40 protein-coding genes, 1 tRNA gene and 1 pseudogene (1 of these 42 cut by a window edge) are annotated in these 40,990 nt (G+C 70.5%); 12 read left to right on the top strand and 30 right to left on the bottom strand.

All coding sequences use genetic code 11. The features are described 5' to 3' along the window. Positions 1-278: 278 nt before the first annotated feature. The 4 genes from fbaA to JFN87_RS00720 form a co-directional block, all read right to left on the bottom strand. Complete coding sequence (gene fbaA / locus JFN87_RS00735; RefSeq protein ID WP_209337799.1) at positions 279-1,310, bottom strand: class II fructose-bisphosphate aldolase; 1,032 nt, start codon at positions 1,308-1,310, stop codon at positions 279-281. An 84-nt stretch (positions 1,311-1,394) separates the two neighbouring features. Next, the gene (pyrE, locus tag JFN87_RS00730) at positions 1,395-1,943 is read right to left on the bottom strand and encodes an orotate phosphoribosyltransferase (protein WP_209337798.1); all 549 of its coding nucleotides are present in this window, start codon (positions 1,941-1,943) and stop codon (positions 1,395-1,397) included. A gap of 10 nt (positions 1,944-1,953) precedes the next feature. Then, positions 1,954-2,736: an aldose epimerase family protein gene (locus JFN87_RS00725; protein ID WP_307865240.1), complete on the bottom strand. Its 783-nt coding sequence runs from the start codon at positions 2,734-2,736 to the stop codon at positions 1,954-1,956. 88 nt (positions 2,737-2,824) lie between these two features. Continuing rightward, positions 2,825-3,298, bottom strand: coding sequence for a MarR family winged helix-turn-helix transcriptional regulator (locus tag JFN87_RS00720; protein ID WP_209337797.1), 474 nt, complete (start codon positions 3,296-3,298; stop codon positions 2,825-2,827). A 47-nt stretch (positions 3,299-3,345) separates the two neighbouring features. Between JFN87_RS00720 and JFN87_RS00715 the strand changes: the two genes are divergently transcribed. After that, on the top strand, positions 3,346-4,344 hold the full coding sequence (locus JFN87_RS00715; protein ID WP_209337796.1) for an alpha/beta hydrolase: 999 nt from the start codon (positions 3,346-3,348) through the stop codon (positions 4,342-4,344). 18 nt (positions 4,345-4,362) lie between these two features. On the opposite strand, the gene JFN87_RS00710 is transcribed toward JFN87_RS00715, so the two are convergent. From JFN87_RS00710 to clpB, 9 genes and pseudogenes are all read right to left on the bottom strand, one after another. After that, positions 4,363-5,283 carry an SRPBCC family protein gene (locus tag JFN87_RS00710; RefSeq protein ID WP_209337795.1) on the bottom strand — a complete coding sequence of 307 codons (921 nt, stop codon included), beginning with the start codon at positions 5,281-5,283 and terminating at the stop codon, positions 4,363-4,365. 199 nt (positions 5,284-5,482) lie between these two features. After that, positions 5,483-7,135, bottom strand: coding sequence for a polyamine aminopropyltransferase (locus JFN87_RS00705; protein ID WP_209337794.1), 1,653 nt, complete (start codon positions 7,133-7,135; stop codon positions 5,483-5,485). 80 nt (positions 7,136-7,215) lie between these two features. After that, positions 7,216-7,734 carry a DUF2617 family protein gene (locus JFN87_RS00700; RefSeq protein WP_209337793.1) on the bottom strand — a complete coding sequence of 173 codons (519 nt, stop codon included), beginning with the start codon at positions 7,732-7,734 and terminating at the stop codon, positions 7,216-7,218. A 333-nt stretch (positions 7,735-8,067) separates the two neighbouring features. Further along, complete coding sequence (locus JFN87_RS00695; RefSeq protein ID WP_209337792.1) at positions 8,068-9,291, bottom strand: pyridoxal phosphate-dependent aminotransferase; 1,224 nt, start codon at positions 9,289-9,291, stop codon at positions 8,068-8,070. Further along, entirely contained in the window at positions 9,248-10,564 is a 1,317-nt protein-coding gene (locus JFN87_RS00690; RefSeq protein ID WP_209337791.1) for a restriction endonuclease subunit S domain-containing protein, read from the bottom strand. Before JFN87_RS00690 ends, JFN87_RS00695 begins: the two co-directional genes overlap by 44 nt. Then, the gene (locus tag JFN87_RS00685; RefSeq protein WP_245178535.1) at positions 10,564-12,060 is read right to left on the bottom strand and encodes an N-6 DNA methylase; all 1,497 of its coding nucleotides are present in this window, start codon (positions 12,058-12,060) and stop codon (positions 10,564-10,566) included. Before JFN87_RS00685 ends, JFN87_RS00690 begins: the two co-directional genes overlap by 1 nt. A 5-nt stretch (positions 12,061-12,065) precedes the next feature. Further along, complete coding sequence (locus JFN87_RS00680; protein WP_209337790.1) at positions 12,066-12,257, bottom strand: hypothetical protein; 192 nt, start codon at positions 12,255-12,257, stop codon at positions 12,066-12,068. A 1,271-nt stretch (positions 12,258-13,528) separates the two neighbouring features. Then, on the bottom strand, positions 13,529-14,062 hold the full coding sequence (locus JFN87_RS00675; RefSeq protein ID WP_030898743.1) for a YbjN domain-containing protein: 534 nt from the start codon (positions 14,060-14,062) through the stop codon (positions 13,529-13,531). Positions 14,063-14,395: 333 nt separating this feature from the next. Continuing rightward, positions 14,396-16,990, bottom strand: a pseudogene (gene clpB / locus JFN87_RS00670) (ATP-dependent chaperone ClpB); the annotation flags it as partial. 118 nt (positions 16,991-17,108) lie between these two features. Between clpB and JFN87_RS00665 the strand changes: the two are divergent. After that, positions 17,109-17,516 carry a pyridoxamine 5'-phosphate oxidase family protein gene (locus tag JFN87_RS00665; protein ID WP_209337788.1) on the top strand — a complete coding sequence of 136 codons (408 nt, stop codon included), beginning with the start codon at positions 17,109-17,111 and terminating at the stop codon, positions 17,514-17,516. Between the two features lie 153 nt (positions 17,517-17,669). Here the strand turns inward: JFN87_RS00665 and JFN87_RS33365 are convergent, their stop codons facing one another. Together JFN87_RS33365 and JFN87_RS33360 are read right to left on the bottom strand one after the other, a co-directional pair. After that, entirely contained in the window at positions 17,670-17,990 is a 321-nt protein-coding gene (locus tag JFN87_RS33365; RefSeq protein WP_245178513.1) for a Rieske (2Fe-2S) protein, read from the bottom strand. Next, the gene (locus JFN87_RS33360; RefSeq protein WP_245178512.1) at positions 17,987-18,490 is read right to left on the bottom strand and encodes a hypothetical protein; all 504 of its coding nucleotides are present in this window, start codon (positions 18,488-18,490) and stop codon (positions 17,987-17,989) included. The genes JFN87_RS33365 and JFN87_RS33360 overlap by 4 nt, the downstream gene beginning before the upstream one ends. 111 nt (positions 18,491-18,601) lie before the next feature. On the opposite strand from JFN87_RS33360, the gene JFN87_RS00655 reads away from it, so the two are divergent. Both JFN87_RS00655 and JFN87_RS00650 read left to right on the top strand, forming a co-directional pair. Next, positions 18,602-19,585 (top strand): helix-turn-helix domain-containing protein, encoded by a 984-nt coding sequence (locus JFN87_RS00655; protein ID WP_209337786.1) that lies wholly within the window; start codon positions 18,602-18,604, stop codon positions 19,583-19,585. 130 nt (positions 19,586-19,715) lie between these two features. After that, positions 19,716-20,687, top strand: a complete 972-nt coding sequence (locus tag JFN87_RS00650; protein WP_209337785.1) for a helix-turn-helix transcriptional regulator — start codon at positions 19,716-19,718, stop codon at positions 20,685-20,687. Between the two features lie 84 nt (positions 20,688-20,771). On the opposite strand, the gene JFN87_RS00645 is transcribed toward JFN87_RS00650, so the two are convergent. Genes JFN87_RS00645 through dnaK form a run of 4 tightly spaced genes read right to left on the bottom strand, consistent with a single transcriptional unit; the run spans position 20,772 to position 25,043 of the window. Then, on the bottom strand, positions 20,772-21,248 hold the full coding sequence (locus JFN87_RS00645) for a heat shock protein transcriptional repressor HspR (protein ID WP_245178511.1): 477 nt from the start codon (positions 21,246-21,248) through the stop codon (positions 20,772-20,774). Positions 21,249-21,252: 4 nt separating this feature from the next. Further along, on the bottom strand, positions 21,253-22,443 hold the full coding sequence (gene dnaJ, locus JFN87_RS00640) for a molecular chaperone DnaJ (protein WP_209337784.1): 1,191 nt from the start codon (positions 22,441-22,443) through the stop codon (positions 21,253-21,255). Positions 22,444-22,479: 36 nt separating this feature from the next. Continuing rightward, positions 22,480-23,175, bottom strand: coding sequence for a nucleotide exchange factor GrpE (gene grpE, locus JFN87_RS00635; RefSeq protein ID WP_209337783.1), 696 nt, complete (start codon positions 23,173-23,175; stop codon positions 22,480-22,482). Further along, the gene (dnaK, locus tag JFN87_RS00630; RefSeq protein WP_209337782.1) at positions 23,172-25,043 is read right to left on the bottom strand and encodes a molecular chaperone DnaK; all 1,872 of its coding nucleotides are present in this window, start codon (positions 25,041-25,043) and stop codon (positions 23,172-23,174) included. Before dnaK ends, grpE begins: the two co-directional genes overlap by 4 nt. Before the next feature lie 268 nt (positions 25,044-25,311). On the opposite strand from dnaK, the gene JFN87_RS34225 reads away from it, so the two are divergent. Together JFN87_RS34225 and JFN87_RS00620 are read left to right on the top strand one after the other, a co-directional pair. Beyond that, the gene (locus JFN87_RS34225) at positions 25,312-26,367 is read left to right on the top strand and encodes a sugar transferase (RefSeq protein ID WP_307865238.1); all 1,056 of its coding nucleotides are present in this window, start codon (positions 25,312-25,314) and stop codon (positions 26,365-26,367) included. Between the two features lie 101 nt (positions 26,368-26,468). Then, complete coding sequence (locus JFN87_RS00620) at positions 26,469-28,781, top strand: (Fe-S)-binding protein (protein WP_209337812.1); 2,313 nt, start codon at positions 26,469-26,471, stop codon at positions 28,779-28,781. Positions 28,782-28,903: 122 nt separating this feature from the next. On the opposite strand, the gene JFN87_RS00615 is transcribed toward JFN87_RS00620, so the two are convergent. Then, on the bottom strand, positions 28,904-29,500 hold the full coding sequence (locus JFN87_RS00615) for an RICIN domain-containing protein (protein WP_209337781.1): 597 nt from the start codon (positions 29,498-29,500) through the stop codon (positions 28,904-28,906). 170 nt (positions 29,501-29,670) lie between these two features. Here JFN87_RS00615 and JFN87_RS00610 point away from each other — a divergent pair, with 170 nt between their 5' ends. The 3 genes from JFN87_RS00610 to JFN87_RS00600 all read left to right on the top strand — a co-directional run bounded on the left by JFN87_RS00610 (position 29,671) and on the right by JFN87_RS00600 (position 32,865). Next, on the top strand, positions 29,671-30,255 hold the full coding sequence (locus JFN87_RS00610; RefSeq protein WP_209337780.1) for an IS607 family transposase: 585 nt from the start codon (positions 29,671-29,673) through the stop codon (positions 30,253-30,255). Continuing rightward, entirely contained in the window at positions 30,252-31,700 is a 1,449-nt protein-coding gene (gene tnpB / locus JFN87_RS00605; RefSeq protein WP_209337779.1) for an IS607 family element RNA-guided endonuclease TnpB, read from the top strand. The genes JFN87_RS00610 and tnpB overlap by 4 nt, the downstream gene beginning before the upstream one ends. 145 nt (positions 31,701-31,845) lie before the next feature. Then, entirely contained in the window at positions 31,846-32,865 is a 1,020-nt protein-coding gene (locus JFN87_RS00600) for a Yip1 family protein (RefSeq protein WP_209337778.1), read from the top strand. Between the two features lie 49 nt (positions 32,866-32,914). Here JFN87_RS00600 and JFN87_RS00595 read toward each other — a convergent pair whose 3' ends face one another. From JFN87_RS00595 to JFN87_RS33355, 3 genes are all read right to left on the bottom strand, one after another. Further along, positions 32,915-33,412, bottom strand: coding sequence for a phosphoribosyltransferase (locus tag JFN87_RS00595; RefSeq protein WP_209337777.1), 498 nt, complete (start codon positions 33,410-33,412; stop codon positions 32,915-32,917). Positions 33,413-33,429: 17 nt separating this feature from the next. Beyond that, positions 33,430-34,005, bottom strand: a complete 576-nt coding sequence (gene dcd / locus JFN87_RS00590; protein WP_209337776.1) for a dCTP deaminase — start codon at positions 34,003-34,005, stop codon at positions 33,430-33,432. Positions 34,006-34,085: 80 nt separating this feature from the next. Next, positions 34,086-34,268, bottom strand: coding sequence for a hypothetical protein (locus JFN87_RS33355; RefSeq protein ID WP_245178508.1), 183 nt, complete (start codon positions 34,266-34,268; stop codon positions 34,086-34,088). 264 nt (positions 34,269-34,532) lie between these two features. Between JFN87_RS33355 and JFN87_RS00585 the strand changes: the two genes are divergently transcribed. Further along, positions 34,533-34,606: transfer RNA gene (locus JFN87_RS00585), tRNA-Gly, on the top strand. Positions 34,607-34,657: 51 nt separating this feature from the next. Here the strand turns inward: JFN87_RS00585 and JFN87_RS00580 are convergent. The 7 genes from JFN87_RS00580 to JFN87_RS00550 all read right to left on the bottom strand — a co-directional run bounded on the left by JFN87_RS00580 (position 34,658) and on the right by JFN87_RS00550 (position 39,737). After that, complete coding sequence (locus JFN87_RS00580; protein WP_209337775.1) at positions 34,658-35,827, bottom strand: tyrosine-type recombinase/integrase; 1,170 nt, start codon at positions 35,825-35,827, stop codon at positions 34,658-34,660. Beyond that, the gene (locus tag JFN87_RS00575) at positions 35,827-36,039 is read right to left on the bottom strand and encodes an excisionase family DNA-binding protein (protein ID WP_209337774.1); all 213 of its coding nucleotides are present in this window, start codon (positions 36,037-36,039) and stop codon (positions 35,827-35,829) included. The genes JFN87_RS00580 and JFN87_RS00575 overlap by 1 nt, the downstream gene beginning before the upstream one ends. Next, positions 36,036-37,394: a replication initiator gene (locus JFN87_RS00570; RefSeq protein ID WP_209337773.1), complete on the bottom strand. Its 1,359-nt coding sequence runs from the start codon at positions 37,392-37,394 to the stop codon at positions 36,036-36,038. Before JFN87_RS00570 ends, JFN87_RS00575 begins: the two co-directional genes overlap by 4 nt. Further along, a complete protein-coding gene (locus JFN87_RS00565) occupies positions 37,391-37,636 on the bottom strand; it encodes a hypothetical protein (RefSeq protein ID WP_209337772.1) in 246 nt (81 codons plus the stop codon). The genes JFN87_RS00570 and JFN87_RS00565 overlap by 4 nt, the downstream gene beginning before the upstream one ends. Before the next feature lie 140 nt (positions 37,637-37,776). After that, positions 37,777-37,971, bottom strand: a complete 195-nt coding sequence (locus tag JFN87_RS00560) for a hypothetical protein (protein ID WP_209337771.1) — start codon at positions 37,969-37,971, stop codon at positions 37,777-37,779. A gap of 12 nt (positions 37,972-37,983) precedes the next feature. Beyond that, on the bottom strand, positions 37,984-39,381 hold the full coding sequence (locus tag JFN87_RS00555) for an FtsK/SpoIIIE domain-containing protein (RefSeq protein WP_307865237.1): 1,398 nt from the start codon (positions 39,379-39,381) through the stop codon (positions 37,984-37,986). Next, a complete protein-coding gene (locus tag JFN87_RS00550) occupies positions 39,378-39,737 on the bottom strand; it encodes an SCO3933 family regulatory protein (RefSeq protein ID WP_209337769.1) in 360 nt (119 codons plus the stop codon). The genes JFN87_RS00555 and JFN87_RS00550 overlap by 4 nt, the downstream gene beginning before the upstream one ends. Positions 39,738-39,931: 194 nt before the next feature. Between JFN87_RS00550 and JFN87_RS00545 the strand changes: the two genes are divergently transcribed. Both JFN87_RS00545 and JFN87_RS00540 read left to right on the top strand, forming a co-directional pair. Continuing rightward, a complete protein-coding gene (locus tag JFN87_RS00545; RefSeq protein WP_209337768.1) occupies positions 39,932-40,672 on the top strand; it encodes a GntR family transcriptional regulator in 741 nt (246 codons plus the stop codon). A gap of 293 nt (positions 40,673-40,965) precedes the next feature. After that, positions 40,966-40,990, top strand: the beginning of a protein-coding gene (locus JFN87_RS00540; RefSeq protein WP_245178531.1) for a DUF4145 domain-containing protein. Its footprint extends 545 nt past the window's final position; the window shows 25 of its 570 coding nt (coding positions 1-25); the start codon lies at positions 40,966-40,968; its stop codon lies beyond the right edge, outside the window.

Here is a 40,990-nt window from a genome sequence, read left to right as displayed (position 1 = left end):
GCCGCGCCCGGCCGCCGGGCGTTCGCGGCGGCCACACATGGGGGACGTGGGGGACGACCCGTGCTCGTCGGTTCTCGCCCGGGGCACCGCCGCAGCACCGTCGCCTGCGGGCCGCGGCAGGGCCCGCCGCCGGCGGCTTCAACCGCGCGGCACAGTCCCGCCGGGCCTCGGCGCTCGGCCGCTCATGGCGGCACGCGGCGAGGGCCCGCCCCCAACGCGGGGGCGGGCCCTCGGCGCTGCGCCGGCAGATCCGGCGGGCGCTCGCCCGAGCGTGCCCGTTACTTCATGCGCGTACCAGCCGAGCGCAGCGACTCGCACGCCTTCGTCACGCGCGCCGCCATGCCCGCCTCGGCGGACTTGCCCCACGTGCGCGGGTCGTAGGTGCTCTTCGAGCCGACCTCGCCGTCGACCTTCAGCACACCGTCGTAGTTCTTCAGCATGTGGTCCGCGACGGGCCGGGTGAACGCGTACTGCGTGTCCGTGTCGAGGTTCATCTTCACGACGCCGTTCTCCAGCGCGGTGGTGATCTCCTCGTCGGACGAGCCGGAGCCGCCGTGGAAGACGAAGTCGAACGGCTTGCTGCCCGCGGCCAGCCCGCGCTCGGCGGCGACGCCGTCCTGCAGCTCCTTGAGCAGCTCGGGGCGGAGCACCACGTTGCCCGGCTTGTAGACGCCGTGGACGTTGCCGAACGAAGCGGCCAGCAGGTAGCGGCCCTTGTCGCCGAGGCCGAGCGCCTGGGCGGTGCGCAGCGCGTCGTCGACCGTCGTGTACAGCTTGTCGTTGATCTCGTGGCTGACGCCGTCCTCCTCGCCGCCGGTCGGGGTGATCTCGACCTCAAGGATGATCTTGGCGGCGGCGGCCTTCGCGAGGAGCTCCTCGCCGATGGAGAGGTTGTCCGCGAGGGTCTCGGCCGAGCCGTCCCACATGTGCGACTGGAACAGCGGGTTGCGGCCCGCCTTGACGCGCTCGGCGGAGATGTCGAGCAGCGGGCGCACATAGCCGTCGAGCTTGCCCTTCGGGCAGTGGTCGGTGTGCAGCGCGACCGTGATGCCGTACTTCTCCGCGACGACGTGGGCGAACTCGGCGAGGGCGACGGCGCCCGTGACCATGTCCTTGCTGTACTGGCCGCCGAGGAACTCCGCGCCACCCGTGGACATCTGGATGATGCCGTCGCTCTCCGCCTCCGCGAAACCACGGAGGGCGGCGTGCAGGGTCTGGGACGACGTCACATTGATGGCGGGATAGGCGAACTTGCCTGCCTTCGCCCGGTCGAGCATCTCGTTGTAGATCTCCGGGGTTGCGATGGGCATGGTGCCGCTCCTATGTGATGTTTGGGTGGAGGTGCTTGTCCCTGACCTGGGGGCGACGTCATCGTCACCCGTATCTTTACAGACTCACGCGAGACCGAGTTCGGCGGCGGTGTACGCGGCCGTGTAGGGCAGCCCCGCCTCGGCGACGGCGGACGCGGCGCCCCGGTCGACGATCACGGCGACGCCGACGACCTCGCCGCCGGCCTCCCGGACGGCCTGCACGGCGGTGAGCGGCGAACCGCCGGTGGTGGAGGTGTCCTCCACGACGAGGCAGCGCCTCCCCTTCACGTCGGTCCCCTCGATCCGCCGCTTCATGCCGTGCTGCTTCTGCTCCTTGCGCACGACGTAGGCGTCGAGGCGCCGCCCGCGGGCGGCGGAGGCGTGCAGCATCGACGTGGCGACGGGGTCGGCGCCCAGGGTGAGGCCGCCGACGCAGTCGTAGTCGAGGCCCGCGGTGGCGTCGAGCATCACCTGGCCGACGAGGGGGGCGGCGTGCCCGTCGAGGGTGACGCGGCGCATGTCGATGTACCAGTCGGCCTCGATGCCGGAGGAGAGCGTCACCCTGCCGTGCACCACGGCGAGATCCTTGATCGACTGGAGGAGCTCGCCCTTGGCGTCGTTCGTAGCGGTCATGCCCCCGAGCTTAGAGGCGCTGCCAGGACCAGGTCGCGGCGAGTTCCAGGGGCTGGATCCTGGTCACGAGCTCGGGCTCGATGTTGAGCCCGTTGGGTGGGCCCGACTGCGCCTCGACGCAGACGGCCTCGGGCTGCTCGTCGTAGACGACGACCCAGCGGGCGGGGCTGGTGACGGTCAGCGCGAGCTGCCCGGGCCAGGTCAGGGTGGCGTCGACGCCGTCGGGCATGCCGAAGCAGTCGTCCCACGGGCCGGGGAGCGGGTCGATGCGGCGGCCGGTCGGCAGGTGGTCGTCGCCGCGCTCCAGCTGGAACTCGGGCGCGAACGCGAGGCTCGCGTCCTCGCCGCCGAGGTTCCTGCGGAACCACGGGTGCCAGCCGACCTGCGCGGGGAACGAGTCGGAGGCGGTCTCCACGCCGAGCGTGAGCTCCAGGGAGTCCGCCGTCAGCCGGAACGTCTGGGTGACGAGCCCGGCGTACGGCCACGGGTCGCCCAGCTCGTACGTCAGCGTCGCGGACGCCTCGTCGGAGTGCCGCACCCGCCAGGCGGTGTCGCGGCCGGTGCCGTGGATCGCGTGGGGCGGCGAGTTCAGCGGCATCTGGTGCTGGGTCTCCCCGTTCCTGAACCGCCCGAGCGCGATGCGCCCGCAGAAGGGGACCATCGGGAAGCACCCGTAGCGCGGCCCCTGCCGCAGCAACTCGGTCCCGCCGATGAGGAGACTGCTGACACGGGCGCCGTTGCCGGGGTCGACGGTCAGGGAGACGTCGCCGGCGGAAAGTTTCAGATCGCTCACGCGAGCAGCGTAGTTCCCACGGCGAACACCGGGTGCGGCACCGGCCCCGCCCAGACACGCCTTCCCTGACGGGGCGGCGCGCGGCGCGTCAGCCCGTCGGCGTGCCGGCCCCGTCGCGTTCCAGCGTGGCGCGCAGCGCCGCGACGGCCGCGACCGCGGCCGTCAGCGACGCGCCGTCCAGCGCGCCCGAGGTCAGCTCGGCCAGCCCGTCCCTGACGGTTCGCTCCGCCGCGTCGGCGAGCCTCGCGCCCTCCGCGGTCAGGGACAGCAGCGAGGACCGGCGGTCCGCGGGGTTCGGCTGCCGGACCGCCAGCCCGCGCTGCTCCAGCCGGTCGACGCTCTTGCTCGTCGCCCCGACGCCGATGGCGAACTCGGCGGCGAGGTCCGCCACCCGGGCGCCGGGGTGGTCGCGCAGATGGCGCAGGGCCTCGTACTGCGAGGTGACGATCCCGTGCCGCTCGCGCAGACGGTCGTTCAAGGCGTTGTACAGGCGCGTCTCGCAGCGGACCAGGTCCGCGAAGAAGCCCGGCAGATCCTCGGCGCGCGGCGATGTATATTCCACGGCATATAGTGTAGCGGAAGCTACTTGCCAGGAGTCAGGAGCCGCCCATGAGCGAGGAACAGCGCGCCAGGATCGACGCGATGATGCGGCAGCCGCACCCGGCAGGGCCCCGGCCGGTCGAGGAGCTGCGCGCCGGATTCATGGCGCTGATGGAGCGGATGAACGTGCCCGGCGGCATCCGCACCACGCCGGTGGCGCTCGGCGGCCGGCCCGCGCTGCACGTCGAGCCGGGAAAGGCAGGAGAGACAGGAGAGACAGGAGACACGACGGAGACAGGGGAGCCGGCGGGCCCTGCCGCCGGTCCTGGCGGCGCGGCACCGGCCGGCACGATCCTTTACTTCCACGGCGGCGGCTGGGTGTTCGGCTCCCCCGAGACGGCCATGTCGCTGACGGGCCACCTCGTGGCCAGGACCGGCCTGGCGGCGTACTCGGTGGACTACCGGCTCGCCCCCGAGCACCCCTTCCCCGCCGCGATCGAGGACACGCTGGCCGCCTACCGCGCCCTGCTCGACGGCGGCACCGACCCTTCGGCGATCGTGTTCGCCGGCGACTCGGCGGGCGGCGGCCTCGCCGTCACCACGTGCCTCGCCGCCCGCGACGCGGGGCTTCCGCTGCCCGCCGGCCTGGTGGCGTTCTCCCCCGGGCTCGACGCGACGAGGACCGGCGAGAGCATGGAGACCAAGGAGGGCGTCGACCCGATCTTCACGCGCGCGGCCGTCGAGCACACCGGCGCCATGTACCTCGCCGGGGCCGATCCGCACCAGCCGCTGCTCAGCCCCGCCGTACTCGCCGACCTGACCGGCTTCCCGCCGATGCTGCTCCAGGTCGGCACGAACGAGATCCTGCTGGACGACTCCACGCGGCTCGCCTCCCGCGCGAGGGCGGCCGGGGTGGACGTCATCCTGGACGTCACCGCGCGCGTGCCGCACGTCTTCCAGTCGTTCGCCGGGATCCTGGACGAGGCGGACGAGGCGCTCGACCGCGCGGCCCTCTTCCTCCGCCAACGGGTCCGCACCGCGAGCGCGGCCCGCGCGGCGGCGGAGTAGGCGCGCGGGGCGCGCGCGTCAGTGGCGGCGGCGCAGGGCGCGTGTCACCACGACCGCCGAGGCCAGCGCGAACGCCGCCGCCGGGGCGACCCAGCGCAGGGAGCCGACCGCCGTGGCGGCCTCGGGCAGGGGGACGGGGGCGTAGCGGCCGCGCGGAGGCGCGTGGTCGACCTCCTCGGCGCTGCGGCCGATCATGGTCCGGCGTGCGTGCGCCGCCTCCGCGGGCGGCTCGTCGTCCTCGCCGGGGTCGTCCGGGTCGGCGGGTCCTTCGAGGCCTTCGGGGCCCTCGGGGACTTCCGGGACGCAGAAGTCGCCGGCGCCCGCCACCGTCTCGCCCGACAGCGGCGAGGGATCCGCGGCGGGCGTGGGCGGCGCCTTCGGGGGCAGCGGCTCGGCCGCCTCCTCGGCGCTGTCCGGCGGCCCGGGCCTGACGTCCTTCTGCGGGCCGCTCTCGTCGCCGAGGCGGGCGGCGAACCGGTCGAGCAGCCGCCGCGCGGCCTGCGCCGCCGCCTCGGGCGGCAGCTCCGCGAGCCTGCCCTCGGCGTGCGAGACGCCGGTGAAGCCGATGTCCGTGCCGTCCGTGCGTGCGGGCGACGTGGCCGGCCCGTCCCCGTCGTCCGGGCCCGGCACGGTGCCGGAGACGGAGACCGCGGGGACCAGGCGCACGTCCAGCGTCACGGACACCGAGCCCGTGCCGCGGACCTCCTCGCCCTCGGCGCGGACCGTGAAGACGCCGTCGTCCTCCTCCGTGACGCTCAGCACGCCGCGGTACGTGATCGTGTGGCCGCCCGCACGGACCTTGAGGCGGCCGGTGATCTCCCCGGGCTCGCCCTCGTCGTCCTGCTGGAAGGCGGGGACGCAGTGGGCGACCCGCGCCGGGTCCCGCAGCGTGCGCCGCAGTGCCTCCGCCGTCATCGGAACGAACACCTCATGGTCCATGGCACGAGCCTACTTAAGAAGCCGCCGTCCCACCCTGTGCGCGGCTCAAGACGCCTGGCACAGCCTCCCCCCGGCCTCCGGCCGGGGGTACCCCCAGGCTCCCCCGGCCTCCGGCCGGAAGGTGCCCCCAGCACCAGCCCCCGCGATCTGATCGCACACCGAGTAGGGCGGCGGCTTCTGAGCCCGCCCCGCTCGGCGCTCAGTCGTCGTATCTCGGGTGAACCAGCGTCGACGGCGGCAGCTCGCCGGCGCCCTGCGGGCGGGCGTGGGATGCCGCTCGGGTGTCGGCGCGCAGCCGTGCGGCGTCCAGGGAACGCAGCTTCGGCGCGTCCGCCGCGAGCCGCGGCGCCGGTGGCCCAGGGCCGCGGCCCGCCAGCAGGAAGCCCCAGTCCTTCGGCGCCGCGTCGCGGCCCGCGCGCTTCGTCCTGTCGGGGCCGCCCGCGAACCCGTCGGCCGGGCCCGTGGCCCGGTACGCGCTCGCGCGGAACCCGGCGGCGCGCAGCGTCGCGTCGACCGTCCAGAAGGCGCGCGAGCGGCGCGCCAGCGGCCCCGCGTGCACCACGAGACGCCCGCCGGGCGCGAGCGCGCGCGCCGCCAGGCCGTAGAACTCCTGCGAGTACAGCTTCGTGCTCGACGTGATGCCCGGGTCGGGCAGGTCGCAGACGATCACGTCGAACGGCCCGCGCCGCGCGCCCTCGCCGCGCAGCCAGTCGAACGCGTCGGCCCGGACCGCCCGCAGCCTCGGGTCCCGGTACGCGTGGCCGTTGAGCGCGCTCAGCGCGGGGTCGGTGCGCGCGAGGTGCTCCACCTCGCCGTCGATGTCCACGATCGTCACCGACCTGACGTCCCGGTAGCGCAGCGCCTCCCGCGCCGCGAGGCCGTCGCCGCCGCCGAGGATCAGCACGCGCGCGTGCGGCCCGCGCATCGCGGGGTGCACGAGCGCCTCGTCGTAGCGGTACTCGTCGCTCGCGCTGACCCGCAGCCTGCCGTCGAGGTACAGGGAGAGCGGGCCCTTCTCGCCGCCCGTCAGCACGATCTCCTGGACGCCCGAGTGCACGGCGACGCGTACGCCCGCGCCGTACACCGCGGTCCTGGCCGCCCGTTCGAAGTCGTGCACGGTGGCCGCCGCGGTGGCCAGCACGCACAGCACGACCGTGTTGGCCGCCAGCAGCAGCCACCGCGACCGGCGCGTCAGGTCGCGGCCGAACAGCCACAGCACGAGGGCGCCACCGGCGACCACGTTGACCCCGCCCGTCACCATCGCGGCCGCCAGCTGCCCGAGCCACGGCAGCAGCAGGAACGGGAAGGCGAGCCCGCCGACCAGCGCGCCCACGTAGTCGGCGGCGAAGAGGTCGGCGACCGTGCCGCCGACGTCCTGCCGCGAGACGCGCTGTATCAGCGTCATCAGCAGCGGGATCTCGGCGCCCGTGAGGATGCCGATCGCCAGCGAGAAGGCGACGATCGGGCCCCGCGACTCGCCGAACCACGCGAAGCTCGCGTACAGCGTGAACGCCGACAGGCCGCCCACGAGCGCGAGCGCGGACTCCACGAGGCCGAACCCGACGGCGGGGCGCGCGCGCAGCCGCTTCGCGAGCAGCGAGCCGATGCCCATGGCGAACACCATCACCGACAGCACGACGGACGCCTGCGTGACCGAATCGCCCATCAGGTACGAGCCGAGCGCGACGAGTTCGAGCTCGTACACCAGCCCGCAGGCCGCGCAGACGAACACCACGAGCAGCACCAGGAGGCGGACGGCGTCCGCGCGCTCCGGCGGCCGCGGCCCCCGGCGGGGCGGCGGCCTGCCCGCCGGCGACGGCTCCTGCCGCGCCGTGGTGCATTGCTCGATCATGCAGTAACGCTACGTCACACAACACTCGCACAAGGTCACCCACAAGGGTGCAACTGGCCGCGCGCGGCACGACGGCGGGGTCACAGCACCGCCGGCGTGCGCACCCCCACGCGCGTACGCGTCACGACGAGCTGTCCCTCCTGCGGGTACGCGTGCCAGGTGCGCCACCGCACGGACCCCTCGTCGCGCTGTGCGAGCAGCGCGGTGAACGCGTGCGGCGAGCCGGGGAACGTACCCGCCAGGCCGTTCGGGTGGTCGGACACGAGCGCGAGCAACTCCTGCGCGCGTGCCGCGAACTGTCTAGCTGTCAATTCCTCCACGCGCGCGGCGAATTCGTACTCCCACTCGCCGACGCGCTCGGAGACCCCGAGCGGCAGCGGTGTGCTGCTGCCGGGGATGCACGCGACGGTCTCCGAGCACGCACCCCCGTCCTGTTCGAGAAGCACCTGGTGGGACGCGCCGAGCAGCCGCAACTCGAGCCGCGCGCCGGACAGGTCGACGCCGTGCGTGGCGAGCGCGGGCAGTGGCCCGCGCCCCAGCGCCCAGGCGAGATCGGCGGCTCGGGTGTCGGTGTAGGAGGTGTTCAGGGTCGTGAGCATGGATCGGCTCCGCAGACACACGTGACGGGTGGGCCGGGGGCACCCCGCAAGGAGGAACGGGCTTCAGGGCGTGCGGAAAGCGGCCTGCCCGGCTCCGCGTGGGGGCCCCGGCCGAGGGCTGGTGGGGTCCCCCCGGCCAGAGGCTGGGGAGTACCGAGAGGTCGGAGGGCTGGTGGGAAACCTTCACCAGCGAATCACGAAGTACCGGCCACCTACAGCGTTTTTACCCAACTTGACGGGGTTTCCATCCCCTCGGGGGCCTCGGTGTTCAGGTGTTCACTCGGACGACCGCGTTCCGCCGAACAGCGCGCCCGGGGCTGCTGGCGGCCTGGTTCAGGACGTCAGGCCCCGCAGACGGTTCGCGGCCTCCTGGAGGACGTCGTGCTTCTTGCAGAAGGCGAAGCGCACCTGGGTGCGGCCGGCGTCGGGGTCGTCGTAGAAGACGGCGTTGGGTACGGCGACCACACCGCACCTCTCGGGGAGGGCGAGGCAGAAGGCCACGCCGTCACTCTCGCCGAGCGCCGTGATGTCCGTGGTGATGAAGTACGTGCCCTGGGGGCGGTGGACCTCGAAGCCCGCCCTGCCGAGCCCCTCGGCCAGCAGGTCGCGCTTCCCGCGCAGGTCGTCGCGGAACCCCGTGAAGTACGAGCCGGGCAGCGCCAGGGCCTCCGCGACGGCGTACTGGAAGGGGCCGGCGCTGACGAAGGTCAGGTACTGCTTGGCCGTGCGCACCGCGGCGACGAGGGCCGCGCAGCCCGTGACCCACCCGACCTTCCAGCCCGTGAAGCAGAAGGTCTTGCCCGCCGAGGAGATCGACACCGTTCGGTCCCGCATGCCGGGGAGCGAGATCAGCGGGATGTGTTCGCCCTCGAAGACCAGGTGCTCGTAGACCTCGTCCGTGACGACCAGGAGATCATGCTCGACGGCGAGTGCCGCGATCGCCGTCGCCTCTTCCCGCGTGAGGACCATGCCGGTCGGGTTGTGCGGCGAGTTCAGCAGCAGCAGGCGGGTCCTGGGCGTGATCGCGTCCCGCAGCGCATCGAGGTCGGGGCGGAAACCGGGGGCCCGGAGGGTGAGGGGGACGCGGGCGGCGCCGGCCATGGCGATGCAGGCGGCGTAGGAGTCGTAGAAGGGTTCGAAGGCGATGACCTCGTCGCCCGGTTCGAGCAGCGCCAGCATCGATGCGGCGATGGCCTCGGTCGCACCGGCGGTGACCAGCACCTCGGTGTCCGCGTCGATGTCGAGTCCGTAGAAGCGGCGCTGGTGGTCGGCGATCGCCGCGCGGAGCTCGGGGACACCGGGCCCCGGCGGGTACTGGTTGCCGCGGCCGCCGCGCAGCGCCCGCACCGCTGCCTCGCGCACCTCCTCAGGACCGTCGGTGTCCGGAAACCCCTGGCCCAGGTTGATGGCACCGGTCTTGACGGCCAGCGCGGACATCTCGGCGAAGATCGTCGAGCCATGCCCTTCCAGCCTCCGGTTCAGCAGCGGCCTGGTGCTCACGTCTCCACCGTCCTCACTCGTGCGCCCATCGGTTCTCCGGGGACCATCCTGACTCATTGCCGGTCATACTCCCGTGGCGAGGGGGCCGTGGGGGGCGAGGAGCAGGAGCGCCCCGCTCTTCCGGCTCAGCTGTCGGTTCCCGGAGGGCACCGGCCTTCGCTGAGATATCGCGCAGGAGTGCGTCCCGCAGGGTGTGCAGCGTCGCGATCTTGGCGACCAGGTGTCGTGCCGCGGCGTGCAGGGGCTCAGTCATCGCATAAAAGTCGGTGCGTGTGAGCCGGTCGGGCCAGGTGACCTCCAGGCGCTTGAGGGCACGAGCGGAGATTTCCCGGCTGTTCTGGCCCTGTGCCAGCCGTGCGATGTCGCTGCTCCTGCTCCTGAGTTCGTGGAGCAGCCACCAAACGTCCTCGTCCTCATTGGGTCGTACGGCCACGACGCCTCTGAGAGGTGCTGCTCGTCGGCTCGGTACAGCGATGTGTGCGCCGTCGGAACGGGTGCTCAGCATCAAGGTGCCGGGCGGATGCGCCTCGCCGCCGTTCGCTGGAGCACTCAGACGGAACCTCTGGACGTGGGGCACGGGGAGGTCGTAGAGATCTTTAGGGGCCACTACATCGGTTACATCGGTGTGGGGTCCTGCGGGCAACGGGGGAAGCGAGCGTTCGGAACCTTTGCCCGTCTTCGGTTTGGCGACCTTCCCAAGCGGTCGTGTCTCCCAGGGCGGAATCGTTGCCGCCCAGTCGTCATGGAGGGCGTCGGCCAGTTCCACCGCCTTGCGGGCGGTCCGCCGGTAGAGGGCGGCCATCTCCTCGATGAGGCCGAATGTCTGGTGATATGCGTTGATTACATCTGGCGCAGGCAGCGGAAACGGCATGCGGTGGAGGGTGTCGAGGCTGATGGTGGGCTCGACATGTGCCGTCACGTCCTCGTCGATGCGAGCCTTCGCCGTGGGTGTCTGTAGCCAGATACGCAGCCATCGCACTATGTGCGGTTCAGCGCGGATGATGCCGATCGACCTGGTCGCTGTACATCCCGCGTGCTCGGCGGTGACCAGTGCGGAATCGCCCACCCGTCGGACGAGTACGACGGCCAGGTCGCCCTCCCTGAGGGTTGCCCGGCTGGGCGGGGAATCACCCGGCCGACACTCTTTGACCCTGGGCGCGAGGATTCTGCCGTTCCGGACGAACGTCGAACTGACGACTCCTGCAATCTGCTCGGCAGTCGCGTCGTCGAGGAAACCGGAGGTGGTGTAGATGCGGGGCCGCCCGATCTTGATGGAGGTCGTCTTCCAGGCCGCCCCATCCGAGGCGACCTGGTCCACATTGTCTCCCATCAGATCTCCTCCAAGACGTCCAGCAGACGGAGTTCCAGGACGCGCATCTGGCCGAGCTGAGCGGCCAGTTCGAGCTTTAGTTGCTCGACCCGGCTTCGCGTGTCCCGTTCGGGGTCGGCGGCCTCCACTGCGTACGAGGCCGGCATCAGGCTGCACTCGTGGTCGGCGATTTCCTTCGTGGAGCAGCTTCGGGACCAGCCGGCTGCGTCGTTGTACGGCGAGGCCGTGGCACCGTTCTCGGAAAGGCCACGCCAGGCCGCCAGAGTGGTCAGGATCAGTGCCGTGTTCTTGTCGCCCAGCCTTCGCGCTCTCGAATCCGGGACCTGCTCGAAGGCTCGCCGCGCGTTGACGAACAGCACCTGCTGGCGACGGTCCCGGGTACCCCAGCCGGGGCGCGCGCTCTTGTCCCTGTTGAGCACCCACAGACAGGCAGGGGCTTTGGACTGACCAAAAACGCGAGGCGGCAGAGCGATCACGCACTCGACAAGGTCGTCACGCAGGAGCCGTTCGCGGAGCCTTCGGGTGACGGGCTGTCTGCTGTTGGCCATTTGGTCGGCCATCAGGAAGACGGCGCGTCCGGAAGGAGCAAGCGCGTGCGCGATGTGCTGAATCCACGCGGGGTTGGCAGACCCTCGGGACGGCGGTTCCTCAGGCCAGCGGGGATCGACAGGGACTGCGAGGCCCGACCGGCGAGTTTGCTCTGCCTCGCCGTCCAACGCCCAGTTACGCTGGTTGAAGGGAAGGTTAGCCAGGACGATGTCGCACGGCTCGGGTTCGGGCTCCGCGAGGCTGTCTCCGGGCGGGAAAACGTGAGCCGTGATCCCCCGCACCGCGAAGTTCATGCGGGCTACCTGTGAGGTGTGGGCGTGCTGCTCCTTTCCCAGCAAGGACATGGTCGGGTCCAGCCCGACGCGTTCGCGGACATAGCGGTGACTCTCGACAAGCAGTCCCCCCGAACCGCAGGCCGGGTCCAGCACTCTGTGCCCGTCGCGGGGGACCGCCGCACCGACCATGAGACGGGCCATGTCGTCTGGCGTGAAGTAGTGGCTGCCGTCAGCCTGGGCCTGGTCCGCCGAGAGGTCGCGGAGGCAGTGGTCGAGCAGGGGCCTGACCAGCTGGGTGGAGCCGATGGCTTGGATGAGAGTGTGCAGTGATCCTTCGGAACCGGAGGGCGGAACGGGCATCAGGCTCCTCGTGCCCATGTCTGGGTCCTGCTCGTCGGCTGCGGGAAGCCAGTGGCTCAGACACTTGCTCACGGCAGCGCGGATTCCCGAACCACGCTCTGCCGACTGCCCCAGCAACCACGACCATGTCGGCACGCCGGCGCCGGGATTGGCGTGCGCCTTTCGGCTCAGGTAGAGCAGTCCGAGGATGAGGCGAGTCGCATCGTGAGCGTTCATCAGCCGCGAGAGGTGCGCGCGGTGCTGGTGCACCTTCGCGAGCACCTCGTCGAGCGAGGAACCCTCGGCCTGTACGTACCTTCCAAGGGCACTCATGTCGCTCACGAGCCCACCACACCCAGGGCACCCATGACCACGATGAGGAGCGTCAGGGAGCCCGCGAAGGTCACTGCCCCAGTCTTGAAGGCCGCCGCGGGGCGCCCTCCCTCGACGACGGTCAAGACGCTGCCGGCCAGAGCGGCGACAAGCGCCACAAGGACCGCAATGATCACGTACATCAGCCTCAGCTGCACGACGTGGTTCCTTCCTGATGTCGGGGGATCTCCCAGTGGACGAGTGAGCCAGTGATCCCTGGCTTCAGGAAGAACAGTAGAAGACGTAGGCCGCCCGCCGCTGAGTGCACGCCTTTTGGGATTTCTTAGGCATGCGCTCGAAGTTCACGCGCCGTCAGCCAGTGCACGTCATTTGGGATTCGAGACGACGACCTACGGGACGAGTCCGCTGAGGTCGACGACGGCCGACGGGGTGTTCATCCGAGTGTCGCTGGTGATGGCGGGCGCTTCACATGCCTCGTGCATCGCAGTGCCAGCTGTCCGGCGAGGTGAGGAAAGAGGCTCTTGCAGGCATCGCCGACGGCGACTCCAGGACGGCCCAGGCGAGATGGTAAGCGAGTCGGGCTTGGGTCTCCCGGAGGATCTCCGAGAGACGACGCATGGCGTACGGCATCTCCACGTAGGTGGCGTAGGCGACGAAAGCTTCCGCGAAGGCCGCGCGGAGGCGTCCGCACTCTCCTTCACGGGACATACTCCGGGCCAGCCACAGGTTGATGCTTGCGGCGATGGCGGCTGCGAGGACGGCCCCGGAGACCAGCGCCGATGTCAGTGCATCGGGCCCGGGGGCCGGGGTTGTGGAGGCTGGAGTCGGGGTGGTCGGTGTCGTCGCGTGATCACACTGAGTGAGGGAAGGGCTGGCGACGGCGTGGTCATGCTGCCCTCCCTGATTCGGCTAGCCGTGAGGCTCAGGTGTGCGGTGGCGAGCCTACCTGAGCCAGGGGGCGTAGTCCGGGACGAGGACCGCGACCAGGTACTGCTCGTCGCACCATGCGGCCTGTCCGTATAAGTCATGCCCGGCCCTGCCGGAGCGGTACTCGACGTATGCCTTGCCGCGCTGCGCTACGGCTCCGGTGCGCAGCGCCCTCTCGATCAAGGAGGTTCTGGACTGGTCGGAACCACGCGCCGTCGGAATCAGGCTTCGGGAGGATCTGAAGACCGCGGTACCAGCACGGTCGAGTAGGACGACCGCGCCTGCTGAAAGGTATTCCGTTGACCGGACGCAGCAGGCTTCGCGCGATGCATGGGAGCGCTGGAACAGCTCGACCACGTCCGTAGCTGATGGTCCCCGTAGGCGCACGTTCTCGAGAATCTCGTGGCCACTCACGTCGATCCGTGCCGGCGAGAGGTCCCATAGGCACGGGCATGCGGGCGCGGCCCTCAAGGCCGGCGGGCACGGCGCGGCCCCCGTCACCGCGCGGGTGACAGGGGCCCGACGTGCGAGCGGACGCGCCCTACGCGTCCTCGGGCTTCTCGTCGCCGGGTTCGAGACCCAGCTGCTCGACGAGCCACTTGTCGAACTCGATCGACGCGCGCACCCAGCTGACCGTCGACGACACGAAGTGGTCGAGACCCACGCCCGTGCCGATCAGCATCTGCGCCTCGCCGATCAGGCGGACGGTCGGCGGGCCCTCTTCCTCCTCGTGCACGTGGCTGTAGACCTTCGGCCACAGGGTGCGCCTGTTCCAGTCGTCGATCAGCTCGAGGATCCGCAGCTTGTCGTCGACCCCGTGCGGGCGGTCGTAGAACGTGCGCACGGAGAAGACCTGCTGCTCCTCGTCGCCGCGGAACATGAAGTACGTGCGGAATTCCTCCCACGGCGCCGCGAGGTCGCCCTCGTCGTCGACGACGTACTTCAGCTCCATCTGGTCGAGGAGCTGCTTGACCAGGTCCTGGTCGGGGACGACGACGGGAGCCGGCCCCGCAGGACCCTCCTCGGGCTCGGGGCGCCCCCCGAAATTCGGAATCGCGGACGGATCGATGCTCACCGTGTTCTTCCCTTCGTACGGATCCCGCCATCCTCCCTCATCAGGCCCGGGAAGTGGCAAGCCAGGTGGACGGGGCGCCGGGCGTTTTCCCGTCCGTCACTACTGACGCCGGACCCTTCGCCTGCCCAGCGTGCGCCGCCTTACGCGACGCGCGGGGCGGGTACCCCGCGCGTCGCGCGTCTACAGCGTCTTGGCCGGGCGCTCCGCGCCGCCGTCGGGCGCGGCGTCCCCGTCGTCCCCGGCCTACCGGACGTCCTCCACCGCGTCCACCGCGTCCGAGCCGTCGGAACCGTCCGAGCCGTCCGAGCCGTCGGAACCGTCCGAGCTGTCCGAGCCGTCCGTCCGGCCCACGATCAGGCCGTCGCCGAAGCGGTCGACGCGTACCGTGTCGCCGTCCTTGACCTCGCCCGCGAGGATCTCCTTCGCGAGCCGGTCGCCGATCGCCGTCTGCACCAGCCGCCGCAGCGGCCGCGCCCCGTACGCCGGGTCGTTGCCCTCGTCCGCCAGCCAGTCGAGCGCCGCGGGCGTGACGTCGAGCGTCAGCCTGCGCTCGGCGAGCCGCTTCGCGAGGCGCCCGACCTGGAGCCCGGCGATGCGCGCCAGCTCGTCGCGCGACAGGGCGGAGAAGACCACCATGTCGTCGAGGCGGTTGAGGAACTCCGGCTTGAAGGAGGACCGCACGACCCCGAGGACCTGCTCACGCTTCTGCTCCTGCGAGGTGCCCGTCTCCACCAGGTACTGGCTGCCGAGGTTCGACGTCAGCACCAGGATGGTGTTGCGGAAGTCGACCGTACGGCCCTGACCGTCGGTCAGCCGCCCGTCGTCGAGCACCTGGAGCAGCACGTCGAAGACCTCGGGGTGGGCCTTCTCGACCTCGTCGAGCAGCACCACCGAGTACGGGCGCCTGCGCACCGCCTCGGTGAGCTGGCCGCCCTCCTCGTAGCCGACGTAGCCGGGGGGCGCCCCGACGAGCCGCGCCACCGAGTGCTTCTCGCCGTACTCGCTCATGTCGACGCGGATCATGGCCCGCTCATCGTCGAAGAGGAAGTCGGCGAGCGCGCGCGCCAGCTCGGTCTTGCCGACGCCGGTGGGGCCGAGGAAGAGGAACGAGCCGGTCGGACGGTCGGGGTCCGAGATGCCCGCGCGCGTGCGCCGCACGGCGTCGGACACCGCGCGCACGGCCTCGGACTGGCCGATCAGCCGCCTGCCGAGCTCCTCCTCCATGCGCAGCAGCTTCTGCGTCTCGCCCTCCAGCAGCCGGCCGGCGGGAATGCCCGTCCAGGAGGCGACGACGTCGGCGATGTCGTCGGGGCCGACCTCCTCCTTGACCATGGTGTTCTTGTTCTCGTCGCTCTCCTGCTCCTCCTCGGCGGAGGCCTCGCGCAGCTCCTGCTCCACCGCGGGGATCTCCCCGTAGAGGAGCTTGGAGGCGGTGTCGAAGTCGCCGTCGCGCTGGGCGCGCTCGGCCTGGCCGTGCAGCTCGTCGATGCGCTCCTTGAGCTCACCGACCCTGTTCAGGCCCTTCTTCTCCTTCTCCCACCGCGCGGTCAGACCGCGCAGCTCCTCCTTGCGGTTCTCCAGGTCGCGGCGGAGCTTTTCGAGGCGCTGCACGGAGCCGGGGTCCGACTCGTTGCGCAGGGCCAGCTCCTCCATGGAGAGCCGGTCGACGACGCGCTGCAGCTCGTCGATCTCGACGGGCGAGGAGTCGATCTCCATGCGCAGCCGGGACGCGGCCTCGTCGACGAGGTCGATGGCCTTGTCGGGCAGGAAGCGCGACGTGATGTAGCGGTCGGACAGGGTCGCGGCGGCCACCAGGGCGGCGTCCGCGATCTGCACCTTGTGGTGCGCCTCGTAGCGTCCCTTGAGGCCGCGCAGGATCGCGATGGAGTCCTCGACGGACGGCTCGGCGACCAGCACCTGCTGGAAGCGGCGCTCCAGGGCCGCGTCCTTCTCGATGTGCTCGCGGTACTCGTCGAGCGTCGTCGCGCCGACCATCCGCAGCTCGCCGCGCGCGAGCATCGGCTTGAGCATGTTGCCGGCGTCCATGGCGGAGTCGCCGCCGGCGCCCGCGCCGACGACGGTGTGCAGCTCGTCGATGAACGTGATGATCTGCCCGTCGCTGTCCTTGATCTCGGACAGCACGGTCTTCAGGCGCTCCTCGAACTCGCCGCGGTACTTCGCGCCGGCGACCATCGCGCCGAGGTCGAGCGCGATGAGCCGCTTGTTCTTCAGCGACTCGGGCACGTCGCCCTTGTCGATGCGCTGGGCGAGGCCCTCGACGACGGCGGTCTTGCCGACGCCGGGCTCGCCGATGAGCACCGGGTTGTTCTTCGTGCGGCGGGACAGTACCTGCACGACGCGCCGGATCTCGTGGTCCCGGCCGATGACCGGGTCGAGCCTGCCCTCGCGTGCGGCCGCCGTGAAGTCCGTGCCGAACTTCTCCAGCGCCTTGTAGTTGCCCTCCGGATCGGGCGTCGTCACCCGGCGTCCCCCTCTTGCCTTCTCGAAGGCGTCGACAAGCTTCCTGGCCGTGGCCCCTTGCCCGGCCAGCACCTCACCGGCCTGTCCGCCCTTGGCGGCGATGCCGATGAGCAGGTGCTCCGTCGACACGTACTCGTCGCCGAGGTCGCGTGCGCGCTGCGTGGCGTCGGCGATCACGGCGAGCAGGTCGCGGTTGGCCTGCGGCGGCGCCACGGTGGACCCGGCGACGCTCGGCAGCCCCGCGAGCAGTTGCTCGGCGCCCGACCTGACGGCGGCCAGATCGGCCTCCACGGCGGACAGCAGGTCAGTGACGTTCTCGTTGTCCTGCCCGGCCAGCAGCGCGAGCAGGAGATGCGCGGGGGTCAGATCGGGGTGTCCCGCGGCCACGGCACTGTTGCTCGCGGCACTGATCGCTTCCCGGCTCCTGTTGGTCAGCTCGGCGTCCACGTGCGCTCTCTCCTCCTGTTCCCAAACTCTGACGATGAGAACGTGCGTAAAGTTGAGTCTAGTCCACTCAACTCGAAAACGGGACCACGACCCGGGACCGGCTTCTAAGCTCTGACGCATGACGATCGACGTGCGCGCGCCGCACCCCGAGTACCTCGCGTTCTGGCGCGAACACCACATCTGCACGCTCACCACGCACCGCCCGGACGGCTCGCCGCACGTGGTGCCCGTGTGCGTCACGTACGACCCGGAGGCGGGCGTCGCGCGCGTGATCACGTCGAAGCACAGCAGGAAGGCCGCGAACGTCCTGGCGGCGGAGGAGCCCGGCGGCGCGCGTGTCGCGGTCTGCCAGGTGTCGAGGGGGCGCTGGGCGACGCTGGAGGGCCGGGCGCGCGTGCGCACGGAGCCCGACGTGGTCGCCGACGCGGAGCGCCGGCACGAGGAGCGCTACGGGCGCCCGCCGCGGGAGAACCCGGAGCGCGTGGTCATCGAGATAGCCGTCGACCGGGCCATGGGCCGCGCCTGACGCGGTCGCCGCGCCTGACGCGCCCGCGCGCGGCGCCGCGTGCGCCCGGCGCCGGCACGCGGGCAGCACAACGGCGCCATCGCGTTTCAGGTCCACGATGGCGCCGTTGTGTGGGGGAAGCGCCTGAGCGACTTGTTACGACGGGGGAATCGCTCAGGCACTGCGGGGGGTGGCTGTATGGGGTTGTGGAGCTACCAGCTCATGGTCCCGCCGCTCCAGATTAACAAAAATCATGTCATACCTGATGCAGCATCGGACCAGCTGCGGCGCGCCGTGGGGGCGGCGCAGGCAGCGGTACGCACGGACGTCGTCGTCCTCCTCGCGCACGACGAGCACGGGCTCACCGAACAACGTGACCCTCACCGAGTCCCCGCGCCGCGGAATCGCGGACACGAGATCGACGAAGTGCCACCCGGAACGGTAGGCCGCGGCCATCTCACGCCGGAGACTCGCGTCGTCCGCCGGCGTTGTCATGCCTCGAAGACCGACGTGGTGCTCGTGGGGGCGCCGTTGGAGGCGGCGGGCCAGCTGATGTCCGCGGGCGTGGCCGGTGTCGGCCCGTTCACCGGGGCGACCGGCCAGCTGATGTCGGCGGGGGTGACCGCCGGACCGCGCGAAGCAGCCGCGGGCCAGCTGAGGTCAGCGGGCACGATCGCCGGACCGTGCGCGCCGGCCGCGGGCCAGCTGATGTCGGCGGGCGTGACCGCAGGGCCATGCGCGCCGACCGCGGGCCAGCTGATGTCAGCGGGCACGATCGCCGGACCGTGCGCGCCGGCCGCGGGCCAGCTGATGTCAGCGGGGACCGCCTGGTGCGCATTCGTTCCGGCGTACCCGGACGTCGCGTTCGCGGCAGCCGGCGCATCCCCCGACCCGAAGCCCGAGGCGGCGACGGTTCCGAACGCCAACGGGATCGCGAACGCCGCCGCAAGCATCGAGCGAAGCAATCTCTTCTTCATCGTCGGCTTCGTCCTCACTTGATGGAATCTCTTCCCCGTTGACAACGACAATGACCCACGCCAGGACCTCAGCGCCACACCGGCGAGGCATCATGTTCCTGCAGGTTCAGCAACCTGAGGGGTGGATAAATGGGGATGAGTGGCACAGAACAGACACATCATCACTCTCTGACAGATCTGTGCGCTGAAGGTAAGCAGTTGTACGCGGCCGCGCTCCGTGCCGGCCGCATAGCGAAACGCGAAATCGAGACAGCCCCGTGCCTGGTGGATTTCGCCCTACTGCACCCTGATCCGGACGATCCGGACTGGCTGCGCCCCGTCGCACCGTCCATCGCCCTGGCGCAGCGGCTGCACCCGATCGAGCGGGAGATCCAGGAGCAGCGCCGCCAGTCCGTCGACCTCACCACGTCTTTCGACGAGTTCATGGCGATCAGCGCGCAGGCGCCGCCCAGTATCCACGCCATCACCGTGCTGGAGGGGTCCCACCGCATCAACGCGGCTCTCGACGTCGCCACCACGGAGCTCAAGAAGGAGGTTCTGACGGTCCAGCCGGGGGGCGGCCGTCCTGAACACCTGCTGAGTCAGGCCATCACGCGCAGCAAACCCCTGATAGACCGCGGGATAAGCATGCGCACGCTCTACCAGCACACCGTCCGCTACAGCCAGAACACCTTCGCCTACATCGACCATCTGGCCGGCGCCAAGATGGAGATACGGACGATGGAGCAGCTCATAGAGCGGCTGATCATCTGCGACGACGTGGTGGCCTTCATCCCGGCACGCGACGACGACGGTGCCGCGCTCGAACTGCGCCACCCCGGTCTCGTGTCCTACCTCACCAAGATCTTCGACCATCTGTGGCAGCGTGCGACTCCCCTGGTCCAGCCGCTCTCCGCGGCCCCGGACGCCGAGGGCATCACCGAAGTGCAGCGCTCCATCGCCAAACTGCTCGTCGAGGGACTCGTCGACGAGGCCATAGCGCGCCGCCTTGGCATGAACGTCCGTACCTGCCGCGCGCACATCGCCAAGCTCGCCGCCGCACTAGGCAGCGGCAGCCGCGCTCAACTCGGTTTTCTCATAGCGCAGTCCGGAATTCTGGGGGAGAGGGACTGAGGATGGCGCCGCTGATGTGAGGGGGCGCGGCCCGGCCGTATCCACGAAGGGATACCCTCGCGGATCGTCGGCCGGCCGACAATGTGCCGCGCGCTACGTACGTCGGAAGTTCCGGTTCTTGAGGATGGGAATGACGGAAGAGGTTCGGCACGACGACGACTCGCTGCTCCCGGCGGAGGCCCGCGAACTCTATGCCCGGCTTGCGGCCGGGCAGAGCGCCGACCCCGGCACTCCCGGGCTGGCGGACCTTGAGGCCCGCGGCCTGGCGCTGCGCGACCCCATCAGCGGCCTGGTGTCCGTGGTGGGCATGGAGCACGTCGAACAGCGACTGCACGCCTCCGTGAAGAAGGCGCTGGACCGCTCCGTGCGGCTCTACTCCGAACTTCCCGCCGTCCTGGACGACCTGCGTGGACGGCAGCCGGCACCCGATCGGGGCCGGGCCTCGGTCGTGGCCTTCATCTCCGGGCAGGACGCCGTGAACCGCGCGATCAGCACCGCGTGCGACACGGCCGAGAGCGAGGTGCTGTGCGCGCAGCCCGGGTACCGCGCGCCTCGCACGCTCTCCGTCGCCGAGGACAGGGACGCGCTCCTGCTTGCCCGCGGCATAGCGCTGCACACGCTCTACCACGTGAGCAGCAAGGCGAATCAGGCCGTGCACGACCGTGTGCGTGTCATCGCGCCCAAGGGCGGCCGCTTCCGCACGCTCGCCGGCCCGTTCCTCCTCATGGTCATCATCGACCGGAAGTCCGCGTTCCTCGTCGACAGGCTCAACGGACGCGCCGCCAAGGAGGGCGCCTGGCAGGTGCGGGACCCCGCCGTGTGCGCCTTCCTCGCCGACGTGTTCGAGCAGCAGTGGAACCGCGCCGACGACTGGTTCAACCCCGCGCCCGCCGACGAGGACGTCGTCACCACGCCGCTGCAGCGCGCCATCCTGCGCGAGCTGTGCGTGGGGCACGACCAGCAGCAGATCGCCAAGGCACTCGGCTACAGCGCGCGCACCATCAACGCGCACCTCACCGACCTGCGCACCCGCCTCGGGTTCCGCACCGTCTACCAGCTCGCCCACTGGTGGGCGACCAGCCCGGAGCGCGAGCTCGGCTAGCGGAGCCCGCCGCGGCCCCCGGACACGAGTGAGGGGCCGGTGCGCCCACAGGCGTACCGGCCCCTCGGCCATCGCTCGCTTCGCTCACTCCGGGCGCGCCGGTCTCCAGACCACCAGCGCGCTCGCCTGCCGCACGTCCTCGTACGGCACCAGGTCGCGCCGGTACGACGCGTGCACCTGGGCCTCGCGCTGGCGCATGGCCGCCGCCGCGCCCTCGACCGCGGCCGACAGCTCCGCGACCCTCGACTGCAACGCGGCGACCTGGTTCTCCAGCTCGATGATCCGCTTGATGCCGGCGAGGTTGATGCCCTCGTCCTGGGACAGCTGCTGCACCTGCCTCAGCAGCTGGATGTCCCGCGCCGAGTAGCGTCTGCCGCGCCCGGCCGTGCGGTCAGGGGAGACCAGGCCGAGTCGGTCGTACTGCCGGAGCGTCTGGGGGTGCAGCCCGGACAGCTGGGCCGCCACCGAGATGACGTAGACCGGGGTCTCCTCCGTCAGCTCGTACGCCCTGCCGAACGCGGCAGACGCACGGCGCCGGGCGCCGCCGCCGTCCCTGTCCATGACGTCACGCTCCCTTCGCGGCCTTGAACAACTCCGCCCGCGGGTCCTCGTCCGCGGTCGCCTTCCGGTACGCCTCCAGCGCGTCGCGTGCGGGGGTGCCCAGGTCCTTCGGAACGGCCACCTCGACCGTCACCAGCAGGTCCCCGCGCGTGCCGTCCTTGCGTACGGCGCCCTTGCCGCGGGCGCGCATCGTGCGCCCGTTGGGCGTGCCCGCCGGCAGCTTCAGCTTCACCGGGGGCCCGCCGAGCGTCGGCACCCTCACCTCGCCGCCCAGCGCCGCCTCCGTGAAGGTGACGGGCACGGTGATCGTGAGGTTGTCGCCCCTGCGGCCGAACACGGGGTGCGAGCCCACGTGCACGACGACGTAGAGGTCACCGGCGGGGCCGCCGCGCTCGCCGGGCGTGCCCTTGCCGCGCAACCTGATCCGCTGCCCGTCGGACACGCCGGCCGGAATGCGGACCTGGATGGAACGCGACGACTTGGCGCGCCCGCTGCCCTTGCAGACGTCGCAGGGGTCCTGGGCGATGAGCCCGCGGCCCTTGCACTCGACGCAGGGGTCGGTGAGCGAGAACCCGCCGCCGGTGCCGCGCGAGACCTGTCCCGTGCCGACGCACGTCGGGCACACACGGGGCGTGCCGTTCTTGTCGCCGGTGCCGGAACACGCCTTGCAGGGCGCCTGGCTGGACATCCGCAGCGGGACCGTGGCCCCGTCGACCGCCTCGGTGAAGCTGAGCGTCACCTCGGACTCGATGTCCTGGCCGCGGCGCGGCTGCGTGCGCGTGCTCGTGCCGCCCCGGTTGAACAGCCCGCCGAACACGTCCCCGAGACCGCCGCCGAAGCCGCCCTGCGTCCCGGTGCCGCCGCCCTGGCCCGCGCCTCCGAAGAGGTCGCCCAGGTCGAAGTTGAACGTGCCGCCGCCGGGGCCGCCGCCCCCGGGACCGGGGCGGAAGCCGCCGTTCCCGAAGAGCGTGCGCGCCTCGTCGTACTCCTTGCGCCGCTTCGCGTCGCCCAGGATGTCGTTCGCCTCGGAGATCTCCTTGAAGCGCTCCTCGGCCTTGGCGTCACCCTTGTTGGCGTCCGGGTGGAACTCGCGGGCGAGCTTCCGGTACGCCTTCTTGATCTCGGCCTCTGTGGCGTCCTTGGGGACGCCGAGAACCTTGTAGTAGTCCTTCTCGACGAAGTCCTTGGTACTCATTCCCGACGTCCCTCCTTCCGTCCAATGCCAGCCGCGTCAGCCCTCGTCCGGGCCACCGCTCTCCTTCTCGGCCTCCGGGGAGGCCTCCTTGGCACCGCTCTTGGATCCGCCCGCCTCGTCCTGCTCGTCGGCCGCCTTCGGCTGGGCCCCCGGCTGGGGCTCCGCCACGGCGACCCTGGCGGGCCTGATCGTCCGTTCGCCGAACCGATACCCGGGCTGGAGGATCGCGACGCACGTCGTCTCGGTGACATCCGGCGCGTACGAGTGCATCAGGGCCTCGTGGACCGTCGGGTCGAAGGGCTCGCCCTCCTCGCCGAACTGCTGGAGGCCCAGCTTCGCCGCGACCGACTCGAGCGACTCGGCCACCGACTTGAACCCGCCGACCAGCTCCTCGTGCTCCCGCGCGCGACCGATGTCGTCGAGCACGGGCAGCAGCTCGGTCAGGAGGTTCGCGACGGCGATCTCGCGCACGGTCACCCGGTCGCGCTCCACCCGCCTGCGGTAGTTCTGGTACTCCGCCTGGAGGCGCTGCAGGTCGGCCGTGCGCTCACCGAGAGCGGTGCGCACCTGGTCGAGCTGCGCCGTCAGAGCGGCCTTTTCCTGTACGTCCCCGGCCGGGGCGGCCCGGCCGGGCTCCGCGGAGCCCGGTCCGGCGCCCTTCGGCGCGTCGTCGGGGCCTGCGCCGGAGGGGACGTCGGGCTCCTCCTCGAAGCCCGGGGTCTCCTCCGTCACGCGGCACCGCCCTTGCTGTCACGCTCGTCGTCGACGATCTCGGCGTCCACGACGTCGTCCTGGCCGTCCTGCGCCTGCTCCGTACCGGCGCCGCCGGCCGCGCCCGCGGCCCCGGCCTCGCCGGCACCGTCGGCCTGCGCGTTGGCGTACATGGCCTGGCCCAGCTTCTGGGAGACGGCGGCAACCTTCTCGGTGGCCGTGCGGATCTCGGCCGTGTCCTCGCCCTTGAGCTTCTCCTTCAGCTCGCCGACGGCGGTCTCGACCTCGGTCTTGACGTCACCGGGGACCTTGTCCTCGTTGTCCTTGAGGAACTTCTCGGTCTGGTAGACGAGCTGCTCGCCCTGGTTGCGGGACTCGGCGGCCTCGCGGCGCTTGTGGTCCTCGTCCGCGTACTGCTCGGCCTCCTGGCGCATCCGGTCGACCTCGTCCTTCGGCAGCGAGGAGCCGCCGGTGACGGTCATCTTCTGCTCCTTGCCCGTGCCCAGGTCCTTCGCGGTCACGTGCATGATGCCGTTGGCGTCGATGTCGAAGGAGACCTCGATCTGCGGGACCCCGCGGGGGGCCGGCGGCAGGCCGGTCAGCTCGAACATCCCGAGCTTCTTGTTGTACGCCGCGATCTCGCGCTCGCCCTGGTAGACCTGGATCTGCACGGACGGCTGGTTGTCCTCGGCCGTCGTGAAGATCTCGGAGCGCTTCGTCGGGATCGTGGTGTTGCGCTCGATGAGCTTGGTCATGATGCCGCCCTTGGTCTCGATGCCGAGGGACAGCGGGGTGACGTCGAGGAGCAGTACGTCCTTGACCTCGCCCTTGAGGACACCGGCCTGCAGGGCGGCGCCGATGGCGACGACCTCGTCCGGGTTGACGCCCTTGTTGGCGTCCTTGCCGCCGGTCAGCTCCTTGACGAGCTCCGCGACGGCGGGCATGCGGGTCGAACCACCGACGAGCACGACGTGGTCGATCTCGCTCAGCTGGATGCCGGCGTCCTTGATCACGTTGTGGAACGGGGTCTTGCAGCGCTCCAGCAGGTCGGAGGTCAGCTGCTGGAACTGGGCGCGCGTGAGCTTCTCGTCCAGGTGCAGCGGGCCCTCGGCGGACGCCGTGATGTAGGGCAGGTTGATCGTGGTCTCCGTCGAGGACGAGAGCTCGATCTTCGCCTTCTCAGCGGCCTCGCGGAGGCGCTGGAGGGCCATCTTGTCCTTCGCCAGGTCCACGCCGTGGGCATTGGAGAACTGCTTGACCAGGTAGTCGACGACGCGCTGGTCCCAGTCGTCGCCGCCGAGGTGGTTGTCGCCGTTGGTGGCCTTCACCTCGACGACACCGTCGCCGATCTCCAGCAGCGAGACGTCGAACGTGCCGCCACCGAGGTCGAAGACGAGGATCGTCTGGTCGTCCTTGTCGAGGCCGTACGCGAGGGCCGCCGCGGTCGGCTCGTTGACGATGCGCAGGACGTTCAGGCCCGCGATCTCGCCGGCCTCCTTCGTCGCCTGGCGCTCGGAGTCGTTGAAGTACGCCGGGACGGTGATCACCGCGTCGGTGACCTTCTCGCCCAGGTACGCCTCGGCGTCCCGCTTCAGCTTCTGCAGCACGAAGGCCGAGATCTGCTGCGGGTTGAAGTCCTTGTTGTCGAGGTTGATCTTCCAGTCGGTGCCCATGTGGCGCTTGACCGACCGGATGGTCCTGTCGACGTTGGTTACCGCCTGACGCTTCGCGACCTCGCCGACGAGCACCTCGCCGTTCTTGGCGAAGGCGACGACGGACGGCGTGGTCCTGGCGCCCTCGGCGTTGGTGATGACGGTGGGCTCGCCGCCTTCGAGAACGCTGACGACGGAGTTAGTCGTGCCCAGGTCGATGCCGACCGCACGTGCCATTTCGATTCCTCCAGAGGACTTGAGTGGAACAGGCTCAAGGATGCAACACGAATCGCGTTGAGTCAAAGGACCTGAGTCGGACAGGCTCAACTATTGTGCGGGCGCCCTGCGGCCCGAAGGTGACGCCGCAGGTCGGGCGCGTCGGCCCGACACGGCCGCGGCGGTGCAGCGGCGCGGCGGGCGGGCCGTGCGATGGTGTCGAAAAACCGGTGCGAACCGGAACCAACCCGAACCTACCGAATATCCCCGACGGAACGGATGGCTGCCCATGAGGCTCGCTCTGCGGCTCGTTTCGCGACTCGGCCTGCCGGCCGGTCGGCACTTCGGTACGCGGCGGGACGCGACGCACACGCCCGACGCGCCTCTCGTGCGGATGCCCGCCGGGCCGCCCGTCGTGTGCCCACCTCTCGAAGAGGAACGCCTCCCCGGCGCGAAACGTGCCCTGGATCTCGTCCTCGGTTCGCTGCTGCTGGTGCTCGCCGCGCCGGCCCTGCTGGTGGCGGCCGCCGTCCTCGCCGTGCACGGCGACGCGGCGGGAGGCGGCCGTAACGGCGGCGTTTTCCTCCGCCAGGAGGTGGTGGGCCTGCACGGCGCGCCCTTCACCCTGCGGTCGCTGCGCACACGCCGCTTCCGCCTCGACCTGCTGTCCCGGCTGCCCCAGGTCGTGCGCGGCCGGATGTCGCTCGTCGGCCCCGCGGCGCTGCCCGTGGGCCACCCGCGCGCGCGTGCCACCTGGCGGCAGTCCGTGCGGCCGGGCCTCACCGGCCTGGCGCAGGTGCGGCGCGGGTCGCGGCTGCCCTGGTACGAGGCGCCGCTGCTCGACCAGCACTACGTGGAGCACCACTGGCTCGGCACGGACCTGTCGATCCTGGCCCTCACCCTGCCCGCCCTGCCGTCGGCCGCGCCCGCGGCGAGGCCGGGGGCCTCGCGCGCGTCCCGTACGTCCCGGGTGCCCCGTACGTCCCGCACCCTGCGCGAACGCGGCGCACGCGCGCGTGGCGGCCGTCCCACCGCGGCCAGTCCCGCCGCGGCCCGTACGATCACAGCCCGCCCCACCGCAGCCCGTCCCGCCGCGGCCCGTACGACCGGCATCCGCGGGGCTCTCGGGCGTGCGGCCCTCGCCCGTACCGCTCGTACCCGCGCCGCACGCGCCCGCAGCGCACGCGCGCGCGAGGCCGCGTCCGCGACGCACGCGAGCCAGACGCTCACAGGCCAGACCCACACGGGCCAGACCCACGCGGGCCAGGGATCGCGGAGCGCGCACGGGCGGGTCACGGTGAGCGACACAGATCACCGCTCAGGGCGCTACATTGCGGCCGGATAAGTGGGTACGCTCAGTGCGGAACAATTAAGTTACCGCTTAGTAAACCTCTGAGCGGCCGCAGCGTGCGGACCTCCCCAGCTCGCATGCCCGAGGAGCCCTCCATGCAACTCGCCGCGATCATCGTGTCGCTGGTACTCGCCGTCGTCGGTGCGGCGCTGTTCGTCCGCGCCATCGGGCAGATCGTCGCCTTCCTGCGGATGGGCCAGTCCGTCCCGGCGGGCGCACGGACGGACGACCCCGGCAGCCGGACCCTGACGGTGGTCAGGGAGTTCCTCGGCCACACGCGCATGAACCGCTGGGGCGTCATCGGCGTCGCGCACTGGTGTGTCGCGGTCGGCTTCTTCGCGCTGATCGTCACCCTCATCAACGCGTTCGGGCAGATCTTCCAGGCGGACTGGCTGCTCCCGATCATCGGCGACTGGCCGCCCTACGGGGTCGCCGTCGACCTGATCGGCGTGCTGACCACGTTCGGCATCCTGACCCTGATCGTCATCCGCCAGCTCTCCCGGCCCGGGCGCGCCGAGCGCAAGTCGCGGTTCGCGGGCTCGAACTTCGGTGACGCGTACTTCGTCGAGGCCGTCATCCTGATCATCGGCCTGTGCATCCTCGCGCTGCGCGGCCTGGAGGGCGCGCTCTACCACGAGACCTCCTACAGCGCCTCGTACTTCCTGACGTACCCGCTGGTCGTCGCGTTCCGCGGGCTGTCGCTCCCCACCCTGCAAAACCTCGTCTACCTGTTCGCGATGATCAAGATCGGGACGTCGTTCGTCTGGATGATCACCGTCGCGCTTCGGACCGACATGGGCGTGGCCTGGCACCGCTTCCTCGCGTTCCCGAACATCTGGTTCAAGCGCAACGCGGACGGCACCACCGCGCTCGGCCCCCTCCAGCCGATGGCGTCGGGCGGCAAGGTCATCGACTTCGAGACGGTCTTCGACGACGAGGAGAGCGCCGAGGAGACCGTCTTCGGCGTCTCGCAGGTCGAGCACTTCTCGTGGAAGGGCATCCTCGACTTCTCCACCTGCACCGAGTGCGGCCGCTGCCAGTCGCAGTGCCCGGCCTGGAACACCGGCAAGCCGCTCTCCCCCAAGCTGCTGATCATGTCGCTGCGCGACCACGCGCACGCGAAGGCGCCCTACCTCCTCGCGGGCGGCGGCAAGGACGCCGAGGGCTCGGAGAAGGCGACGCAGCAGCAGCTGGCCGACGTGCCGGCCTCGGCCCTCGCGGAGGCGGAGCGCCCCTTGATCGGGACGCTCGAAGAGGGCGGCGTCATCGACCCCGACGTGCTGTGGTCGTGCACGACCTGCGGCGCGTGCGTGGAGCAGTGCCCCGTCGACATCGAGCACGTCGACCACATCGTCGACATGCGCCGCTACCAGGTGATGATCGAGTCCGCGTTCCCGTCCGAGGCCGGGACGATGCTCAAGAACCTGGAGAAGCGCGGCAACCCGTGGGGCCTGGCGAAGAAGCAGCGCCTGGAGTGGACGAAGGAGCTGGAGCGGGAGATCGGCTTCAAGGTTCCCGTCGTCGGCAAGGACGTCGAGGACCTCACCGAGGTCGACTACCTGTACTGGGTCGGCTGCGCCGGCGCCCTGGAGGACCGCGCCAAGAAGACCACCAAGGCCTTCGCCGAGCTGCTGCACATCGCGGGCGTCAACTTCGCGATCATGGGCGGCGACGAGAAGTGCACCGGCGACTCCGCGCGCCGCCTCGGCAACGAGCCGCTGTTCCAGCAGCTCGGCCAGGAGAACGTCATGACGCTGAACATGGCGTTCGGCGAGGAGCTCGACGACGACGGCAAGGCCACCGAGGCCTCGCGCAAGCCGAAGTCGGCCAAGAAGATCGTCGCGACGTGCCCGCACTGCTTCAACACCATCGCCAACGAGTACCCGCAGCTCGGCGGCGAGTTCGAGGTCATCCACCACACGCAGCTGCTCCAGCACCTCGTCGACGAGGGCAAGCTGGTGCCGGTCACGCCCGTCGAGGGCCTCATCACGTACCACGACCCCTGCTACCTGGGCCGCCACAACAAGGTCTACACGCCGCCGCGCGAGATCATCGCCGCCGTCCCGGGCATCAGGAACGAGGAGATGCACCGCCACAAGGAGCGCGGTTTCTGCTGCGGCGCGGGCGGCGCGCGCATGTGGATGGAAGAGCGCATCGGCAAGCGCATCAACAACGAGCGCGTGGACGAGGCGCTGTCCCTGAACCCGGACATCGTCTCCACGGCGTGCCCGTTCTGCCTCGTCATGCTCACCGACTCCGTCAACGGCAAGAAGAGCGAGGGCCAGGCGAAGGAGACACTCCAGGTCGTCGACGTCGCGCAGCTGCTGCTCGACTCCGTCCGCACACCCGCGGACCCGGACGGCGCGCCGGAGGCCGCGAACAAGCCGGAGCCGGAGCCGGCGAAGTAGCAGCCGGCGGGACGGGCCGAGGCGCGACGCGCCCGACGCGCCCGACGTGAAGGGGCCCGAGACGCTCACCGGCGCCTCGGGCCCCTCGTGCGTGATTCCCGTGGATGACGCTCTTCCGGGGATCACGCATCGACGGGCAGGAACACCCACATGGCCGAACTGTTGTTGCTGACCCGTACGGAGGAACCCTGAACGACGAGGCGCCCGGCGGGCGGGTAGGCGTGCGCGATGGTGACGGGCCCGTCGGGCCACCCCTCGATGCGCCACCGGTCGGCGCGCTCGGCGCGCCCCGTGGGCACGGCGCCGGAGGCGTCGGCGGCGTTGTCGTCCACGGCGGCGTCGTCGGCGGCGTCGTCGCCGGCGGCGTCCGTACCGGCCTCACCGCTCGCGGATTGACTGGGCGCCGACCCGCAGGCGTCCACCCGCACGGGCGCCGGGTAGCCCAGCGTCCGCGGCATCGACAGGCAGCGGCTGTCCGGCCCCGGCCGGACGAACTGGACGGTGCCGTCCGCGTGGTTGCGCAGGACCCACTCGGTGCCGTCGACGCCGCAGGTCTCCAGCCGCGTCCCGGCAAGGCACCGGCCGGACGCCACGTCCTTGACGTAGTAGGTGCCGTCCTGCACCGTGCCCGCCTGCGCGGCGGCCGCGGGCGTCGTGAGGCACAGCAGAAGGGCGGGCGCGGCCAGCGCGGAGGCGACGGCGGACCGTACGGATGGCATGGGACCTCCAGAGAACGGTGACGGGCACCCAACGTAATCTCACCGTCACCGCAAGCGCCGAAGGACGGCGCCGAGCAGCCCCACTGATGCCCCCTAGGGGCGAATGCTGCTACAGATTTTCTAGTCATTTATGAGCATTCCTAGCCGTATACATCGAATACCTTGTTTTGGTGAAGCTTTCGGAGTGGGCGCGGCAGCAGGGCGTGAGTTACCAGACTGCGTGGCGTTGGGTGAGGGACGGGAAGATGCCCGTTCCGGTCCGCCAGGCGCCGTCGGGAACCTGGCTGGTAACCGAGCCTGCTCCGGCTGTCTCTGCGGCCTTGGGGCGGGTGGTGGCGTACTGCCGCGTGTCGTCCGGTGACCAGAAAGAGGATCTTGAGCGGCAGGGGGCCCGGGTCGTGGCCGGTGCGAACGGGCTCGGCCTGCCAGTTGCGCAGGTCGTCACGGAGGTCGGTTCGGGGCTGAACGGGCGGCGGCGCAAGCTGCACCGCCTGCTGTCCGATCCGCTGACGTCGGTGATCGTGGTCGAGCACCGTGACCGGCTGGCCTCCTTCGGCGTCGAGCATCTCGAAGCCGTCCTGTCCGCATCCGGCAGGCGCCTGGTCGTCCTCGACCCCACCGAGACGACCGACGACCTGGTGCGGGACATCACCGAGGCGCTCACCTCGATGTGCGCCCGCCTGTGCGGGCCAGGCGCGGCGAAGAACAAGGCCGCCCGCGCGGTGGCCGTGGCGACCGGCAAGGCCACCTCGTGAGGAAATTCAAGCCGCAGCCCGGTTTTGTGGTGCAGGCCTACCGATACGCGTTGGACCCGAACGCCCGGCAGGAGGCCGCACTGGGTTCACACTGCGGTGCGGCACGTGCCGCGTACAACTGGGCTGTCGGCTGGGTCGAGGCGTCGTGGTGGCAGCGCCGCGCGGAGGAGACCTACGGCACCCCCGAGAAGGAGTTGACCGCATGGCGGCCATGGTCGCTGCCCACACTGCGGAAGAGGTTCAACGAAGCCAAGCACACTGATCCGAGGTTCGCTGCCTGGTGGGAGGAGAACTCGAAGGAGGCATACAACACCGGCCTCGCGAACGCGTCGGCGGCGTTCGACAACTACGCCAAGTCGAAGAACGGCAAGCGGCGCGGCAAGCGGGTAGGCCCGCCGCGGTTCAAGTCGAAGCGGAAGGCACGTCTTGCGTGCCGGTTCACCACCGGCACGATCCGGGTGGACGTGGATGGCCGTCACATCACCCTGCCGAGGCTGGGAAGGATCCGCACCCACGAGCCCACCTGCGACCTCCTCACCCACGTTCAGGCGGGGACGGCCCGGATCCTGTCGGCGACCGTCCGTCACGAACGTGGACGCTGGTTCGCCTCATTCCAGGTTGAAGTCAAGCGCGACCTCGAACGGGTCGCCCGGCCGGACGTGGCGGTCGGTATCGACCTCGGGGTGAAGACCCTCGCGGTGCTGGCCGACTCGACCGGCGAGATCCGCACCGTGCCCAACCCCCGCCACTACGAGGCCGCGCTGAAGCTGCTGCGCCGCGCCTCCCGCACCGTCTCCCGCCGCCAGGGCCCCGACCGGCGCACCGGAGGCAAACCGTCCCGACGCTGGGAGAAGGCCAACGCCACCCGCAACAAGATCCACCACCGGGTCGCGAACCTGCGCACCGATGCCCTGCACAAACTCACCACCTCGGTGGCGGCCGAGTACGGCACCATCGTGGTCGAAGACCTGCATGTCGCCGGCATGCTCAGAAACCGGCGCCTGGCCCGCCGCATCGCCGACGCCGGCTTCGGTGAAATCAGCCGCCAGCTCGACTACAAAACCCGCCGACGCCATGCCACCCGCGTGATCGTGGCGGACCGCTGGTATCCCTCTTCCAAGACCTGTTCCGGGTGCGGCGCGGTGAAAGCCAAGCTGCCGCTGCACATGCGGACCTACACCTGCGACGCCTGCGGCCTGGTCATCGACCGGGACGACAATGCCGCACTCAACCTCGCCGCCCTCGCGGCGAACGCAGTAACTGGTACCGGAGTGGCCGGAGACCAGGACACCGCCCCGGCGGCGTTGAAACCTCGTGGAGCCGACCGCAAGACCCGCACCACCCGCACGGCGAGCGCGGGGCGGGCAGGTGGCGCAACCCTGCCGCACCAACGGCAGACAGAAACGAGAGACCGTCCTCACACCGAAGCACTCACGCTCTGGTAAAGAGACGGACCTTCCGAGCAGAAATGCCCGGAATGCTGACACCTGACCACGGTCTCAGCAACGGATGTCACAGGACAGCCCCAATGGCATGCACGTTCGCCTCCCCCGGCCGCCCGCGCCGGCGCGACCGGGTACTTTCGAGAGCGTGGCTGGATTCAGGAACGGACGCGGCCGGGACAACCGCGACCCGCGACAGCAACCGCGAGCGCGACGGCAGCAGCCGCCGCGTCCCTACGCCGGCCCGCAGGCGGCGCAGTGGCCCCCGGCGGGAGCGGGCGGCGGACAGTACAGCGGCGAACCCGAGTACTTCGGCGAGCCGAGGCCACAGCCGTACCAGGACGACCCGTACCGGCAGCAGGGCCCGTACCAGCAGGCCCCCTACGCGCCGCAGGACCCGTACGGACCCGGGGACCCCTACGCCCCGCACTCCCAGCCGCAGAACGGCGGCCCGATGCAGGGCGGCCCGATGCAGGGGGGCGGCGGCCCGATGCAGGGCGGCATACCCTCCGCTGACCCCAACCCGCACGCGAACAACCCGGGCCACACCCAGGTCTTCCGCGTCAGCGACGACCCGTACGGCGACGGCGCCACGTACCGCGCCGGCGCGGCGCCCGTCCCCAGCGGCCCCCGGCTCGCCTGGCGCGACCTGCTGACCGGCATCGTGATGCGCCCGAGCCAGACGTTCCTCCAGATGCGGGACTACCCCGTCTGGGGCCCCGCGATCATCGTCACCCTGATCTACGGCATGCTGGCGCTGTTCGGGTTCGATGACGCGCGGCACGACGTCATCTCGTCCGCGTTCTCGATGGCCCTCCCGTACGTCCTGTTCACAGGCGTCGCGTTCGTCATCGGCAGCCTCATCCTCGGCGCCGTCACCCACACGGTGGCACGGCAGCTGGGCGGCGACGGATCGTGGCAGCCGACGGTCGGCCTCTCGATGCTGATCATGTCCGTGACGGACGTGCCGAGGCTGGTCTTCGCCGCGTTCCTCGGCGGCGACAACGGCTTCGTGCAGATCCTCGGCTGGCTGACCTGGCTGCTCGCGGGCGCGCTGATGACGTCGATGGTCCGCAAGTCGCACGACCTGCCGTGGCCCAAGGCGCTGGGCGCGTCGGCGATCGAGCTGCTTGCGCTGCTGTCACTGCTGAAGCTGGGCACGTTCTGACGCACGGACGCCCCCGGGCCTGCGCGTGGCCTCCCGGGCCCCTCCGGCCTCAGGCGTCCAAAACCTGCCCGGACCGCCGCACGACAGGCGGCTGAACGCTCCACGGGAAGTTGATCCACTGGTCCGTGCGCTTCCACACGTACTCGCACTTCACCTGCGACGCGGACTTCTCGTAGATGACGGCGCTGCGCACCTCGGCGACGTGCTCCCGGCAGAAGTCGTGCACGAGCTTGAGCGTCTTGCCGCTGTCGGCGACGTCATCCGTGATCAGGACGCGCTTGTCGCTGAAGTCGACGACGTTCGGCACGGGCGCCAGCATGACCGGCATGGCGAGCGTCGTCCCCACGCCGGTGTAGAACTCCACGTTGACGAGGTGGATGTTCTTGCAGTCCAGCGCGTACGCGAGGCCGCCGGCGACGAAGACGCCGCCGCGGGCGATGGAGAGGATTATGTCCGGCTCGTACCCGTCGTCTGCGACGGCCTGCGCGAGCTCGCGCACGGCGACGCCGAACCGCTCGTAGGAGAGGTCCTCCCTGGACTGGCTCACGCCTGCGACTCCCAACCTCAGACTTGGGTCCGGTGGAAATTGAGATAGGAGCGCGAGGCCGTCGGCCCGCGCTGCCCCTGGTAACGCGACCCGGCACGCTTCGACCCGTACGGGAACTCGGCGGGTGAGCTGAGCCGGAAGAGGCAGAGCTGCCCGATCTTCATGCCAGGCCACAGCTTGATGGGCAGGGTGGCCATGTTCGACAGCTCGAGCGTGACGTGCCCGGAGAACCCGGGGTCGATGAACCCGGCCGTCGAATGCGTCACGAGCCCGAGCCGCCCCAGGCTCGACTTCCCCTCTAGCCGCGAGGCGATGCCGTCGGGCAGCGAGATCACCTCGTACGTCGAGGCGAGCACGAACTCCCCCGGGTGCAGGATGAACGCGTCATCGCCCTCGGGCTCGACGAGGCGGGTGAGGCCGGACTGCTCCACGGCGGGGTCGATGTGGGGGTACAGATGGTTCTCGAAGACCCGGAAGTACCGGTCGAGCCGGACGTCGATGCTGGATGGCTGGACCATCGAGGGGTCGTACGGTTCGAGGCGGACGTTGCCTGAGTCGAGCTCGGCGCGGATGTCCTTGTCGGAGAGGAGCACGCCCCGAGGATACGGGGGGTGCGCGGGCCGCCCGTGACCGGCCGCCCCGCGCACCCGTTCCCCACGTGCGCCGCCGGCCGCTAACCCTGCTCGCGCCGCGCCCCGGGCACAGGCACGGCATGGCGCAGCCGCGCACACCGAGGACACCGGATGAGCCGCCCGGGCCCGATCCTCCCGGCGTCGAGATGCTGCAGCGGGAACGACGTGGTGCTGAACACATGACCATCGGCACAGCGGACGACGGTGCGCTCCATCAAGTCCATCAGGTCCCTTCCCCAAAAACGCGGACGAACGCCACATTAGGGGATGACCAGGACGCCGAGCCCCCCGGCACTCCGACACACACGCTACGCCCCAACTCCCGCCACCCACGCGCACGTACGCACGCCGAAGAACCCCGCGAGTCCCCCAGAAACCCCCGCAACCCAGGCAACACGACAAGCCCCGGCGCGCTGCACCGGGGGCGGGAGGATGAGGTAGAGTACGAGCAGATACGACGAGGCGATCTTCGGACGCGGCGTCGATGTGCGGGTGTAGTTTAATGGTAGAACATGAGCTTCCCAAGCTCAGAGCGCGAGTTCGATTCTCGTCACCCGCTCCAAAGAAAAGCCCCAGGCCAACGGCCCGGGGCTTTCGTGTTGTCTAGACCTCTCTAAGCGTCTTGCACCAGATCCGCACCAGAAGGGCCGGGCGGATCCTTCCGCAGCTTCTTACGCTCGACGCGCACCAGCTCGTCCAGCCCGGCTGCAACTTCCTGCTGTCGCTCGTCGTCCGAGTGCTGATACATGAGCGCGGCCCGCTCGGAGGACTGCCCGGCGCGCACCATCGTGTCCTTGAGCGTGGCACCGGACCGGGTCGCGAGCGTGTGCCCGGTGTGCCGAAGGTCGTAGAAGCGGAATGTCTCCGGCAGCCCGACCACCGTCCGCGCCTTGCGCCACTTCCGCCCGAACGTCGAGCGCCGGAACGGCTTGCCCTTCTCCCCCACGAACAGCAACCCGTCCGGCCCCTCCTGGGCGTACCAGTCCAGATGCCGCCGCACCTCGATGCGCAGGAACCGCGGCAGCACGACGAGACGGGTACCGGCCTCGGACTTGGTGGGCCCTTCCGCCCGGCGCCCCGTGGTCAGTTCCGGCGCAGCGAGCCGGACTCGCACAGTCATGGCGTCGAGGTCGACGTCACGCCGGCGGAGCCCCGCCTGTTCCTCGGGCCTCAGCGGACCGTACGCGCCGAGGTAGACCATCAGCCGCCACCGGGGCCCGAGGGCCGAGGCAAGGGCGTCGACCTGGGGGACGGTCGCGATACGCCGCTCGGCTGCGGACTCCTTGCCCGCACCCTTGATCCGGCACGGGTTGCGCCGGATCAGCTCGTCGTCCACGGCCGTTTCCAGGACCGCCTTCAGCAGCCGGTACGCCTTGGCAACCGTCGTAGGTGCCTGCGTGGCCTCCAACCGCTCAGCGCGCCACGCTCGGACGCGGGGCGCCGTGATCTCGTCCAGGTCGACCGTGCCGAAGGTGGGCAGGACGTGGAGCCGGAGCAGCCGCCGGTACAGCTCATCCGTGGTGGGGGCGAGTCCACGCTCGTTCACCCACCGCCCCGCGTACTCGGCGAAGTTGACCGCTCCGGCGTCAGGGTCCTCCCAGTCTCCGCGGGTAAGGTCGGCCTCCACCTGAGAGAGCCACACCTCGGCGTCGCCCTTGGTCGCGAAGGTCTCGGGTGCCCTGCGCTCCTGACCCTGCGGGTCGAGGTAGGCGGCGGTCCAGCGACCGGAGCGGTACTGCCGCACGGAGCCGAACCGGCGCCGCCGGCCTTTCTTGTTCGCCATCAGGCAGCCCTCCCGCGCCGACGACCTCGGCGACCTGCGGCCGGAATGGTGTTGCGGTTGATGAAGTCGCTGACTGCTTTTTCAGGGATGCGAACGTGACGGCCCACGCGCACGAAGACGATGCGTCGCTCGGCGATCAGCCGTCGCGGAAAGCGCTGGGTGGTGCCCAGACGCTCGGCGACTTCGGGTACGGAGAGGAGGCGTTCGCTCATGCCCGCGCCTCCCGCTTCGCCGCCCTGATGCCCGCCGCGATGAGCGCTTCGTCCAGGGCGTAGCCACGTCCGGCGAAGGCCCAGTGCCCCACGGTGACGGTGGGCCGATCAGCCAGACCGAGCGCGGCACGCTGCTGTTCGGCGCGGTGCTCAGCGCGAGCCGCACGGAGTGCCGTCAACGTGGTCGAGTAGCGCCGTGACTTGGTGGAGAAGTGGCCGCCGTAGCCGAGCATGTGGGCCCAGCGCCGTAGCCCCAGAGGCTCGAAGTCGGGCAGCGCGCCCAGCCACCAACAGGTACTGATCATGCGGAGCGTGTGTGCCCGCACGGGCAGCACTGCGAAATCGGCCGCATGCCGAATCCGGGTGTCGACCGCGCCGGCCGCTTCCGCACCCTTCGTCGCGTACTTGGCGATGTACGCGGCCACAGCCGCCGACGTCAGACGTTCGCCCGCGCCGAACTCAGCGATGGGTCGTACGTCGATCTGCTGCCCGAACCGCAGCACACGCGGCCCGATCACCGCACTGCCCGGCGCGATGAGACGGACCCGACCGGCCGCCTCCCGAACAGCGTCGGTCAGCAGTCGGGTAGTCGCCCAGGTCGGTGGTGCCGAGTCGGGTCCGTCCGGGCCGTCGAGTCGGATGACGGCGTGGAAGTGGATCAGGCCACGCCGCTGGTACTCGGCCACCTTCGCGTAAGAGAGGCGGAGCCGACGGCCGAGGTCGGTCCGGCTGAGTCCGACCCGTCGGGCGATCTCACGGCGCAGCTCCAACGCGAAGCGGTGCCAGAGCTGACCCGCGTGCGCCTGCCAGAGCACTGCCCCCGCGTAGTCGTAGCAGCGCGGGCACAGCGGTTCCCCGAGTCGGGCGTCGTCCCCGCCATGGCGCACGTTGCACCCGACGAGCGCGCCATGCTGGCACCGTCCCGACGTGCGCCGAGGCCGACAGGGCCGCACGCGGCCGTCGTGTTCCCGGCGGGTGTGGACCGCACCGAAGCCGGGCGCGGTGAGGGTCGCGAAGACGCGCGGGTGTCCGCCGACCGTCGCCGCAGTCCCTTTGCCGCCGACCAGGCCGGCGCGGATGAGCTGGTACGTGTCCGCACGGTAGAGCGCGGCACAGGTCGGGCAGACGCTCGCCCGCCGGTTTCCACAGGCTGTGAGCAACCGCCCGCCGCGCTCCTCGGACGAGAAGGAGTACAGGGCCTCCCCGGTCGTGGCATCGAAGAGGGTGGCACTTCCGACCAGGTGGACGGGGTTGGTGCAACCGTCCAGGCGGACGATGCCGCCGTACCAGGAGGTGAAGTCACCTGCCGACGCTCGCTCGACGAGCGCGGTCACGGCGTTCGGTGTGGCGTTCATCGGCCACCTCCGAAGGCGTGGGCCATCACGGTGGCGATGGCTTCCGGACGGGTCTTGGCGCTGAACCTGAGCGTCGGGTCGGTCAGCCAGAGGGCGGCGGCGTGCGCCGGGCAGAGCCGCTGCTCGGTGGCATCCCGGCTGACCAGAACGACTTCCGGTCGACCGACGCAGGTGGGGTGCTCCCATTCCCGCAGTGCACAACGAAGGGGCGGAGATTTGCGCGAGTGGTTGGGGTTGGTCAAAGTGTGAGTGCTCCTTTTGCTGCTCATGTGGCGGTTGGAGTGGGCTTCCGGCGGGGTCGGGTTTGGCGACTTCGCGCCCCGTCGGAGGCCGTTGGAGACGAGGAATACGGGCATGTGAACCTGCCTCGTTTCGTAGCCGGTCAGAAGTGGAGATGGCCGAGGAAGCCGCTCACCCCCTCCAGTGCGGTGCGGATGACCGGTGCTGCTGCGGTCGTAGCGACGAGGAAGCCGAAGACCGAGCAGAGCAGGAACTCCACCCACCGCAGGTAGCGGATGCGCAGCAGGAACCAGATCAGGAGGCCGAGCAGCAGCGCGGCCGACATGGTGACGAGCACGGCGTACACCTCTCATGTGTGGTCGCGGGGGTTCTTGCTGTCGGGGTTGTCGCCGTCGAGCCGTTCCAGGTGCACAGCAGGCCCGGCGGAGGGAGAGCCGAAGAAGTCGGCCAGTTCGGGGAGGTAAGGGGTCAGGTGCGCGTACTCGGCCGCGGTCGCCTCAGCCTGCGTCTCCGAGACGAGATGCGACCGGGCCCGCTCCCAGCCGTCGCCGGACGCCAGGACGGCCGTACCGGCCTGATCGGGCCGGATGGCTTGGGCCGCCTTGATGGCATCGGGGTTGAGGTCCCCGAGCGCCATTTCCGCCGTACCCGGATCGGCCACCCGATGGCAGACACGGCCGCCGAGCTGTGCGCGCAGCGCGGTGACTCCCGGGCCGAGGTCGGAACCGACGCGCTGCCCGGCCACAACGAGGAACACCCCGAGCGCTGCGCCCAGTTGAGCCAGCCGAATCAGCGCCGTACCGGCCGCCTGCGCTTCGTCCTTCTCGCTGCGGTTGGCGAGGAGAAAGAGCTCTGCGATCTCGTCAACGATCACCACTACGGGTGTCGGCCGGTCCTCTTCGGGCAGTCCCCAGATGTTCCGGACGTGTGCCGTCCGGCAGACCGCCATCCGGTCGAGCGTCAGGTCTACGAGCGCCGACAACAGCTTGACCGCCTGCCGCCGATCGGTCGCAAGAGCCGACAACCGAGGGCCGTAGAGGGACAGTTCCATGCCGCCCTTGCAGTCGACACCGACCAGCGCGACCGGCTGCGGCGCCAGGCCGGCCACCAGAGCGTTGATGAGCGTCGACTTGCCGGATCGAGTGGCACCCACGACCAACCAGTGCGGCACTTCCCGAAGGTCGATCACCCACTGCGCGCCAGTCTCCAGAGCCCCCACCGCTACCCGCAGGAGACGACCAGATTCCTGATGCCGAGGTATGCGCGGCTCGCGGAGTGGATCGGTGGCTGAGGCCACAACACGCACGACACCGGGCCGGTGGGCAGTGACGCGTACTGCGTGCACCTGCCAGCCCTCCGCCATGGCGGGAGCCGCCTTGGCGAATGAGTCGGGCACCTGTCCCGGCAACAGCCGCACCAGGAACCAGAAGCCACCGGCCGTCGGATGCAGCACACCACGGGCGGGAACCCTCGGCTGAGGAGGCGGCGCTCCCTTGCCAACGAGCCCGGAAACCACGACGAGGGCCGCCTTTCGGCTCACGGCCAGCCCGCACCCGGCCATCAGCGGACGCCATGTCCGCGCCAGCCGCACCCAGGCACACGGGAAACCGACGAAGTACCACCAGGCGACCGGACAATGGCGACGAAGCACCGGAGCGCCCACCAAGAGCCCCAGCGCCAGAGCCGCCAGCACCACCAGCGCTATGCCGGGCCCCTGCGCCGAGGACTGCACGGCAAGACCGATCACTGCGCACCGCCCTTGCCCGCCGCGCCACCGGACGACGGCGAGGCGGAAAGTGCCTTGATCTCGGCCGCCCGGAAGGCGACGCCGTGTCGGCCGTCGTTCTCCCACGGGGTGGCCACCAGATCGCGGACCTGTACCGGCATGCCGAGCTGCACGCCGTGCGGCTCACCGGCCACGCTGACGTTGACCACCTCGGCGGTCGCACCGGACATCAGGCACAGGCCGACCTGATACACGGTCTGCCCGGTCACGCGGTCGACGCGCACCTGCCCCGTCTCCCGGTTGGCGACGCGCGGGGCCGGAGGCACCGCACAGAAGATCCCCGTGAACTTGCTCGTATCGATCGGAAGGCTTGCCACTGCTTACAACTCCTTTGATCCATCGGCCCGTAGAGCTTCACTACGGGAAGGCATCCACCCGTAGTACGGGTAGCGATGACAAGAGTGCAACCCGTACTACGGGTTGTCAAGCGTGATGGCGTGAGAGATGCTGTCCCCGACCGTGGGCAGCACGAGAACCAGCCGCGACAGGCCAGAGGATCAACGGAGACGCGATGCCACCCGAGCGAACGCCCGCCAAGTACCGGCAGATCGCAGAGCACCTGCGCGCGGGCATCCTGGAAGGCACCTACCCGGCCGGCCAACCGCTGCCGTCGGAAGAGGTGCTGGCCAAGCAGTTCGGGGTGACCAGGCCGACCGTGCGCCAGGGCATCGCTGAGCTGCGGGCCGCCGGACTGGTCGAGGTCATGATGGGCCGCGGCATGTTCGTCCGCTCGCCCCACTCACGCCCGAGCTACACGCGCCCCCGGGGCGTCCGCAGCGACGCCAACGGCCGCTACGTCGAGGCCGACGGACTGCGCTGGACGGACGCCGAGGAACCCGCAGTCACCCGCACCGACGCCCCGCTAGCGCTCGCGGACCTGCTGAACATCCCGCCGGGCGAGCCCATGTACACGTACGACGCGTTGCAGACCGCCGACCGGGGCCGCCTTCGCCAACTCCACCGCACACACGTGCCGTTCTCGGTCCTCCTCGACACGAAGTACGAGGAGGAGGCACCCCCGCCAGTCCCCCAGCTCTACGGCGCACTCAGGGACCTCGGTCACGACCTCCGGTTCACGGAGTACCTGCGCACCCGCATGCCGCTCCCCGACGAGGCCGAAGCCTTGCGCCTCTCCGACGGAGTCCCGCTGCTGCACATCCTCCGGGTCACGCTGAACGGAGAGGGCAAGCCGCTGGCCCTGGAGGAGTTCCAACTGCCCGGAGACGACTTGGAGCTCAGCTACAACCTCTGACGTCGGGTTGCGTGGCTCAAACTTTCTCTACGTCTTCAAGGCGGCTCGCTCCGCTCCCCGCGCGTGACCCGACTCCCGGCCGGACCTGCGCTCCTGTCTCCGCCCCGCTCCAGCCCAGCTGGAGTCCGTACCGCGCTCACGGCAGTCGGTCGCCTGTCGTCCGGAAAGGACTACGTCGCGGCTGCGACGGTCTGCGGTCAACTTCCGACATATGACAGGTACTACCCGGCGCAGGTCGATAGCCTCACTACATGACGAGCACGACGTGTGGATGGTGCGGCCGAGTGGCCAACATGAGTCTATGGGGCGGCACTGCCT

This window comes from Streptomyces montanisoli (assembly GCF_017813245.1).
Lineage (GTDB): Bacteria > Actinomycetota > Actinomycetes > Streptomycetales > Streptomycetaceae > Streptomyces > Streptomyces montanisoli.
Note: the sequence above shows the minus strand (reverse complement) of the source record. Positions and strands in the feature narration are given on the sequence as shown.

What these genes read in the sequence shown, in the direction of transcription:
- fbaA (WP_209337799.1), bottom strand. Translation starts at nt 1,310, where the DNA reads ATGCCCATCGCAACCCCGGAGATCTACAACGAGATGCTCGACCGGGCG.
- pyrE (WP_209337798.1), bottom strand. Translation starts at nt 1,943, where the DNA reads ATGACCGCTACGAACGACGCCAAGGGCGAGCTCCTCCAGTCGATCAAG.
- JFN87_RS00715 (WP_209337796.1), top strand. Translation starts at nt 3,346, where the DNA reads ATGAGCGAGGAACAGCGCGCCAGGATCGACGCGATGATGCGGCAGCCG.
- JFN87_RS00710 (WP_209337795.1), bottom strand. Translation starts at nt 5,283, where the DNA reads ATGGACCATGAGGTGTTCGTTCCGATGACGGCGGAGGCACTGCGGCGC.
- JFN87_RS00705 (WP_209337794.1), bottom strand. Translation starts at nt 7,135, where the DNA reads ATGATCGAGCAATGCACCACGGCGCGGCAGGAGCCGTCGCCGGCGGGC.
- JFN87_RS00700 (WP_209337793.1), bottom strand. Translation starts at nt 7,734, where the DNA reads ATGCTCACGACCCTGAACACCTCCTACACCGACACCCGAGCCGCCGAT.
- JFN87_RS00695 (WP_209337792.1), bottom strand. Translation starts at nt 9,291, where the DNA reads ATGAGTCAGGATGGTCCCCGGAGAACCGATGGGCGCACGAGTGAGGAC.
- JFN87_RS00690 (WP_209337791.1), bottom strand. Translation starts at nt 10,564, where the DNA reads ATGGGAGACAATGTGGACCAGGTCGCCTCGGATGGGGCGGCCTGGAAG.
- JFN87_RS00685 (WP_245178535.1), bottom strand. Translation starts at nt 12,060, where the DNA reads ATGAGTGCCCTTGGAAGGTACGTACAGGCCGAGGGTTCCTCGCTCGAC.
- JFN87_RS00665 (WP_209337788.1), top strand. Translation starts at nt 17,109, where the DNA reads ATGACGATCGACGTGCGCGCGCCGCACCCCGAGTACCTCGCGTTCTGG.
- JFN87_RS33365 (WP_245178513.1), bottom strand. Translation starts at nt 17,990, where the DNA reads ATGACAACGCCGGCGGACGACGCGAGTCTCCGGCGTGAGATGGCCGCG.
- JFN87_RS00655 (WP_209337786.1), top strand. Translation starts at nt 18,602, where the DNA reads ATGGGGATGAGTGGCACAGAACAGACACATCATCACTCTCTGACAGAT.
- JFN87_RS00650 (WP_209337785.1), top strand. Translation starts at nt 19,716, where the DNA reads ATGACGGAAGAGGTTCGGCACGACGACGACTCGCTGCTCCCGGCGGAG.
- JFN87_RS00645 (WP_245178511.1), bottom strand. Translation starts at nt 21,248, where the DNA reads ATGGACAGGGACGGCGGCGGCGCCCGGCGCCGTGCGTCTGCCGCGTTC.
- dnaJ (WP_209337784.1), bottom strand. Translation starts at nt 22,443, where the DNA reads ATGAGTACCAAGGACTTCGTCGAGAAGGACTACTACAAGGTTCTCGGC.
- dnaK (WP_209337782.1), bottom strand. Translation starts at nt 25,043, where the DNA reads ATGGCACGTGCGGTCGGCATCGACCTGGGCACGACTAACTCCGTCGTC.
- JFN87_RS34225 (WP_307865238.1), top strand. Translation starts at nt 25,312, where the DNA reads ATGAGGCTCGCTCTGCGGCTCGTTTCGCGACTCGGCCTGCCGGCCGGT.
- JFN87_RS00620 (WP_209337812.1), top strand. Translation starts at nt 26,469, where the DNA reads ATGCAACTCGCCGCGATCATCGTGTCGCTGGTACTCGCCGTCGTCGGT.
- JFN87_RS00615 (WP_209337781.1), bottom strand. Translation starts at nt 29,500, where the DNA reads ATGCCATCCGTACGGTCCGCCGTCGCCTCCGCGCTGGCCGCGCCCGCC.
- JFN87_RS33355 (WP_245178508.1), bottom strand. Translation starts at nt 34,268, where the DNA reads ATGGACTTGATGGAGCGCACCGTCGTCCGCTGTGCCGATGGTCATGTG.
- JFN87_RS00580 (WP_209337775.1), bottom strand. Translation starts at nt 35,827, where the DNA reads ATGGCGAACAAGAAAGGCCGGCGGCGCCGGTTCGGCTCCGTGCGGCAG.
- JFN87_RS00575 (WP_209337774.1), bottom strand. Translation starts at nt 36,039, where the DNA reads ATGAGCGAACGCCTCCTCTCCGTACCCGAAGTCGCCGAGCGTCTGGGC.
- JFN87_RS00570 (WP_209337773.1), bottom strand. Translation starts at nt 37,394, where the DNA reads ATGAACGCCACACCGAACGCCGTGACCGCGCTCGTCGAGCGAGCGTCG.
- JFN87_RS00545 (WP_209337768.1), top strand. Translation starts at nt 39,932, where the DNA reads ATGCCACCCGAGCGAACGCCCGCCAAGTACCGGCAGATCGCAGAGCAC.